This is a genomic window from Sporosarcina sp. G11-34 (assembly GCF_026931025.1).
Window position 1 is genome coordinate 57672 of sequence record NZ_JAHNZW010000013.1, and the last position, 44894, is coordinate 102565.

Annotated in this window: 43 protein-coding genes and 2 pseudogenes (1 of these 45 only partly in view); 37 read left to right on the top strand and 8 right to left on the bottom strand. The window is 40.8% G+C overall.

Annotated elements, in window-relative coordinates:
* The 8 genes from lpdA to KSU66_RS16845 form a co-directional block, all read left to right on the top strand.
* A protein-coding gene (gene lpdA, locus KSU66_RS16810; protein ID WP_269052619.1) for a dihydrolipoyl dehydrogenase crosses the window boundary here: on the top strand, positions 1-118 show its 3' portion. 1310 nt of this gene lie to the left of the window's left edge; only the last 118 of its 1428 coding nucleotides appear in the window; its start codon lies beyond the left edge, outside the window; the stop codon is at positions 116-118.
* Between the two features lie 16 nt (positions 119-134).
* Positions 135-1148: a thiamine pyrophosphate-dependent dehydrogenase E1 component subunit alpha gene (locus KSU66_RS16815; RefSeq protein WP_269052620.1), complete on the top strand. Its 1014-nt coding sequence runs from the start codon at positions 135-137 to the stop codon at positions 1146-1148.
* Positions 1145-2128: an alpha-ketoacid dehydrogenase subunit beta gene (locus tag KSU66_RS16820; protein WP_269052621.1), complete on the top strand. Its 984-nt coding sequence runs from the start codon at positions 1145-1147 to the stop codon at positions 2126-2128. The genes KSU66_RS16815 and KSU66_RS16820 overlap by 4 nt, the downstream gene beginning before the upstream one ends.
* A gap of 37 nt (positions 2129-2165) precedes the next feature.
* Positions 2166-3497 (top strand): dihydrolipoamide acetyltransferase family protein, encoded by a 1332-nt coding sequence (locus tag KSU66_RS16825; protein WP_269052622.1) that lies wholly within the window; start codon positions 2166-2168, stop codon positions 3495-3497.
* Positions 3498-3611: 114 nt separating this feature from the next.
* Positions 3612-5321: a methylmalonyl-CoA mutase family protein gene (locus KSU66_RS16830; RefSeq protein WP_269052623.1), complete on the top strand. Its 1710-nt coding sequence runs from the start codon at positions 3612-3614 to the stop codon at positions 5319-5321.
* The gene (gene scpA / locus KSU66_RS16835) at positions 5318-7477 is read left to right on the top strand and encodes a methylmalonyl-CoA mutase (RefSeq protein ID WP_269052624.1); all 2160 of its coding nucleotides are present in this window, start codon (positions 5318-5320) and stop codon (positions 7475-7477) included. Before KSU66_RS16830 ends, scpA begins: the two co-directional genes overlap by 4 nt.
* Positions 7477-8559, top strand: a complete 1083-nt coding sequence (gene meaB, locus KSU66_RS16840; protein WP_269052625.1) for a methylmalonyl Co-A mutase-associated GTPase MeaB — start codon at positions 7477-7479, stop codon at positions 8557-8559. Before scpA ends, meaB begins: the two co-directional genes overlap by 1 nt.
* Before the next feature lie 64 nt (positions 8560-8623).
* Positions 8624-9064, top strand: coding sequence for a BrxA/BrxB family bacilliredoxin (locus tag KSU66_RS16845; protein ID WP_269052626.1), 441 nt, complete (start codon positions 8624-8626; stop codon positions 9062-9064).
* Between the two features lie 96 nt (positions 9065-9160).
* On the opposite strand, the gene prli42 is transcribed toward KSU66_RS16845, so the two are convergent.
* Entirely contained in the window at positions 9161-9256 is a 96-nt protein-coding gene (gene prli42 / locus KSU66_RS16850; RefSeq protein WP_269052627.1) for a stressosome-associated protein Prli42, read from the bottom strand.
* A 112-nt stretch (positions 9257-9368) separates the two neighbouring features.
* Between prli42 and mce the strand changes: the two genes are divergently transcribed.
* From mce to KSU66_RS16880, 6 genes are all read left to right on the top strand, one after another.
* Positions 9369-9779: a methylmalonyl-CoA epimerase gene (gene mce / locus KSU66_RS16855; protein WP_269052628.1), complete on the top strand. Its 411-nt coding sequence runs from the start codon at positions 9369-9371 to the stop codon at positions 9777-9779.
* Positions 9780-9782: 3 nt separating this feature from the next.
* Positions 9783-11330: an acyl-CoA carboxylase subunit beta gene (locus tag KSU66_RS16860; protein WP_269052629.1), complete on the top strand. Its 1548-nt coding sequence runs from the start codon at positions 9783-9785 to the stop codon at positions 11328-11330.
* Between the two features lie 13 nt (positions 11331-11343).
* On the top strand, positions 11344-12468 hold the full coding sequence (locus tag KSU66_RS16865) for a M20/M25/M40 family metallo-hydrolase (protein ID WP_269052630.1): 1125 nt from the start codon (positions 11344-11346) through the stop codon (positions 12466-12468).
* 116 nt (positions 12469-12584) lie between these two features.
* On the top strand, positions 12585-13769 hold the full coding sequence (locus KSU66_RS16870) for a DNA polymerase IV (RefSeq protein ID WP_269052631.1): 1185 nt from the start codon (positions 12585-12587) through the stop codon (positions 13767-13769).
* A 14-nt stretch (positions 13770-13783) separates the two neighbouring features.
* On the top strand, positions 13784-14731 hold the full coding sequence (rnz, locus tag KSU66_RS16875; protein WP_269052632.1) for a ribonuclease Z: 948 nt from the start codon (positions 13784-13786) through the stop codon (positions 14729-14731).
* A 191-nt stretch (positions 14732-14922) separates the two neighbouring features.
* Positions 14923-15069 carry a hypothetical protein gene (locus tag KSU66_RS16880; RefSeq protein ID WP_269052633.1) on the top strand — a complete coding sequence of 49 codons (147 nt, stop codon included), beginning with the start codon at positions 14923-14925 and terminating at the stop codon, positions 15067-15069.
* Positions 15070-15374: 305 nt separating this feature from the next.
* Here the strand turns inward: KSU66_RS16880 and KSU66_RS16885 are convergent, their stop codons facing one another.
* The gene (locus KSU66_RS16885) at positions 15375-15851 is read right to left on the bottom strand and encodes a YbaK/EbsC family protein (RefSeq protein ID WP_269052634.1); all 477 of its coding nucleotides are present in this window, start codon (positions 15849-15851) and stop codon (positions 15375-15377) included.
* Between the two features lie 173 nt (positions 15852-16024).
* On the opposite strand from KSU66_RS16885, the gene lepB reads away from it, so the two are divergent.
* On the top strand, positions 16025-16570 hold the full coding sequence (gene lepB, locus KSU66_RS16890; protein ID WP_269052635.1) for a signal peptidase I: 546 nt from the start codon (positions 16025-16027) through the stop codon (positions 16568-16570).
* 250 nt (positions 16571-16820) lie between these two features.
* On the opposite strand, the gene namA is transcribed toward lepB, so the two are convergent.
* Positions 16821-17840 (bottom strand): NADPH dehydrogenase NamA, encoded by a 1020-nt coding sequence (gene namA, locus KSU66_RS16895; RefSeq protein ID WP_269052636.1) that lies wholly within the window; start codon positions 17838-17840, stop codon positions 16821-16823.
* Between the two features lie 31 nt (positions 17841-17871).
* Positions 17872-18681 (bottom strand): pyrroline-5-carboxylate reductase, encoded by an 810-nt coding sequence (gene proC / locus KSU66_RS16900; protein ID WP_269052637.1) that lies wholly within the window; start codon positions 18679-18681, stop codon positions 17872-17874.
* Positions 18682-19089: 408 nt separating this feature from the next.
* On the opposite strand from proC, the gene KSU66_RS16905 reads away from it, so the two are divergent.
* Genes KSU66_RS16905 through KSU66_RS16915 form a run of 3 tightly spaced genes read left to right on the top strand, consistent with a single transcriptional unit; the run spans position 19090 to position 21225 of the window.
* On the top strand, positions 19090-20034 hold the full coding sequence (locus KSU66_RS16905) for an MBL fold metallo-hydrolase (RefSeq protein ID WP_269052638.1): 945 nt from the start codon (positions 19090-19092) through the stop codon (positions 20032-20034).
* Entirely contained in the window at positions 20021-20773 is a 753-nt protein-coding gene (locus KSU66_RS16910) for an SDR family NAD(P)-dependent oxidoreductase (protein ID WP_269052639.1), read from the top strand. The genes KSU66_RS16905 and KSU66_RS16910 overlap by 14 nt, the downstream gene beginning before the upstream one ends.
* Positions 20774-20802: 29 nt before the next feature.
* Positions 20803-21225, top strand: a complete 423-nt coding sequence (locus KSU66_RS16915) for a DUF1801 domain-containing protein (protein WP_269052640.1) — start codon at positions 20803-20805, stop codon at positions 21223-21225.
* A gap of 199 nt (positions 21226-21424) precedes the next feature.
* Here KSU66_RS16915 and KSU66_RS16920 read toward each other — a convergent pair whose 3' ends face one another.
* Positions 21425-22429, bottom strand: coding sequence for a nucleoid-associated protein (locus tag KSU66_RS16920; protein WP_269052641.1), 1005 nt, complete (start codon positions 22427-22429; stop codon positions 21425-21427).
* 178 nt (positions 22430-22607) lie between these two features.
* Here KSU66_RS16920 and KSU66_RS16925 point away from each other — a divergent pair, with 178 nt between their 5' ends.
* The 14 genes and pseudogenes from KSU66_RS16925 (at position 22608) to KSU66_RS16990 (ending at position 37490) form a co-directional block, all read left to right on the top strand.
* Positions 22608-22895, top strand: coding sequence for a metal-sensitive transcriptional regulator (locus KSU66_RS16925; protein WP_269052642.1), 288 nt, complete (start codon positions 22608-22610; stop codon positions 22893-22895).
* Positions 22896-22969: 74 nt separating this feature from the next.
* Complete coding sequence (copZ, locus tag KSU66_RS16930; RefSeq protein ID WP_269052643.1) at positions 22970-23170, top strand: copper chaperone CopZ; 201 nt, start codon at positions 22970-22972, stop codon at positions 23168-23170.
* A gap of 122 nt (positions 23171-23292) precedes the next feature.
* Positions 23293-25710, top strand: a complete 2418-nt coding sequence (locus KSU66_RS16935) for a heavy metal translocating P-type ATPase (protein WP_269052644.1) — start codon at positions 23293-23295, stop codon at positions 25708-25710.
* Positions 25711-25901: 191 nt separating this feature from the next.
* Positions 25902-26203: pseudogene (locus KSU66_RS16940) on the top strand (iron(3+)-hydroxamate-binding protein yxeB); the annotation flags it as partial.
* 195 nt (positions 26204-26398) lie between these two features.
* A complete protein-coding gene (locus tag KSU66_RS16945; protein WP_269052663.1) occupies positions 26399-27457 on the top strand; it encodes an NAD(P)/FAD-dependent oxidoreductase in 1059 nt (352 codons plus the stop codon).
* A 165-nt stretch (positions 27458-27622) separates the two neighbouring features.
* On the top strand, positions 27623-28513 hold the full coding sequence (locus tag KSU66_RS16950) for a LysR family transcriptional regulator (RefSeq protein ID WP_269052645.1): 891 nt from the start codon (positions 27623-27625) through the stop codon (positions 28511-28513).
* A 163-nt stretch (positions 28514-28676) separates the two neighbouring features.
* Positions 28677-30005 carry an LLM class flavin-dependent oxidoreductase gene (locus KSU66_RS16955; RefSeq protein ID WP_269052646.1) on the top strand — a complete coding sequence of 443 codons (1329 nt, stop codon included), beginning with the start codon at positions 28677-28679 and terminating at the stop codon, positions 30003-30005.
* A 14-nt stretch (positions 30006-30019) separates the two neighbouring features.
* A complete protein-coding gene (locus KSU66_RS16960; RefSeq protein ID WP_269052647.1) occupies positions 30020-31027 on the top strand; it encodes an LLM class flavin-dependent oxidoreductase in 1008 nt (335 codons plus the stop codon).
* A 17-nt stretch (positions 31028-31044) separates the two neighbouring features.
* Positions 31045-31308 (top strand): glutaredoxin family protein, encoded by a 264-nt coding sequence (locus tag KSU66_RS16965; protein WP_269052648.1) that lies wholly within the window; start codon positions 31045-31047, stop codon positions 31306-31308.
* Between the two features lie 64 nt (positions 31309-31372).
* On the top strand, positions 31373-32311 hold the full coding sequence (locus tag KSU66_RS16970; protein ID WP_269052649.1) for an ABC transporter permease: 939 nt from the start codon (positions 31373-31375) through the stop codon (positions 32309-32311).
* Between the two features lie 4 nt (positions 32312-32315).
* Complete coding sequence (locus KSU66_RS16975) at positions 32316-33206, top strand: ABC transporter permease (RefSeq protein WP_269052650.1); 891 nt, start codon at positions 32316-32318, stop codon at positions 33204-33206.
* Positions 33207-33223: 17 nt separating this feature from the next.
* On the top strand, positions 33224-35257 hold the full coding sequence (locus tag KSU66_RS16980; protein ID WP_329958843.1) for a dipeptide ABC transporter ATP-binding protein: 2034 nt from the start codon (positions 33224-33226) through the stop codon (positions 35255-35257).
* Between the two features lie 13 nt (positions 35258-35270).
* Positions 35271-36914 carry an ABC transporter substrate-binding protein gene (locus tag KSU66_RS16985; protein ID WP_269052652.1) on the top strand — a complete coding sequence of 548 codons (1644 nt, stop codon included), beginning with the start codon at positions 35271-35273 and terminating at the stop codon, positions 36912-36914.
* 69 nt (positions 36915-36983) lie between these two features.
* Positions 36984-37490 (top strand): flavin reductase family protein, encoded by a 507-nt coding sequence (locus KSU66_RS16990; RefSeq protein WP_269052653.1) that lies wholly within the window; start codon positions 36984-36986, stop codon positions 37488-37490.
* Between the two features lie 284 nt (positions 37491-37774).
* On the opposite strand, the gene KSU66_RS16995 is transcribed toward KSU66_RS16990, so the two are convergent.
* Positions 37775-38434: a ribonuclease H family protein gene (locus KSU66_RS16995; protein WP_269052654.1), complete on the bottom strand. Its 660-nt coding sequence runs from the start codon at positions 38432-38434 to the stop codon at positions 37775-37777.
* A gap of 327 nt (positions 38435-38761) precedes the next feature.
* Here KSU66_RS16995 and KSU66_RS17000 point away from each other — a divergent pair, with 327 nt between their 5' ends.
* Complete coding sequence (locus tag KSU66_RS17000) at positions 38762-39379, top strand: CPBP family intramembrane glutamic endopeptidase (protein WP_269052655.1); 618 nt, start codon at positions 38762-38764, stop codon at positions 39377-39379.
* A gap of 48 nt (positions 39380-39427) precedes the next feature.
* On the opposite strand, the gene yeiL is transcribed toward KSU66_RS17000, so the two are convergent.
* The gene (gene yeiL / locus KSU66_RS17005; protein WP_269052656.1) at positions 39428-40090 is read right to left on the bottom strand and encodes a transcriptional regulator YeiL; all 663 of its coding nucleotides are present in this window, start codon (positions 40088-40090) and stop codon (positions 39428-39430) included.
* Positions 40091-40172: 82 nt separating this feature from the next.
* Here yeiL and KSU66_RS17010 point away from each other — a divergent pair, with 82 nt between their 5' ends.
* Positions 40173-41324, top strand: a complete 1152-nt coding sequence (locus KSU66_RS17010) for a 3-phenylpropionate MFS transporter (protein WP_269052657.1) — start codon at positions 40173-40175, stop codon at positions 41322-41324.
* A gap of 127 nt (positions 41325-41451) precedes the next feature.
* Positions 41452-42336 carry a formyltetrahydrofolate deformylase gene (gene purU, locus KSU66_RS17015; protein WP_443029003.1) on the top strand — a complete coding sequence of 295 codons (885 nt, stop codon included), beginning with the start codon at positions 41452-41454 and terminating at the stop codon, positions 42334-42336.
* A gap of 295 nt (positions 42337-42631) precedes the next feature.
* Here purU and KSU66_RS17020 read toward each other — a convergent pair whose 3' ends face one another.
* On the bottom strand, positions 42632-43609 hold the full coding sequence (locus tag KSU66_RS17020; RefSeq protein ID WP_269052659.1) for a tRNA dihydrouridine synthase: 978 nt from the start codon (positions 43607-43609) through the stop codon (positions 42632-42634).
* 467 nt (positions 43610-44076) lie between these two features.
* On the opposite strand from KSU66_RS17020, the gene KSU66_RS17025 reads away from it, so the two are divergent.
* Both KSU66_RS17025 and KSU66_RS17030 read left to right on the top strand, forming a co-directional pair.
* Positions 44077-44688, top strand: a complete 612-nt coding sequence (locus KSU66_RS17025) for a protein kinase family protein (RefSeq protein WP_269052660.1) — start codon at positions 44077-44079, stop codon at positions 44686-44688.
* A gap of 60 nt (positions 44689-44748) precedes the next feature.
* A pseudogene (locus KSU66_RS17030) lies at positions 44749-44894 on the top strand (IS1595 family transposase); the annotation flags it as partial.

The following is a 44894-nucleotide window of genomic DNA, read 5'->3' on the forward strand; positions in this document are numbered from 1 at the left end:
AATGGTTCTTGACGCAACGCCGTGGGAAGTGGCAAGCACGATCCATCCGCATCCATCGCTATCTGAAGTAATGGGTGAAGCAGCATTAGCTGTTGACGGCAAAGCAATTCATATGTAAAAGGGGGAATATCGACATGGCAAAAAATCGTCATGAAGAACTTGGATTGAGCAATGAAGATGTGTTAGCTATTTTTGAAACAATGGTACGTGCGCGTCGAATCGATGAGCGTATGTGGTTGTTAAACCGTGCGGGTAAAATTCCTTTCGTAATCTCTTGTCAAGGACAAGAAGCGGCACAAGCAGGGGCGGCATTTGCTTTGGACAAAGACAAGGATTGGACTGCACCGTATTATCGTGACATGGCTGTTGTTCTTCATTTTGGAATGACAACACAAGAACTTATGTTGTCGGCATTCGCGAAAGCCGAGGATCCAAACTCGGGTGGTCGTCAAATGCCTGGTCACTTCGGGCAAAGAAAAAATCGTATTTTAACGGGCTCATCACCAGTTACGACACAATTGCCACATGCGGTTGGCGTTGCACTCGCAGCGAAGATGAAAAAAGAAGATTTCATTACATTCGTTACACTTGGAGAAGGGTCATCCAACCAAGGAGATTTCCACGAAGGTATGAACTTTGCAAGTGTCCACAAACTTCCAACAATAATTATGGTTGAAAATAATAAGTACGCAATTTCTGTTCCAATCTCTAAACAAATCGCTGCAGAAAATGTTTCTGATCGCGCGATTGGGTATGGTATGCCAGGGGTTACTGTTGACGGAACGGATCCACTTGAAGTGTACCGTGTCGTTAAAGAAGCCGCAGATCGTGCACGCCGCGGTGAAGGACCAAGTCTTGTTGAAACGGTCTGTTACCGATTAACCTCTCACTCTTCGGATGATGACCAACGTCAGTACCGTGATGCCGAAGAATTAGAAGCAGAGAAAAAACTCGATCCGAATATTACGTTTGCAGCTTACTTAAAGGAAGTTGGCGTATTGACGGATGATATTGTAAATGAGATGGAAGAACGAATTATGAAAGAAATAAATGATGCAACTGATTATGCTGAAAATGCTCCGTATGCGAAAGCTGAAACAGCGCTTAATCATGTCTATGCTGAAGTTGAGGGGGCCCTTGAATCATGACTGTAATGTCTTTTATTGATGCAATTACACTTGCCATGAAAGAAGAAATGGAACGAGATGACCGCGTTTTTGTTATAGGAGAAGACGTTGGGCTAAAGGGTGGCGTATTTAAAGCGACACAAGGACTTTACGACCAATTTGGTGAAGACCGCGTTATCGATGCACCACTTGCTGAATCTGCAATTGCAGGAGTAGGTATTGGAGCAGCTATGTACGGTTTACGTCCAATCGCAGAAATGCAGTTTGCGGACTTTATCATGCCAGCAGTTAACCAAATCGTTTCAGAAGCGGCGAAAATTCGTTACCGTTCGAACAATGATTGGTCTTGTCCAATTGTAGTGCGTGCACCATTCGGAGGCGGCGTTCACGGAGCGCTTTATCATTCCCAATCTGTTGAAGCAATGTTTGCAAGCACTCCGGGATTGAAAATTGTCATCCCTTCTACACCATACGACGCGAAGGGTCTTCTAAAAGCGGCGATTCGTGATGAAGATCCCGTATTATTCTTTGAGCACAAACGCGCTTATCGCCTTATTAAAGGTGAAGTTCCGACTGACGATTATGTATTACCAATTGGTAAAGCGGATATTAAACGTGAAGGCGATGACATTACGATTATTACGTACGGACTTTGTGTGCACTTTGCACTTCAAGCTGCTGAAAGACTTGAAGAAGATGGGATTTCTACACATATCGTTGACTTACGTACAGTGTATCCACTCGACAAAGAAGCGATTATCGAAGCAGCTTCTAAAACTGGAAAAGTACTTCTTGTGACTGAAGATAATATGGAAGGTAGCATAATGGGAGAAGTTGCAGCAATCATTGCAGAAAACTGCTTATTCGATCTCGACGCACCGATTAAACGTATCGCAGGCCCAGATGTACCGGCTATGCCATATGCACCTACAATGGAGAAATTCTTTATGATGAATCCAGACAAAGTAGAAAAAGCTGCACGTGAACTAGCTGAATTTTAATTTTTTTAGTAATTGATTCGAGATGGGGGTAAATTCATTGGCTATTGAAAATATCTTAATGCCACAACTTGGTGAAAGTGTTACGGAAGGTACAATCGAGAAATGGCTTGTTAAACCGGGCGACGTCGTTGCAAAATACGACTCTCTTGCAGAAGTAAATACGGACAAAGTGACAGCGGAAGTTCCTTCATCATTCGCGGGGACGATTAAAGAACTAGTTGCACAAGAAGGTGAAACGCTCGATGTTGGGGCTATTGTTTGTGTAATTGAAACAGAAGGTGGAAGTTCTTCTGAAGAACAAGTGGAAGCTGCACCAGCAAAAGCAGAACCCGCAAACGAAATGCCTGCTGAAGGTTCACAGAAACCCGCCTCATCACTTAAACGTGAAAAAGGTGCGGCAGCGGGACGTTTTTCTCCGGCAGTCCTTCGTCTTGCGCAAGATAACGGCATTGACTTGTCACTTGTTGACGGTTCGGGGCGTGAAGGTCGAATTACGCGTAAAGACTTATTAGCGATCATTGAGAGTGGTAACATTCCAACAGCACCACAGGAAGCACCGGTACAACAAACGGTAACTCAATCACCAGCCGCACAAGCAGCTCCGGCACCCGTTTCAACACCAGCACAACCTGCTGCAGCGAAACAAGCAGAAGTTCCTGTTTCGGCTGGGGATATTGAAATTCCTGTTACAGGTATTCGCCGTGCAATTGCGAATAATATGCTGCGTTCGAAACACGAAGCGCCACATGCTTGGACAATGATTGAAGTAGACGTAACGAATCTTGTAAGCTACCGGGATTCATTGAAAATAGATTTCAAACAAAAGGAAGGCTTCAACTTGACGTACTTTGCATTCTTCGTGAAAGCAGTATCGCAAGCATTGAAAGAATTCCCGATGATGAATTCAATGTGGGCAGGCGACAAGATTATACAGAAAAAAGATATCAATATTTCAATCGCGGTTGCGACGGAAGATGCACTTTACGTTCCGGTCATTAAAAACGCCGATGAAAAAACGATTAAAGGAATCGGTCGTGAAGTTCAAGAGCTTGCAGGAAAAGTTCGTTCGGGCAAATTGAAGTCGGATGAAATGCAAGGCGGAACATTCACTGTGAACAACACGGGTTCATTTGGTTCGATTCAGTCAATGGGAATTATTAATTACCCACAAGCGGCTATTCTACAAGTCGAATCAATCGTCAAACGTCCTGTTATTATGGACGGGGGCATGATTGCTGCACGTGATATGGTGAATTTATGCTTATCACTTGACCACCGTGTACTTGATGGATTAGTTGCGGGACGTTTCCTTGCGCGTGTGAAAGAAATACTTGAAAACGTAACACCTGAAAACACGAGTATTTATTAAACTTCAGAAGCCTAGAACCGTTTTAAGCGGTTTTAGGTTTTTTATCTTTCGAAGTTACGATCTCTCATGTAAGATATAATTAGATAGAATATTTGAAAAGAGGGGGATATACATATGACTATCAATGCGATGAAGGCGACGACATTTTCGAATCCCGATTACGAGGAATGGAAAGATACGGCGACGAAGTCTTTACGAGGGAAACCGTTTGACGCACTTATAACGAAAACGATTGAAGGAATTGACCTTCAGCCGTTGTATACGGAAAAAGAACTGATTGAACGTGCGGATGGTGCACTGGCACAGACAATCGCTTCAATTCGGGAGTCCAAACAAGGAACCGGATGGATTATTGCACAGCAGCAATATGCGGAAAACGGGGAAGACTTTGTTCTAGAGTTGAAAAATTCAATTGAACGAGGCAACGAAGCAATTGTTTATGATGGTTCCAAGCCTCTATTATGGACTGTCCACTCGTTAAAAGAAGTTGCACAATATATGATGAAATATCCGATATTCATTACAAACATAGAAGGAAATGATCCGTTTCTTGATGTCTTTGATTTAGTTCCAAATGAAGACCGACCTACAGTACACGGTGCTGTTTTTGCTTCGAAATGGAATAAGCCAGAAGCGTATTTAAACTTGCGAACAATGGGTGTAGATATGTGGGACGTCCATCACTTGGGAGCTGACGCTGTAACAGAACTTGCGTTAGTACTTGCACAAGCATCTGAACTTGCGACGGCGCATGACGAGTTTAGTTCATTTGCGCATGAGTTTTTCGTGCGATTTGCGGTAGATACGCACTTTTTCATGGAGATTTCCAAAATTCGTGCGTTTCGAATTTTATGGAATGCATTCTGTTCAGCATACGGAGAAACGTCAACGTCACATATCCCTATATGGACAGAAAACTCTCTTCGATCGTATTCCAAGCTAGATCCATACGTCAATTTACTTCGGGCAGGCAACGAAGTGTTTTCAGCCGTTCTAGGCGGGGCAGATGTTGTTACGGTTCACCCGCATGATGTATTGACGGGTCCAACGAATGTCTCGGTACGACTTGCGCGAAACGTCCAACTCGTCATTAAAGAAGAAACAAATACAGAGAAAGTGTTAGACCCATCCGGTGGATCGTATTTCATCGAAACGCTTACGCTTGAACTCGCGGAAAAAGCATGGGATTTATTCTTAACGATTGAAGCAGCGGGTGGCTATCATATGTATGTGAAAAACGGGCAATTGACGGAGTTATTGGAACAACGTGTGTCTACTCGGAAAAAAGAAATTGCGAAAGGAAAGAACTCACTAATCGGTACGAACGTTTACGCGGATTTAACGACGGATGCATTAGATGCAAGCGGCGGTATTGAAGTAGAAGGGCGTCTTTCGGAACCGTTTGAACGTTTGAGAACGCATTTTAAAGTCGAACAACCAACGACTTATTTAGTCACATTTGGCGCATTAAAAGACGTGAAACCGCGCGCGGATTTTGTAAGCGGCTTTCTTTCAACAGGGGGCATCCGTTCGGAATGGAGTCCTTCATTCACAGATGCGGCGGCTGCAATCACTTGGCTATCAGTTGAAAAACCTGATTACGTCATCGTTTGTGCCTCTCAAGATGTAACCGAAGAAGTTATGGACGAGTTGTTAAAAGGACTTCCAAGTGGAATTCTAATTGATGTTGCTGGGAAGTATGATGAAGACCATTCAAAAAAATGGCAAGACGCGGGACTTTCAGGGTTCATTTTCAACGGGCAAGATAAAGTCGAGAAACTAACGGAGATTAAAAATAAATGGAAAGGTGCTGAAGTGAAATGAAGAAGCCTGATTTCAATAAAGTAGACCTTCTATCTGTTGCTAAGCCAGGAGCGGGGGAACCATTACTAGCTGGTGCACCTTTTCGGACGAATGAAGGAATTGATCTTCAAACCGTATATGAAGAAAAAGATTTGGAAAATGTAACACATCTAAATGATCTTCCTGGAATTGCACCTAATACGCGGGGGCCTTACCCAACGATGTACGTTTCTAGACCGTGGACGGTTCGCCAGTATGCTGGATTTTCAACGGCTGAGGAAAGTAACGCATTTTACAGGCGAAATCTTGCGATGGGTCAAAAAGGGTTATCGGTCGCTTTTGACTTGGCAACACACCGGGGGTACGATTCCGATCATCCGCGTGTAACGGGCGATGTTGGAAAAGCAGGTGTTGCAATTGACTCGGTTGAAGATATGAAAATACTTTTCGACGGCATTCCACTCGACCAAATGTCTGTGTCGATGACGATGAACGGTGCAGTTCTTCCCATTATGGCTTTTTATATCGTTGCGGCAGAAGAGCAAGGGGTGTCACCGGACAAATTAGCGGGAACGATTCAGAATGATATTTTAAAAGAGTATATGGTGCGTAACACATACATTTTCCCACCGGATATGTCGATGAAAATCATTGCCGATATTTTTGAATATACATCAAAGTCGATGCCGAAATTCAACTCCATTTCAATTTCTGGCTATCATATGCAAGAAGCGGGAGCGACAGCAGATATCGAACTTGCGTATACGCTTGCGGACGGACTTGAATATGTCCGCACAGGTTTAAAAGCGGGTATTGATATCGATTCATTTGCTCCAAGATTGTCGTTTTTCTGGGCAATCGGCATGAATTATTTCATGGAAATTGCTAAAATGCGGGCCGCGCGTAAAATGTGGGCACAGATGATGAAGTCATTTGATCCGCAAAACTCGAAATCATTGGCGCTTCGAACACATTCCCAAACGTCGGGATGGAGTTTAACGGAACAAGATCCATTTAACAACGTAACAAGAACGCTTGTCGAGGCGAATGCAGCCGCAATGGGGCATACACAATCCCTTCATACGAATGCGTTGGATGAAGCGATTGCATTACCGACAGATTTCTCTGCGCGTATCGCTCGAAATACTCAGCTATTCTTACAAGAAGAGACGATGATGACGAAAGTTGCTGATCCATGGGGTGGTTCGTATTACGTCGAAAAACTGACGGATGAGTTAATGGAAAAGGCTTGGGAGTTAATTGAAGAAATTGAAGAACTCGGCGGTATGGCGAAAGCAATTGAAACCGGGTTGCCAAAAATGAAGATTGAAGAAGCAGCGGCAAAACGCCAAGCGCAAATTGACTCACGTACGGAATCGATTATCGGGGTCAATAAATACCGACTGAACGTAGAAGAACCGATTGATATTTTGGATATCGATAATACAGTCGTTCGTCAAAAACAAATTGACCGCATTAACGACATGAAAGACACACGCGATGACTTGGAAGTGGCACGTACATTGAACGCACTGACAGAAACAGCACGTTCAGGTGAAGGTAATTTACTTGAATTGGCGGTTGAAGCGGCGCGTGCACGGGCAACGATTGGTGAAATATCAGATGCCATTGAAAGTGTATCTGGAAGACATAAGGCAGTGATTCGTTCTGTGAGTGGTGTATATAGTTCGAACTTCTCAAACGTGGAAGAAATCGATGAAGTGAAAGCAATGTCGGATGATTTTCTGGAAAATGAAGGTCGTCGTCCACGAATTCTAATTGCGAAAATGGGACAGGATGGTCATGATCGCGGTGCGAAAGTAATCGCTTCTTCATTTGCCGACCTTGGTTTTGATGTCGACATTGGTCCACTTTTCCAAACACCAGAAGAAACGGCTGTACAAGCCGCGGAAAACGACGTCCATGTAATTGGTGTAAGTTCTCTGGCGGCTGGACATAAAACGCTCGTTCCAGAACTTCTTGGTGAACTGAAGAAAATCGGGCGAGAAGATATTCTTATCGTTGTCGGTGGAGTTATTCCTGCACAAGATTATGCGTATCTTCGTGAAAATGGAGCTGCTGCTATTTTTGGACCAGGTACAGTCATTCCAGTTGCCGCACAAAAAGTAATTGAGGAAATTTATCGTAGGCTCGGTTACGAGGAAGTGGCGGAGTAATGCAGAAAAATAATCCTGTACCTGACGATAGCGCGCTCCATGTTATGGATGGTATTGCATCTTCACACGACGGTTTAGCTTCCACACCACGTAAACGTTTCGTAAAAAAAGAGCGTCACATTGCCATAGACGAGTTGACGGAAAAGATACGTGGTCGCTCCCGACTTCACCTGGCTAAAGGGATTACACTTTTGGAAAGTACGACTTTATCTGATAAAGAAGCAGGTCAGAAATTACTATTAAACTTGCTTCCTGACACCGGGAATAGTATACGAGTTGGCATTACGGGTGTTCCGGGAGCCGGGAAAAGTACGTTTATCGAAGAATTTGGACTTATGCTTTGCGAGGCCGGTCATAAAGTGGCCGTCCTTGCAATTGACCCTAGTTCGTCTTTGACAGGCGGTAGCATACTTGGAGACAAAACGCGGATGGAAGAATTAGCAAGGCATCCGAACGCCTTCATCCGTCCATCACCGACCGCTGGTACACTTGGCGGCGTCCATAAGAAATCACGTGAGACAATGCTTCTTTGTGAAGCGGCGGGTTATGATGTCATTTTGATTGAGACGGTAGGAGTCGGTCAAAGTGAAACGGTCGTCCGTGGAATGGTTGATTTCTTTATGTTACTCGTTTTAACGGGGGCGGGAGATGAACTGCAAGGGATGAAAAAAGGAATTATGGAACTGGCTGATGGTATTGTCGTTCATAAAGCGGACGGAGATAATTTACGATTGGCTAAAAAGACGGTGAGAGAATATCGTCAATTGCTCCATTTCCTTCAACCTGCATCGCCGGGGTGGACGACTACTTCCCAGCCTGTTTCATCACTTGCGAAAACAGGCCTCGACGATGTATGGAAAACCGTTTTAACGTTCAAAGAGGCGATGGAGGGTAGTGGGCATTGGGAAGGTCGCAGACAGTCACAGACAAAAGATTGGTTCCGATCGATGATCAATGACCGATTGATCGATACGTTCTTTGCCGAACCGGGTAAGAAAGAAGAAGTAAGAAAGCTTGAAAACGAACTACTAACAGGACATATTACGGTTACAGGTGCTGTGGACCTGCTATTTAAGGAGTAGACCTTTTGCATGTTAAAGGTGCTCCTGCTATGATATAGATGTAAATAGAAAGGAGTTTTTTAATATGGCTATGGATTTCAATATGTTAATGAACGATACAGTGAGACAAGCACGTGAAGATATGGACGCGGGTGGCTATGAGCAACTGACGACGCCTGAACAAGTAGAAGACGCGTTTAAACGCTCTGGAACAACACTTGTTATGGTTAACTCGGTTTGTGGCTGTGCAGGCGGCATCGCGCGCCCAGCAGCAACACATTCGGTGCACTACGACAAACGTCCGGATCATTTAGTAACTGTATTTGCAGGGCAAGACAAAGAAGCAACTGCCCAAGCACGTATGCTTTTTGGCGATGACCACCTTCCATCTTCACCTTCTTTTGCACTATTGAAAGACGGAAAATTAGTTGCTGAAGTTGGCCGTTATGAAATCGAAGGACATGATCCAATGTCAGTCGTTCGTAACTTACAAAGCCAGTTCGAAGAGTTTTGCAACGAGATTTAATCTAGAAAAGCTTCAGCTCCTAGGCGCTGAAGCCTAGATGAAAAAACAAAAAACAGTCCAAACACGCAGCATAGCGAGTTCGGACTGTTTTTCTGTTTACATTATCATGCTAAGACCCATGCCAAGACCGGATAAGAGCATTGCACCGACCATAACGAGAACAATCCATTTTTGAACTTTCTTATTACTCATGAAATAAAAACTCCTTAACCATTATATTATTATTTTAACAGAAGTTTCGGTTTTGACAAGATGTAGCGATTTCGCCGACAAAAATGTACAATAGAAGGTAGGGGTGATTTATATGCAAAAAGTTGATCATATTGGAATCGCTGTAAAAAGTATTGAAGAGTCAATTAGCTACTACATAGACACACTCGGGTTGAAGCTACTAGCTATTGAAGAAGTTGAAAGCCAAAAAGTACGCGTCGCATTTGTAGACGCGGGAAACATTAAGCTAGAACTGTTGGAACCGATAGGTGCGGATGGGCCTATTGCAACGTTTTTAGAAAAGCGCGGAGAAGGTGTACATCATATTGCCTTCGGCGTCGAAAATATACGGACACGAATGACTGAACTAAAAGAAAAAGGTGTACAACTTTTACAAGACGAACCAAAACCGGGGGCTGGGGGAGCCGAGGTTGCATTCCTTCATCCTAAATCATCTTACGGCGTACTGTACGAATTATGCGGAAAAGGTAGCAAGGGGGAGTAAGCATTGGATATTTACGATAAAATAAATGAGTTATATGACAAAAAAAGAGCGATTGAATTGGGTGGCGGTGACGAACGCATTGCTAAACAACATGAAAAAGGAAAGTTAACGGCAAGAGAGCGCATCGATTTACTACTCGACCCAAACACATTCGTCGAACTCAATCCGTTCGTTACACATAGAACGAGAGATTTTGGGATGGATAAGCAAGAACTTCCTGGAGACGGCGTTGTCACAGGATTTGGTAAAGTTGACGGCAAGCCTGTGTATTTGTTTTCACAGGATTTCACCGTATTTGGCGGCGCACTTGGAGAAATGCATGCGATGAAAATCGCTAATGTAATGGATCTGGCGGCGAAAAATGGTGCTCCATTTATCGGACTGAATGATTCCGGTGGTGCTCGTATTCAAGAAGGTGTCGTCTCACTAGACGGTTACGGTCAAGTCTTCCATAGAAACGTTATTTACTCGGGTGTTATTCCACAAATTTCGGTCATTCTTGGACCGTGTGCGGGTGGAGCGGTTTATTCGCCAGCAATTACGGATTTTGTTTTTATGACAGATGAGACGAGCCAAATGTTCATTACCGGACCAAAAGTAATTGAAACGGTTACGGGTGAACAAATTACTGCGGAAGCACTCGGAGGTTCGAAAGTACATAACGCGATTAGTGGAAACGCTCACTTCCGCGGAAAAGATGAAAAAACAGTACTTCAAGATGTGCGGAAATTGCTTTCTTATTTACCACAAAACAATGAAGAAAAACCGCCTGTCGTGGACTATGATGAAAGCGATGATTACCGCGCAGATCTTGCGGATGTTGTTCCGTATGCAGCAACACGTCCATATGACGTGCGAAGAGTAATCGAACAAGTTGTGGACGCAGACTCATTCATGGAAGTACAACCTGAATTTGCACGCAATATCGTTGTCGGACTGTCACGTATTAAAGGTGAAACGGTTGGACTCGTATGTAATCAGCCACGCGTTATGGCGGGTGGTCTAGATATCGATTCTTCCGATAAAGCTGCTCGTTTCATTCGTTTTTGTGATGCGTTTAACATTCCGATTATTACATTCGAAGATGTGACTGGATTTTTCCCAGGCATTAAACAAGAACACGGCGGAATTATTCGTCACGGGGCAAAAATTCTATATGCTTATTCAGAAGCAACGGTTCCGAAAATGACGGTTATTTTAAGAAAAGCATTTGGAGGAGCTTATGTTGCACTGAATTCAAAATCGATTGGTGCGGATGTTGTGTTTGCATGGCCGAATGCAGAGATTGCTGTTATGGGTCCTGAAGGTGCAGCAAACGTTATTTTCTCTCGTGATATCGCAAATTCCGATAATCCAGAAGCGACTCGTGCAGAAAAGATTGAAGAATACCGTGAGAAGTTTGCCAACCCTTATGTCGCGGCGTCACATGGATTTGTTGACGATGTCATTGATCCAAGAGAAACACGCATTAAGCTTATACAAGCGCTTGATATGATGCGCAATAAGAAAGAAACTAGACCTAAAAAGAAACACGGAAATATTCCGTTATGAGGAGATGTACGTTTTGAATAAACAAAGACTGCTAGATGAATTTTTTGAACTCGTTCAAATTGATTCAGAAACGAAAGACGAACGCGTAATTGCAGATGTACTAACGAAGAAAATGGAAGACCTCGGATTCGAAGTCATTGAGGACAATTCAGATGACGTAACTGGACATGGTGCTGGGAATCTGATTGCATCGATGAAGGGAACTGTAGTCGAGGCAGATCCGATTTATTTCACTTGTCATATGGATACGGTGACACCTGGTCTAGGCATTAAACCTGAACTGCGTGACGACGGTTACGTCTATTCAGATGGGACAACAATTCTCGGTGCGGATGACAAAGCGGGAATCGCGGCATTGTTTGAAATGATGCGCACAGTAAAAGAAAAAGGACTGCCCCACGGCGATCTTCAATTCATCATTACAGCAGGCGAAGAAAGTGGTCTAGTCGGTGCGAAAGAGATGGATGCAACACTTATCACTTCGAAATATGGCTACGCAGTAGATAGTGACGGAAAAGTGGGCGGTATCGTAACAAAGGCTCCTCATCAAGCAAAACTATGGACGACGATTCACGGGAAAACAGCACATGCTGGAGTGGCACCTGAAAAAGGTGTTTCAGCCATTAATATAGCAGCCAAATCAATAGCGGCTATGACTTTAGGTCGTATCGATACTGAAACGACGGCGAATATTGGTAGTTTCGTAGGTGGAGGAGCAACAAACATCGTTTGCGATGAAGTGACAATTGTAGCGGAAGCACGCTCAATTAATCCTGATAAATTAACGAAACAAACAGAGCATATGGTAGACACTTTCCAACAGACAGCTGAAAAAATGGGTGGACGCGCAGAAACGGAAGTCAAAATTATGTATCCAGGTTTCAGTTTTGGTGAACAAGATGAAGTTGTGCAAACGGCAATGACTGCTATTCAAAACATTGGCAGAACACCGGAACTTCTAACGAGTGGCGGGGGAAGTGATGGCAACGTCTTTAACGGAGCAGGTATCCCAACAGTTACGCTATCTGTCGGTTACGAAGAAATTCATACGAAAAATGAACGTATGCCAGTCGAAGAGCTTAACAAACTGACGGAATTACTTCTTGAAATTGTCGACGTCATTGCTACGAAAAAGTAAATTGAATTTCAAATAATAGTGAACGACTAAAAGTAGTTCAATACTGGAAACCGGACAGTGTGATATGTCCGGTTTTTGTGTTAAAATCTTTATCAAAACAGATGGGAGGATCTCGTATGGCAACTGTCGGTGAAACGCGGGCAAAAGTCATCCTTCATCTCGATATGAATAGTTTTTTTGCATCCGTTGAACAGTCATATGATCCATCGCTTAAAGGAATCCCTATGGCTGTAGCGGGTAATCCGAAAGAGCGTCGAGGTATTCTTGTCACCTGTTCATATGAAGCCCGCGCACTCGGTATTTACACGACGATGACCGTCGGCGAAGCAAGGCGACTATGTCCGGAAATCGTCATTGTTCCACCCGATTTTGAAAAATATCGAATCGCCTCTGCTTCTGTATTCGATTTGTTACGTACGTACACGGATCTAGTAGAGCCGGTGTCAATCGACGAAGCGTATATCGACATTACGGCAATTGGTGGATTAACGAACGCTGTAAACATTGCTAGTGACATGCAACAGCGGATTTTACAAGAACTCGATTTGCCTTGTTCGATTGGGATTGCACCAAATAAGTTTCTAGCAAAAACCGCCTCGGACATGAAAAAGCCGATGGGCATTACGATTTTAAGAAAACGCGAGATTGAAAAAGTGCTTTGGCCGCTGCCCGTTATTGAAATGCACGGGATTGGCAAGAGTACAGAAAAGAAAATGCATGATCTTCATGTTTTTACGATTGGCGACCTTGCAAATGCGGATGAACTCATCGTTCGAACATCGCTTGGGAAAAATGGCTCTCGTCTTCGGAAGCGTGCCAATGGAATCGATGATCGACCTGTTGATCCGGAAGCCGCAGCAGAAAGAAAAAGTGTAGGCAGTTCGACAACGTTAGCGATCGATGAAACCGACCTTGATGTTTGTCTTGCGATTTTAAAGCGGCTCTCTGAAAGTGTGGCGCTTCGACTGGATCGGCAAGAACTGGCGGGATCTGTTGTAATGATTCAAATTCGCACAGCCGATTGGCAAAATCATTCAAGAAGCCGGACGGTGCTCAATCCTTTATATACAGAAGACGCTATATACAAAGAAGCTGCGGATTTATTTGAAAGACATTGGGATATGGAACCGGTCCGCCTTCTAGGTATAACGATTTCAAATGTGATTCCAATGAATGAACTTCATGAACAACTTTCTATATACAATTATGAAAAACATGCAGAAGATGAAAAAATAGATAATCTTGTTACGACTATCAAAAATAAATTTGGCCCCGGTTCAATTAAGCGGGGAAGTAAGTGAAAGGATGATTCCTAATGGAACTACAATTTCTAGGTACAGGCGCAGGGATGCCGTCAAAAATGCGTAATACGTCATCCGCTGTTCTAAATCTTTCCGCGGAAGGAGAAGGTTTATGGTTGTTCGATTGCGGGGAAGCGACGCAGCACCAAATTTTACATACAACATTAAAACCGCGTAAGATTGCGAAGGTTTTCATTACCCATTTACACGGTGATCATATTTTTGGATTACCCGGCCTTATTGGTTCACGTTCATTCCTTGGGGGCAATGAAACGCTCGATATTTACGGACCAACAGGAATTGAAGAATGGCTTACAACGACACTACGAATTACAAAAACGCATTTAAATTACAATCTGCATATTCACGAAATAGGTGAAGGGACAATATTTGAAGATGATCATTTTCGGGTAATCGCAAAATCCCTTCGTCATGTGATTCCATGTCTTGGGTTTCGGATTGAACAAAAGCCGCTACCGGGTAAATTGTTAATCGACAAAGTTAAAGCGGCGAAGGTCCCAAATGGTCCGCTTTTGAAAACGTTGAAAGACGGGGAAGATGTGGAGTTACCTGATGGACGTATTGTGCGGAGTAAAGAAGTAACTGGGGCACCGCAAGAAGGATTCACGGTTACAATTCTAGGTGACACAAGTTATTGCGCAGAAGCCGTTGAGCTCGCACTCGGTGCGGATATTCTCGTACACGAAGCGACATTCGATATCGAGACAGGAAATCTTGCAAAAGAATACGGTCACTCGACAATTGGCGATGCTGCACGTGTAGCGAAAGAAGCAGGAGTGAAAGCGCTCATCGCCAACCATATAAGTGCCCGTTTCATGCCGAGTGACGTAGTAAAATTAAAAGAACAAGGTGAAGCTATTTTCCCAGCGCTTCATATCGCAGAAGACTTCGCACGATTTGAATGGAAAGACGGGGGAGTTATTCGAAAAGAGGAATTATAATGATGAAAAATAGGGAGTCGGATTCCTTTGTGAACCCTATAGTAATAAGAACAGAGGCTTCTTCTTCTTTGAACTTTTTGTTGAAACACCGGCTCCGTTCATACTGCAAGTAAATGGAGTTTACTTCTTATTCTGAAACCTTTTGCTCATTCGAACGTATTAGTATTAGGAATAAGAAGGAAGGGAATCCAATGGATTTATTATTTATAATTTTACTTTTTGCCGTTCTTTTTGCGATTTATGACTTAATTAGGAAAGCTAATAAAAGTATTCAAGAACAGACAGAAGAAATCAAAAAATTACGCGAGGATTTAACGAAAAGCAGTCATAGAAAGTAGTTTTCAACTCTATATATTGAATTAAAGATTCTAACTTAAAAAAGTCCAATGATGATCGCTTTACCGAGCCGTTGATTTCCGTTTCGAGCGGACGCTTTCCGCGGGCGGTCCGTGAGCCTCCTCGTCGCAAGCTCCTGCGGGGTCTCACCTGGACGCGCTTGTCCCGCTGGAGTCGCCGCTCTCCACTACAATCAACTAGGTGTCATATTCTTTAGTTCAACCTATATAAACATTATTTTATAACCATGAAACAACCCGTATCATTCCTTTAGTTAGGAAATAATACGGGTTGTTTTGTAAGCATATCATTTCACTGAAATAACTTGTCCATTTGTCATTTTCTCTAGCTCGTTGGGGGTTAATTGGAATACGACTTTCGGATGTCCAGCGGCTGCCCAAATTGTTTCGTACTGGAAAAGGTCTTCATCAATTAACGTACGGACAGGGTTTTTATGTCCTAATGGGGGAACGCCGCCGATGACAAATCCGGTCGACTCTCGGACAAAATCGGCATCTGCTTTCCCCAATTTATCATTGAGTTGCTGGGCCATCGATTTTTCGTTAATTCGGTTGATGCCACTCGCGACTACCAAAAGAGGTTCACCTGTACTTTTTAATCGGAAAACAATCGATTTCGCAATTTGCGCAATCTCACAGCCCAATGCATCCGCCGCCTCTTGAGCCGTTCGGGCACTGTCGGTCAATTTCTTAATTTCATTAGCGTGCCCCAATTCCTGAAACTTTTTTTGGATAATTTGAGTGTTTACTGTCAAGTTTTGCATACATCCCAACCCTTTGTTGTTTATTTAAAGTTAATAATCTTTTATCTAATATAGCCCATTTTCAAGACTTCCATATTTTTGTGATTTTAAAAATGAAGTAATGAAATTGTGAAAAAAGTCCTTGTTCTTGTACAATAAAAAGTAAAAGTGTGAGTCGGAAAGGGGAAGTACGAATGGAGAAAACTGTGAAGAAAGAGTTGTTCTCATGGATACAATCGATTTTCTTTGCGATGGCGATTGCCTTTATCGTTCATCAATTTTTATTTGTACCGACAAAGGTGCTAGGCGAATCAATGTTGCCAACATTCGAAGATGAGGACCGCGTCATTGTAAGCAAAGTAAGTTCGATTGATCGGTTTGATATGATTGTTTTTAATGCACCTGATGCGGATGATAAATATATCAAAAGGGTCATTGGGATGCCGGGGGACCGGGTTGAAATGATCGATGATGTATTGTATATCAACGGTAAAGTGTATGATGAGCCATATGTCTCATATATTGCGGGTGACCCAATTACGAATCGAATTACTGAAAACTTTACGTTGGAAGAAATGACTGGGAGTGAGAAAGTACCTAAAGGCGCTTTCTTTGTATTGGGAGACCATCGATTGACAAGTAATGATAGTCGAAGTTTTGGTTTCATTGATCAAGATGAAGTGATTGGTGAAGTGAAGTTTCGATTTTCCCCGTTTACGGACATCGGTATTCCGAAATAGGGGAGTTAATTTCATAATTCTAAGCCCAGTCATATCAAGTTTTTCTGTAAAGTGAAAAAATAGGTACCTCCCCAAGTTTATACGATTAAGCAGTGTTAATTAGGTTGATTGGAGTGGAAAGCGTCCGCCTGAAACGGAAAGCAACCGATATTTTATGCTTCCGTTCGTATAATGTTGAATTATGAAATTGATTAAAGTAAAAAAATCCCACGAGTGAGTAATCATCTCGTGGGATTTTGCTTAATGAAAGTTAAAAGTTCCAGCCGCGTTCATATTGTTTAGGTGCTTTAATTTCCACTTTCAGTTCTTTCGCTGCTGTATATGCCCAATAAGGGTCACGTAATAATTCACGCGCAAGCAAAATCATATCCGCGCGGTTGTTTTTCAATATCTCTTCCGCTTGGATACCTGTAGTGATTAAACCAACGGCACTTGTTGCAATATCCGCACCTTTTTTGATTGTTTCCGAAAACGTTACTTGATAACCAGGAAATGCGTCGATTGCCGCAGGTACGACCGCCCCGGAACTAACATCGATAAGGTCAACGCCTTGTTCTTTCATCCATTTCGCCATTTCGACGTATAGTTCGGCTGTCATACCGCCCTCAGTATAGTCGTGGGCAGATATGCGGACGAAGAGGGGACCTTCCCAAACTGTCCGCACTTCGTCGATGATTTCACGCAGGATGCGATATCGGTTTTCTGCGGAACCACCGTATGTATCCGTTCGTTTATTTGATAGAGGAGATAGGAACTCATTGATGAGATACCCGTGTGCCCCATGAAGTTCGATAACGTCAAATCCAGCTTTCTTCGCGCGGATTGCCCCGTCTTTGAATGCCTGAATGGTCTCCAATAGATCGTCTTTTGTCATTTCAACAGGTGTTTTATATGTTTCACTGAACGCAATTGCAGACGGTGCGAAAATATCGCCGTCAACGGTCGCTTTACGTCCTGCATGTGCAAGTTGAATGCCAATTTTCGCCCCATGTTGTTTCACAAGTCGAACTGTTTCCGCCAGCCCTTCGATATGGTCGTCGCTCCAAATGCCAAGATCTTGTGCGGAAATCCGTCCTTCTGGTTGAACGGCCGTTGCTTCGACAAGTATAAGTCCAACTTGCCCAACAGCACGCGCCCCGTAATGGATCTTATGCCAATCTTCAATCATCCCGTCTTCGTTGTGGCTTGAGTACATACACATCGGCGCCATGACGATACGGTTTTTGAATTCAACATCACGTATTTTATATGTTTCAAATAATTTTGCCATGTTTATAACCCCCTAATATACAGTTAGTATATCAATCGAGTCTTCCGAGTTCACGTGAACGTGCTTCTGCTTTGTTGATGCAATCCATAATAATTTCTTTGAAAGATTGGTTTTCTAGCGCAGTGATTCCAGCTTCGGTCGTTCCACCCGGACTCGTGACGTGTTTTCGTAGTTCCGTTGGTTCTGCCCCTATTTTTTTCATCATAGCCGCAGCACCTTCAAATGTTTGGATAATGAGCGCACGTGACGTTTCTTTCGACAGCCCTTGGCGGGTCGCGGCTTCTTCAAGTGCTTCTGCCAAATAATACACATACGCTGGACCACTGCCGGATAATGCAGTAACTGCGTGAAGTTCGTCTTCTTCTACTTCTTTCACCATGCCAATCGCATTCAGTAAGCCGAGAACAAGTTCTTTTGTATGACTTTCAACGGATTCATTCCAAGCGACTGCAGTTGCTGATTTACCGATTGTAGCGGATGTGTTTGGCATCGCACGCGCAATCGGCCGGTTTCCAAGACCTTCTTCAATCGTTTGAATTGAAACGCCTGCAATGACGGACAATGCAGCCGTATGATCGGCAAGGAAAGGAAGCATATCTGCCATCGCTTGGTGGATGTCTTTTGGCTTTGTCGCAAAAATGACTAGATCCATTTTTTTAAGCGCTTCTTTGTTTGCGCGTACTGTTGAAATACCATATTTATCTTTCAATGATTGCAATCTTGCATCATCTGATTTATTTATGACGAAAACATTTTTGGGTTCCATTGCACCTTGTTTGACAATACCCCCAATCATAGCTTCTGCCATTGAACCTGCACCTACGAATACAATTGTTTCCATTCAAATCGCCTCTTTCTTGTCAATCAAAAACATGCATTTCCATCCCTAAAAAAATAAGGACGAAAACGCATGTTTCCGCGGTACCACCTGTATTTGCCGAATTTACGACACAACTTGTTCCAACTTAACGCGATGGATACGGTTGTGTTTCCACAACAGCTCGGAAGGAGGTTCGAAGTGGGAGAGGGGAATGTGGTTTTCAGCCGGTGACCACAAATCTCTTTTTCCATCGCCACAACTACTTGTCTTCGTCTATGCTAACATGTTCTTGAATTAGAACGATTATTACATTTTGACTAAGGAAAGTCAACCTTTTAAATTGCCTTTTTGAATAATAAAAAGATGACGTAATCATCCAAAAAAGGTACACTGTAATGAACATCCATTCATTGGTAAAGGAGATTTTGTATGATACATAAAATAATTATTCCTACACCGTATGCGGTAGGTGACGTGAACTCTTTTCTTATAAAAGGAGATGCGCTTTCACTTGTCGATGCGGGACCGAAAACACCGGAAGCATATGAAGCACTGAAATACGGTTTGAAAGAAGCAGGCTATACATTTAATGATATTGAACAAGTTATTTTGACACATCATCATCCCGATCATATGGGATGGATTGACGCCTTCGATAATGCGGAAGTGCTCGGTCATGCATATAATAACTTTTGGTTAAAGCGTGACGAGGCCTTTTTTAACTATCATGATCAATTTTATCTTGACCGATTGATTGAAGAAGGCGTTCCTGAAAAGTATCTCGGTTGGGTGAAAAAAATGAAACGATCTGTCGATTTGATGGGAGAGCGCCCACTTGACCGAATTATTACAGAAGGTGATGCGCTACCTGGACATCATGGCTGGACAGTGCTGGAAACGTTAGGTCATGCCCAAAGTCACGTCGTATTTTGGAATGAACAAACGAGAGCAATGATTGGTGGGGATTTGGTGCTTGAAAAAGTGTCGTCGAATCCGCTTATCGAACCGCCTATTAATCCGTCAGATGACAGGCCACGTTCGTTACTACAATACAACGAGTCGTTAAAACGAATTTTAGAGATGCCCGTAGATGTTATTTATGGTGGTCACGGAGAAGAAGTTCGAAATGCCCATCCGTTAATTGAAAAACGACTTGTGAAACAACAAGAGCGCGCGATGAAAGTATTGGCAATGATGGACAATGGACCCCGTACGATTTTCGAGTTAACAAAAGAATTATTCCCAGCAGTGTATGAAAAAGAGCTTGGTTTAACGCTCTCTGAAACGATTGGGCAAACCGATTATCTTGTGGCGAACGGATTCATTCATGAGACGATGGGCGAAGGTGGCGTCTATCACTATGAAAAAGCGTAAATCGATTCTCATTACGGGAGCGACGAGCGGTGTAGGGTATGCGTTAACGAAACGTTTGTTAAAGAATGGATATGAGGTGTGGGCGACGGGTAGAGCATCTAATGTGTTACAGGAGTTGCAAAACGAAGGAGCGCACACAGTACAAGCGGATCTAGCGGAAGAAGAAAGTATCGAGTTTTTAATGGCGCATGTCGGGCAACCCGATGTCGTCATTTTTTCTGCTGGCGTTGGAACATTTGCTTTTGCGCATGATGCAACCGACGAAGCAATACGTAGCATGATGGATGTGAACGTCATCGCACCAATGCAACTTACAAAGCGATTACTGCCAAACATGATGGAACGGCGTAGCGGACATCTCATCTACCTAGGGTCGCAGGCCGGAAAAGTCGCAACGCCGAAAGCTTCGATTTATGCCGCGTCTAAACATGCGATTATAGGCTACACAAACGCGCTGCGGATGGAAGTGGCTCCATTTGGGATACATGTCACGACCGTCAATCCGGGGCCGATAGACACCCCATTTTTAGATCTCGCGGATGAAACAGGAAACTATCGTACATCGCTAAGTAAACACTTATTGACGGTGGACACGGTTGTCGATGCAATCATTCAAGTCATCGACAAACCCGTAAGAGACGTAAATTTACCTTGGTATATGGGCGTGACAAGTAAACTTCACGCGGTAGCACCAACGTTAGTCGAACGATTGGGCCGCAAGTTCTTTTTGAAAAAGTAAATCATAGTAAATTAAGGAGGGGTTTTACGATGTATGAGCTGAAAACAAAGTTCAATGATAATAGTGTGATTGAGTTTATTGAAAATGTTGAAAGTGCTAAAAAACGTGAAGATGCGTATCGGTTACTCGATATATTTACCGAAGCGACAGGGTATCCAGCGCAAATGTGGGGGCCGAGTATTATTGGATTCGGTGCTTATCATTATAAATACGAATCCGGCCATGAAGGCGATGCACCACTTGTTGGATTCTCACCACGCAAAGCAAAAATCAGTTTGTATTTTGCGACAGGTGACACAAAACGTGACGATTTACTAAAAGACTTTGGCAAACATACAGCGGGAAAAGCGTGTGTGTATATTAATAAAGTCGCAGATATTGACGTCGATATATTAACAGCGTTGATCAAACAATCGATATTGTTTTTGAATGAGATGTATCCAGAGCAGTGAGGAAGTCCCTTTTTAGGGCTTTTTTGATGAAATATTATAGTTTGAAATTATGATAGGTACAATCATCCAAAGATTTGACAGATATGTCGCTAATAGAAAAAATGCCTGAATCTAAAACGGTAGGTTTTAGATTCAGGCATTTTTTATGGCAGCAAGAAGAAAGAGAAGGATGCGAACGCACCCCTTCCGAGTATTACAATTATATTTCTTCTTCAAAATAAATTTTATAAAACTTTCGATTGGTCGCTTCATCATAGCCGACTTCAATTAGTTCATCGATTTCATCGATATCCCGTACGTTTACCTGGATTTCTATATTGGAATCGAGTTTTATTTTACGTTTATAACTTTTTTCTGCCTTTTCGATTGCGCTTTCGGAAATGACCGTTTCGTAAGGAGTTACCGAATTGACGATCAAATCTTTTGCGGCAGAATCGGTTCCTTCAAAAACCGTTTCAATATAGTCATCTACTTGAAATTCTCTTTCACTTCTAAAATACTCGAGCGTTTTATTTAATAGCCCTAATTTTTCAGTATTCGAAAACGCCTCTTCTTTATTAATAATTTTTTTACATTCCGTTAACGCTAAATTGGTTTTATGATACTGTTCATCGGCTACTTTAATCTTTAAAAAACGCTCTTGCCAGTAAACGACATCTTCTTTCTTCTTTGTTTTTATAAAGACAGCGGGTGCTACGTCTGGTCCCATATCCATAATGACAGCCATATTATTGATTTTCTTCACATTAATGCCGTCAATGCCACTCACAATCATTTTGTCTTGCTGGTTTTTCACATCTAAAAACATTTCTTTTTCATCAATTTTTACAATGGCAATAACCTTTTTTTTATCTGAACCCCATAAACAATTATCGAATAAGCCAATAAATAATTCACCACTTTTAATATTCGAGCGTTGGGATACACTTTGTAAATGAGTGGCGATATGCTGTGACTGTTCAAGGAAATTGCTCTCCGTATCAAAAATTGCATTCACATATGTAAAGACTTCATTTAATCCAATATCCGTTTCGTGAAAAAACTCGTATTGTTGTTCAAAATCCACTTTGTTAAACGCTAATTGTGTAAAGGCCGCTTCAAGCATGACCTCCGGCTGAGAAAATGCCTCATCCCCTAAAACAAGGGTATCGCTGACATAATGCATGACATATTGTGTTAATGTACTATCCGTTACTTCTAGCATGTTCTTCACCTTCTAATTAGTAGTTGTAGATGATTTACCATAGCATACTTCGCGCAATATTTTCATGCATATACAGATTCAGCATAAGGAATCTAATCATGCCGAAAAATTGCTCATCCTAAATAAAGGTGGTAATATAGGGGTATAGGGTATTAATGAATTTTAAGGAGTGAAGGATATGTCTGAAACTACAAAGACAACCGTTCAGCCAAATAAACAACAGCTTCTTAACCGGTTAAAACGTGTTGAAGGGCAAGTGAGAGGCGTTCATCAAATGGTTGAGAATGACCGTTATTGTGTAGATATTTTGCATCAGATTAGCGCCATTCAATCAGCGATGAATAAAGTTTCGTTAGCTTTGCTAGAAGATCATACACACCATTGTGTAGTGAACGCGATTAAAGGGCAAGATGGTGAAGCAGCGATTAAAGAATTGATGAGTGTTATGAAAACAATGACGAAGTAAAAATTCAATCGGTTGATATACCTTTCGGGGGTATGGTAAGTTCAACTCGACAACTAAACAGGGGGTATTCAAAAATGAAAGAATTATTAAAAGTAGAAGGCATGTCATGTAATCACTGTGTAAATTCAATCGAAACAAGCGTTGGTGAACTTACTGGTGTTTCAGCAGTCGAAGTAAATCTTGGCAATAATGAAGTTTCCGTGGAATTCGACAATACCGCTACATTAGCTCAAATTAAAGAAACAATTGAAGACCAAGGCTTTGATCTTGTTTAACAAATAAAAAGTTTCTGCTTACACCACGTGGGGGTATAAAGCCGTAGAAATGATTGTACCTTTTGGTATGATCTTTCTTTTTAAAATAAATATACCCCCTCCAAGTATCGGAGGAGAAGCAAATGGCAACAACAGAAAAAACGTTGCAAATTAATGGCATGACTTGTTCAGCTTGTGCCAATCGGATTGAAAAAGGATTATCGAAAATAGAAGGCGTAGAGAAAGCAAACGTTAACTTTGCGTTGGAGAGCTCAACAATCTTCTATGATGCAGGGAAAACAAATGTGAATGCGTTTAAAGAAAGAGTTGAAAAACTTGGCTATAGTGTTATTCAAGAAAAAGTGGATTTTGATATTTCGGGAATGACATGTGCGGCGTGTGCGACAAGAATTGAAAAGCGTATTAATAAAATGGATGGCGTTTCGGGCGCGAGTGTGAACTTTGCACTCGAAACGATTGCTGTTGAATATGACAGTAAAGAAGTTGAAACGACAGAGATGATTGCAGCTGTTAAGAAAATGGGCTTTGAATTAATACCTAAGCAAGATAGCAAAGATAAGATGGATCATAAAGAACAGGAGATTATCAAGCAACAAAAAAAGTTCGTTTTTTCAATGATCTTGACGATTCCATTATTATGGACGATGGTTGCGCATTTTGAATTTCTATCGTTCATCTATATGCCTGCGATTCTAATGAATCCGTGGGTGCAGCTTGCACTTGCCACACCAGTTCAATTCATTGTCGGCGGACAGTTTTATAAAGGGGCTTTTAACTCACTACGAAATAAAAGTGCGAACATGGATGTATTGGTTGCACTCGGTACGAGTGCGGCGTATTTTTACAGTCTCTATTTATCATTTGAATGGATGAATGCGGGAAGCGTTGGAAGTCCAGAACTGTATTTTGAAGCGGCAGCGGTCATTATTACGCTAATCGTACTAGGTAAGTTATTTGAAGTTCGGGCAAAAGGAAAAACGAGCCAAGCGATTCAAAAATTACTCGGTTTGCAAGCTAAAACAGCAAGGGTGTTGCGAGACGGTATTGAATTGGAACTACCGATTGAGCAAGTCATTACGGGAGATATGATTCTTGTAAGGCCGGGTGAAAAGATTCCGGTGGATGGTAAAATTATCGAAGGACGTTCTGCCATCGACGAATCGATGATTACAGGTGAAAGCATTCCGATTGATAAAGTTGCCGGCGACGCAGTAATTGGGGCAACGATGAATAAGAATGGTTCGTTGCAAATTAAAGCGACAAAAGTAGGGAAGGACACCGCATTAGCACAAATTGTAAAAGTAGTGGAAGAAGCACAAGGATCGAAAGCAGAAATTCAGCGTTTAGCAGACAGAATTTCAGGTATCTTCGTACCGGTTGTTGTCGTTATTGCGGTTGTGACATTCCTTATTTGGTTTTTCGTAGTAACACCGGGTGATTTCCGTTCGGCATTGATTCCAACGATTTCGATTTTGGTGATAGCATGTCCGTGTGCGCTCGGTTTGGCGACACCGACGTCGATTATGGCCGGTTCGGGCAGAGCTGCCGAAATGGGCTTACTCTTTAAAGGTGGGGAACATTTGGAAAACACGCGCTCGATCGACACGGTCGTTTTGGATAAAACAGGAACAGTAACAAAAGGAGAACCCGCTTTAACAGATATTACGGTAACAGAAGGCTTTACAGAGGACGAAGTTTTACAATTGATTGCAACAGCTGAAAATCAATCGGAGCATCCTTTAGCACAAGCGATTGTCCTTGGGGTTAAAGAAAAAGGATTGTCCCTTCTTGAAGCGACTGCTTTTGAAGCGCTACCCGGCTATGGTATTCGGGCGAATGTCAGTGGTAGAGAAGTGTTAGTTGGAACGAGAAAACTGATGAACGAGCATAAGATTTCGATTTTAGATTCAGAAGCTTCCATGGAAAAACTTGAACGTGACGGGAAAACAGCGATGCTCATCGCTGTGGACCAAAAACTTGCTGGTGTTGTCGCAGTAGCGGATACGGTGAAAGAAACATCCAAAGAAGCGATTGCGAGAATGCAAGATTTGGGTCTCGAAGTGATTATGCTGACAGGTGATAACCAACGTACTGCGGAGGCTATTGCTCGTCAAGTCGGTTTGTCCCACGTCATTGCGGAAGTGTTACCAGAACAAAAAAGTGACGAAATTAAAAAGTTGCAAGACCAAGGTAAAAAAGTCGCAATGGTCGGGGACGGGATCAATGATGCGCCCGCACTTGCGATGGCGAATATTGGGATGGCTGTCGGAACGGGTACGGATATTGCCATCGAGGCAGCAGATATTACATTGATGCGGGGAGACTTAAACAGTGTTGCGGATGCCATTCTCATGAGCCGTAAAACTATGCGCAATATTAAGCAGAATCTATTTTTCGCTTTCTTTTACAACATAATCGGAATACCAATCGCAGCACTTGGTCTATTAGCTCCTTGGGTTGCCGGTGCGGCGATGGCGTTCAGTTCGGTATCGGTCGTATTGAATGCATTGCGCCTTCAAAAAGTAAATTTAAAAAGTTAATGAGAAAAGCCTGTGGCAACTCCTTTAGGGGCCGTCACAGGCTTTTTTAGACGAATTCTTGTCATTTAAAATGTTTGGGAATAAGTTAAAGTATACTGACTGAATAAGTTTGTAATTCATCCTAATTTTAACAATAATAATACTATAGAATTGTTTATAGGTAAGTGACACATAAGGATATGGATGAGAATCATGCATTGCAGCTTAACATGCCGCATGGAAATAATAACGAAGAACAGACACTCCAAATGTCCATGGAAGTATTGCAGACTATATCTTTTTGACGACCTATGATCCCGAGAAAAAAGGAAAGGTGTTGAAGAATCTGAAAGACTCGTCCATTTGGCAAGGGTTGGATGCGATGAAGAATAACCAAGTGTTTTACAATGATTTTGAAACGTATTACCGGTATGATCCGATTGCAATTTATGAACAGGTTGACTTATTTGTAGACATGCCCATCGAAAGAAACAAAGAAAATCAAACGAAGTGATTTTGAATAGGGAGCTAATCAAGCAAGGAATGCGTGCTCGATTAGCTTTTTATGATGAGTGTAGCCGAAGGGATTTTGGTATTATATTTGGGATTGTCAGATAAAGATTGAAAACGATACCATTATGTTTTATACTACTAATAAATGAGAACGATTATCATTATCGATAGTAATCGTGAAAAAGGAGCGTACATGATGAATTCAGAAGAGCTGTATGATGTGACAATTATTGGTGGTGGCCCAGCAGGACTTTTTTCTGCTTTCTATAGTGGTTTAAGGGAAATGAAAACAAAAATTATCGAGTTTCAACCTTTTTTAGGCGGAAAAGTGCATGTCTATCCAGAAAAAATGATTTGGGATATTGGAGGGCTTACACCTGTTACAGGGCAAAAACTTATTGGACAAGTCATTCAGCAAGGATTAACTTTTGAGCCCGAGCTTGTATTAGGTGAAAAAGTGACATCGATTAACAAAGATGAGGATGGAAACTTTGTCGTTCAGACATCTACGAATCAAAAACACTTGTCCAAAACCGTCATTTTAGCTGTTGGAGGCGGTATTTTAAAGCCAACGAAATTAGAGATTGAAGGGGCTGAACGTTTCGAGCTTTCAAATCTGCATTATACGGTAAAATCCCTCGCGCGCTTCAAAGGAAAGACTGTATTGATTTCCGGTGGTGGCAACGCAGCTGTTGACTGGGCAAATGAATTGGAACCGATTGCGAAAAAGGTGTATCTGACGTACCGAAAAGATATGTTGAAAGGACATGAGGCGGAAGTGTCGCGGCTATTCAATAGTTCTGTTGAATGCTTATTGAATACATCTATCGAAAAACTCATAGCGGCGAGTGACCACGAAACGATTGAGAAAGTGGAGTTGCTTAGCAGTGAAGATGGAAGTAAGATTCAACTGTCTATCGATGAAGTGATTATAAATCATGGCTACGAACGTGATAAAGAGTTGACATCGAATAGTGGACTGGATATCGAGATGGAGGATGAATACAGCATTGCAGGTAGTCCTATGAGTGAAACATCCGTACCGGGCCTTTATGCGGCAGGGGATATTTTGAATCATGAAGGAAAGCTTCATTTAATTGCGGGAGCATTTCAGGACGCGGCAAACGCTGTAAATAAAGCAAAGCAATACATCGCACCAGAAGCTTATGGACATGGAATGGTTTCTTCCCATAATGACATCTTTAAAGAAAAAAACCGTGAATTAGTGAAACATTTGTATGCAGTGAAAAGCTAACTTATTGTGGCAAGTCAGCTTGAGAAATAATGAGTTTTTAATGTAGCTAAGTTCGTATTTTAGAACTTAGCTATTTTTATATGAATTAATCCTACTTTACCTATTGGCATTAAGTGATATGATGAGCAATAAAGAAATGTGAGGGATAAAATGAATATCAATTATTTGGAAACATTTATTTCTGTAGTTCAATTAAAAAGTATTCATAAAGCAGCTGATGTATTGTTTTTGTCCCAACCAACCGTCTCCGCGAGGATTAAATCACTGGAAAGAGAATTGAATACGGAGTTGTTCGTACGTCAAGGAAGGGGGCTTTTGCTTACAGAGCATGGAAAAGAATTTATACCTTACGCAAAGCAAATTATTCAAACGTTTGAAGAAGGAAAAAAACGGATGAATGGAAGAGATGTACAAGTCGAGATTGTGATAGGGGCAAACCCCATTACTTCCCAATATGTTATACCTTTTGTTTTGCCATTATGGAAGCAGTCCAATCCGTTAGTACGTTTCAAGTTTGTTTCGGCATCAAACGAAACACTATTTGAAAATCTTTTGCAAAAAAAAGTAGATGTAGCTTTTATAAAGGAGATGAAAGGAAATAAAATTCAAAAACATCAGTTGCTAGATAATACGTTAAAACTTGTCGCGTATCCTAATCATTCGTTGCAATATGAAGAAAATATATCAATCAATCAATTGGCAGAAGAAGCGATGGTCTTTTATGAGTGTGAATCTTTTGATTTGAATCGGGTTCGCAAGTTATTTGAGGTGAGTCAAGTTGAGGCAAAGATTGAATTTGAAGTCAATCATTTGGAAGTAGCAAAGTCGATTATAAAAAAACATTATGCCATTGGCTTTTTACCTTATTTGTCTGTGAAAAATGAATTGGAAAGCGGTGAGTTAATTGAAATAGATGTGGCTCATTTAATTCACAGCGAACAGCCTGTTTTTCTTACTTCTTTGCATGCAGGGACAACGGAGCAGAATTTATTGGAAAATATCAAGCAGTCTATAAAGTCATTTAACCTTATTCAGCATGAGTTAACTAGAAGTTAACAGGCTTTACCTATCAGTCAAATCAGTTTTTTCTATCAATTCAGGTATTGCAATTCATCTAGTTAAAGTGTTAGGATTAAACACATTACAGATAACTAATTAAACATACAGTTTTACTAGGTATTAACATTTGAATAATCGAATTGAAACGGGAGGAATAGATATGACAAATAAAAGAAAAGTTAAGTTTGGTGCAATCATTCATGGAGTAGGTGGCAATATTTCCGGTTGGAGACACCGAGAAATAAAAACAGATGCAAGTGTTAGTGTAGATTTTTATAAACAACAAGCACAAAAAGCGGAAGAAGGAAAATTCGACTTAGTTTTTATCGCAGATGGATTATTTATCAATGAGAAATCGATTCCACACTTTTTGAATCGTGTAGAACCGTTGACGATTTTATCGGCGCTTGCAGCTGTTACTTCCCGTATTGGTCTAGTAGGCACAGTGTCAACTTCTTATAGTGATCCATTTACAGTCGCTCGTCAATTTAGTTCGCTAGATCATATTAGTGGAGGCCGTGCGGGATGGAATTTGGTAACGACGCCGTTAGAAAGTACAGCTCTCAATTATAATAAAACAATTGACCAGCACCCAGATCATCCAACACGATATAAAATTGCTGAAGAGTATTTGGAAGTAACGAGGGGTCTTTGGGATTCTTGGGATGATGACGCTTTTGTTGGCGATAAAGAAAATGATATATTTTTCGACCCTTCGAAATTACATCATCTAAATCATAAAGGTGAGTATTTCTCAGTTCAAGGGCCTTTAAATATTGGACGTTCAAAACAAGGGCAACCAGTCGTATTCCAAGCTGGTTCTTCGGAAGCAGGTAAACGTCTAGCTGCAAAAGGGGCAGATGCCATTTTTACTGTGCATCCAACACTTGAGTCTGCGCAAAACTTTTATCGTGATGTGAAAGAACAAACTGCTGAATATGGTAGAAATCCGGATCAGTTAAATATTTTCCCCGGCATTTCACCTATTATTGGTGACACGGAGGAAGAAGCAGAAAGAAAATATGAAGAGATTGCTAATCTTGTATCTATTGAAAGAGCACTAGCCTACTTGGGTAGATACTTTGACCACCATGACTTCACTCAATATCCAGTAGACGAAGCTTTTCCGGAATTGGGGGAGATTGGTAAGAATAGTTTTCGAAGCCATACGGACCGTATTAAACGTCAGGCGAAAGAGCAAAACCTGACACTTCGTCAAGTAGCAATCAGAGAAGCAACCCCTCGTTCTGAGTTCATAGGAACGCCTGAAAAAATTGCCGATTTGGTACAAAAGTGGTTCGAGGAACGCGGTGCGGATGGTTTCATCATTTCAACACAAGTCCCTCATACATTAGATGATTTCGTTGAAAAAGTAGTACCAATCTTACAAAAGCGTGGTTTGTACCGTGAAGAATATGAAGCGGATACGTTAAGAGGGAACTTAGGGCTTCCGTTTTTAGAAAGTCGCTATGTGAAACAATTGGTTTAAGGGGAGGGAAGTTTATGAATTATAAGTTGGGGATTTTAGATCAAAGTCCAGTCGTTGAAGGTACGTCAAACTATGATACTTTGAAAAAAACAGTTGACTTAGCGCAAAAAGCGGAAGAATGGGGATACGAACGGTTTTGGGTATCCGAACATCATAATTCAGACTCGGTTGCGGGTTCATCTCCTGAAGTATTGGTTTCCTATCTGTTGGCAAAAACGAAGACAATCCGTGTTGGTTCCGGCGGCATTATGCTTCAGCATTATAGCCCATATAAAGTAGTGGAAAACTTTCATGTGTTGTCAACGCTTGAACCAGGCAGAGTAGATCTTGGCATTGGAAAAGCGCCCGGTGGACTGCCTCTTTCAACAAAAGCATTGCAATATGGAACGGTGAATACGGGGACGGACTTTGAAGAAAGGTTGGCCTTCTTACAGCAACTTATATTTGATAATATTCCCGGGACACACGAATTTTCCGGCATTCAGGCAACGCCAATACCACCTGTTAAACCGAAAACGTATTTGTTGGGGGCAAGTGTAAATAGTGCGAAGCTTGCAGCAAAGTTAGGAATTTCATTTGCATTTGCACGGTTTATAAATAGTGATAATAAAGTTTTCAAAGAAGCTGCAAATACGTATCGTGAAAATTATCCGAACGGAACATTCATCGCTTCCGTTGCTGTTATTACAGCCCCTACGGAGGCCGAAGCGAAGGAACTTGCGGGCCATCAAAAAATTATTAAAGTGCATTTAGCAAGCGGTCGAACGTTAACATTACAAACTGTAAAGCAAGCAGAAAAGTTTGGGGAAGAATCTGGAGAAGCGTATGAAGTGAAGACATATGATGCAAATATTATTTATGGGACACCGATTCAAGTGAAGAAAACTTTAGATGAGTTGCATGAAGTCTACGAGATCGATGAGTTTATATTGCATACACCAGTACCGAATCCAGAACAACGACTTCGGTCGTTTGAATTATTAAGTCCGAAAAACTTAAAAAAACAAGTTGTTTATTCATAAAATTGAAGGAGAAAAATATGTCAAAAGAATTATCAGTAGTTGTATGGTCGAAAGAAGGGTGCAGCTATTGCGAAGAGGTCAAGGAATATTTAACGGAGCAAAATATTGCGTATCAAACAGTAGATGTAACGAATCATGATGAATTTCGCGACATATTAGATGTAAAATATGGTATTCGTCATGTACCAGTAGTTGAAATTGGTAAGGGCGAGGTATACAAAGGTGTGACTGAGGTTGGTTTGGAGCATGTAAAGGCTGTGTTAGAAAAGGAATATGCATAAAAAATTTAAATGTAAACCCTACTAAACATATAAGTTTTAATTGATTGAGAGAGGTGGTGTGAGAATGGCAAAGTTACTATTAAACCGAGGAATTACAGCAATTATTGTTCTGTTGGGGTCCTTACTTGTTGTATTTTCAATAAATTATTTTTTGCCAACGGATGTAGTGGATACTTTACTTGCTGAAAACGCGGGGAATACTGAGATGGCAGATAACTTACGTAAAGAATTAGGATTGCATTTGCCTTTTTATACTCAGTTTTTTAATTACATTATGAATTTGTTACAGGGGGATTTTGGCCAATCCGTTATTGATGGAGAGCCAGTACTCGATAAAATCATTGCACAGTTCCCAGCTACACTAATGCTAACGCTTGCCAGCATCACGATCTCAATTGTTGTTGGTGTTACTTTAGGGGTTTTAGCAGCGATTCATCAAAATAGCTTTATCGATTATGTTGCACGTCTTATCGGTTTACTAGGAATTTCGATGCCGACATTTTGGTCAGGTATTCTATTGATTTTAATTTTTTCTGTTTCGCTCGGATGGTTTCCGGCGATGGGATCTGTTGGAATCGCATCGCTTGTTCTACCCGCAATTACATTGGGGCTTGTCGGAGCAGGGTTTGTCGTGAGGGTTGTTCGAAATAGCATGTTAGAAGTGATTAATGAAACGTATATTGCAACACTTAGAGCGAAAGGGATATCTGAAAGAATTGTGATGTACCGACATGCTTTAAGAAATGCATTGATACCAGCGATTACAATGATTGGTGTCATTATAGGTGATTTTCTTGGAGGCACAGTTGTAATCGAAACTGTATTTGCGAGGCAAGGTATCGGAAGAATGGTTGCGGACGCAATTATGGCAAAGGATTTACCGATTATCCAAGGTGTTGTTTTTTTCATCGCAATTGTCTATGTCGTCATTAACTTATGTATCGATATTTCTTATTCAGTTATAGATCCTAGAATTCGAAGAGGCCAGTTAGGAGGAAATTGAAGGTATGAGAGAAGCATCCGTACAAAGTAAACCGTTTGTCTCACCAGTTGGGAAATTTAAAAACCGTACGTTACGTTTGTTCAGGGTTGAGAAATTATTCATTTATATCTCCTTGTTAGTAATTGGTTTTTTAGTTGTATGCGCCATCGTACCACAATGGATTGCTCCTTATCCGCCTACTAAAATGTTTTCGGATCAAATTTTACAGGCACCTTCTATACGACATCTTTTTGGTACAGATTATTTTGGACGCGATGTATTTAGTCTAGTTATTCATGGGAGCAGAACTTCCTTATTAATAGGAGCGGCTGTAGTTTTAGTAGGTGGAATTACCGGAAGTTTAATCGGTATGATTTCGGGCTATGTAGGTGGAGTTGTTGATACGATTTGTATGCGTGTCATTGAAGTGTTACAAACAATACCTGGCGTATTACTAGCACTCGCTTTAGCGGCTGCATTAGGTGCTAGCTTTACGAACTTAGTTATTGCAATATCGGTTTCAGCAATACCCACATATGCACGTGTGATGAGAGGACAAATTATAAGTGTGAAAAACCGACCTTATATTCTTGCTTCTAAATCCATTGGAACAAATAATATGACGATTTTTATTAAGCATGTGCTGCCAAACTCTTATTCCCCGTTATTAGTAATGGCATCGAATGGATTAGGAACAGCTATTTTAACGGGGGCAGGCTTAAGCTTTTTAGGATTAGGTGTTGTATCTGATATTCCAGATTGGGGTTTCTTATTATCTCAAGGTAGAAACTATATTGCCGCGGGATGGTGGATTGCTACATTTCCAGGTCTTGCAATCGCTTTGTTTGTCCTTTCTGTCAACATAATAGGTGATAGTTTACGCGATTATTTTGACCCGAAGAAACGAATTGTTTAACTTAACTTGGCGGGGAGGTGACTATATTGACTACATTATTAGAAGTGAAAGATTTAACGGTTGATTTTAAAACGAAAGAAGGTCTTGTTACCGCTATTTCAGATGTTTTTTTAACTATAAAACCTAGTGAAGTAGTGTGTTTAGTTGGTGAATCTGGAAGTGGAAAGTCTGTCACGTCGAAAGCAATTATGCGATTAATCGACCACGACAATGGTGTGATTTCCAACGGACAAATTCAATTTGGGACAGATGATCTTGCACATTTATCGACTAAAGAATTAAATGAAATTCGTGGTAAAAAAATTGCAATGATTTTCCAAGAACCTTCTGCTGCTTTTGACCCTGTGTTTACAATTGGGTTCCAATTAACCGAAACAATCCGCAAACATACGCGATTATCTAAAAGAAAAGCAAGTGAAAAAGGACTATCCCTTCTGGAAAAGGTCGGATTATCAGAACCTGAACTTCGTATGAAGCAATATCCGAATGAATTATCCGGTGGGATGTTGCAGCGGGCTATGATTGCTATGGCCTTATCATGCGAGCCGGATTTATTAATTGCTGATGAGCCGACGACCGCTTTAGATGTAACGATACAAGCTCAAATTATTCAATTATTAAAAGACATAAAAGAAGAACATAATATGGCCATTTTATTAATAACGCATGATTTAGGCGTTGCGGCCCAATTAGCAGATCGAATCGTCGTCATGTATGCCGGAAAAATTGTAGAGGAAGCGACTGTACAACAATTGTTTGAAAAACCTTATCACCCATATTCAAGAGGCTTACTTCAGTCCATTCCTAAAGCGAATCCGGTCGGCCAAAAGAAGTTGCCGTCAATTGAAGGTTCGATTCCAAGTCTTTCCAATATGCCAACAGGTTGTCGATTTAGTCCACGCTGTCCATTTGCTACAGAAAAATGTCGGAAGGAAAGCCCTTCTTTACAATCGATTAACGGACGACAAAGTGCGTGCTGGTATACGGAGGAACTTATTGAACGAACAGATTGGTTTAATGGTGATGAAGCTGATGATATTACAGAACGAATAATTGAAAAAGAGCCAGAAATAGAAAGGAAAACATTATTTGAAGTTCGAGAGCTTAGTAAATATTATCCTTTAAAACAAACGAGAAAGAAGTTAAAAGCTGTAAATAATGTTTCATTTTCAATAAAAGAAGGAGAGACATTCGGGTTAGTTGGGGAGTCTGGAAGTGGTAAATCGACTTTAGGAAGAACCATTTTGCAACTTGAAAAAGTGACTTCTGGAGATATCTTATTTAAAGGACAATCTTTATTAAACTTAAAAGGCGCTGAAATGCGCAAAATGAGAAGAGATATGCAAATGATTTTCCAAGATCCATATGGCTCAATTGACCCAAGATGGACGATTGGCGAAGTAATTGCTGAGCCGTTAAAAACTCAATTTAAAAGACAGTCATCTAAAGAAGTGGAGTCGAAAGTAAAAGAGCTTTTACAACTAGTTGGACTTAATCCCGAATGGGTAAGCCGTTATCCACATGAATTTTCGGGTGGACAGCGTCAGCGCATTGGAATCGCAAGGGCAATTGCGATTAATCCTTCTTTTATACTTGCGGATGAAGCTGTTTCTGCATTGGATGTGTCCGTTCAAGCTCAGATTATTAACTTACTAAAAGATTTACAGCAATCGATTGGGCTTACTTATCTATTTATTGGCCATGATTTAAATGTCGTACGGCATATTTCGGACCGAATCGGTGTGATGTATTTAGGCAGAATTGTAGAAATTGCCCCGAGCGAGCAATTATTTCGAAAACCACTTCATCCGTATACACAAGCATTAATCCAATCGATTCCAAATACAGATTTAACAGAAGGAAATAAAGCATTATCGATAGAAGGAGAGATTCCATCACCTTCAAATCCGCCATCTGGTTGTGCATTCCATACACGCTGTCCATTTGCAACGGAGCTTTGTAAGCAAGAAACACCAAACTTTGTGGAACAAGAAAATGGACACTTTGTTGCATGTCATTATGCAGATCAATTAGAAACTATCGAAATGTAAAAGGATGATGTAAATGTCTAGAAGAAGAAAAATAAATCAATTGGTTAGCTTATTATTAATTTTTTCATTGGTGTTGGCGGGCTGTTCTTCAGGAGGAAAAACAAGCGCAAAAACTGATGGGGGTAATGAGGAGAAAGAAGCGGTGTCCGGTGGGGAGTTAACGTATGCATTAGCGACAGATCCCGATACATTGGATCCACATGTAAGTGCATTTGCAGTTTCCACCCGTGTGATTAAAGGGCTTTTCGAAACGTTGGTTTACCAAGGATTAGACAATGAAATCGAGCCATGGCTAGCAACGGAGTGGGAAGTTTCCGAAGATCAAAAAGTGTATACGTTTAAATTAAAAGAGGGTGTTACTTTCCATGACGGCACTGAATTTAATGCTGATGTCGTAAAGTACAACTTTGGCCGAATTTTTGATCCGACAACAAAAGCTCTATTTGCCGCAAGTTATATGGAAATGCTTGAATCTGTTGAAGTTGTAAATAATTATACAGTCAAATTTACACTGTCTAATCCATCGGCAACATTTATAACGCTTCTTGCACACTCCAATTTTTCGATTGTATCGCAAGAAGCAGCTGAAAAAGCAGGCGAGCAATTCGGACTTCATCCGGTTGGCACGGGTCCTTTTCAGTTTGTAGAAGCTGTTGAAAATGACCGTGTTGTACTAGAGAAAAATGAGAATTACCACGGGGGATATCCATTTGCAGATCACGAGGGTCCAGCTTATTTAGATAAATTAACATTTAAAATTGTGCCGGAAGAAGCGACGCGAATTGGTAGTGTTCAAAGTGGACAAATAAAAGCGGCAGAAACTGTTCCACCACAAGACATTCTTACGATTGAAAAGAATGCACAGTTAAAACTTTGGGAGGCAGAATCGGGTGGGTTGCCATACACGCTATTTATTAATAGCAGCAATGCCCCTTGGGATGATGTGAAAGCACGTCTTGCATTAAGGGCTAGTATAGATGTCGGAAGTATCGTGAAGACATTATACTTAGGTACTTATGAGCGTGCTTGGTCGCCGTTAACGCCATCGGTATTTGGTTATGATGCGAGCTTGGAAGGCCAGGAAAGTTTTGACGTTGAAAAAGCGAATGCATTATTTGATGGGCTCGGATGGGTGAAAGATTCCGATGGACTACGTAAAAAAGATGGAAAAATAGCAACGCTTCGCATATTAAATAACGCTGTAAATCGAGAAAAACGCCAAGATATTACATTGATGGTGAAAGAGCAGCTAAAAGTGGTCGGTGTAGATGTTCAAATTGAAACGACTAGTGAGCATATGGCGGTCCTGAGAAATCCTACCGCGTATGATGCTTATGGAAATAGCCGTGTTGGAAACGATCCAGATGACCTTCGAATGTTTTATCATTCTGAAAAAATGCTTGATAAAGGAGGTAGTAACATCGCTTGGTATAATGGACCGGAATTAGATGGGTTATTAAAGCAAGGGGAAATTGAAATGGATGATGCCAAACGTGCGGATTTGTATAAAGAGGCCCAACAAATACTTGTGAATGACGTCGTTAGTATTCCTATCTATCTTTTCCCTTATACAATCGCAACTTCTTCAGATGTCCAAGGGATAAAGTTTGATTCAATCGGCTATCCGCTATTTTTTGATGCGAATATTACAAAGTAACGTATCGTTCGCAGTGCGATTTTCTGTAGTGCAAAAAAATATTATATAGAATGGAAGTGGATTTTAATGGTGAGCGTCAGTGAAAATGTAAGCACCACACAAGCAGAATTCAAAAAAGCATTAGGGAATTATCCAACAGGTGTAACAGTAGTTACTACTTTCGATAAACAAAATAATCCGATTGGGTTAACGGTTAATTCGTTTGCATCGGTTTCGTTGGATCCTTTACTCATATTATGGTCTATCGATAAAAAGTCGGGTTCTTATCCCGTTTTTTTAGAAGTGGAGAAATTCGCGGTAAATATTTTAGCGGAAGATCAAGCTAGGATTTGTAATTTATTTGCTTCGAAAGTAGAAAATCGTTTTAGCCAATGTAAATGGGAAGAGTCGGAAAGACAGCTCCCTTTAATAGCCAATTCACTTTCCCAGCTTGAATGTAAAGTGGTTGAAAAAATTGAGGCGGGAGACCATATTATTTTCATTGGGGAAGTGTTACACATCCATAATGAAGATAAAGACCCGTTACTTTATCATAGAAGAAGTGTTGGAGCGATACCCGCGAGCTTTTATGAATGATTTTTGAGCGATATAAGTTGAAATAAGGATTGTCCCTAAAAAAATCGTTGAACCGGCTCCCTTTCCGCGGGCATTGCCTCAGCCTCCTCGCTACGCTGCGGGGTCTTCGGCTAATGCTATTCCCGCTGAAGTGTCGCCTTATTCAACGATTTTTAGGTGTACTGAAATAAGGTGCTCCTATTCATTAGTTTAATCGATATATAGTGTTAGATGAAAGACGCAATCCCTCTTTGTTTATACAAACAGAGAGGGATTTACTATGTCTTTGGTCTATTAAGAAGGGATTAGGTTATTATTTCACTAGTTGCAGTAATCGAGATTCCATTCAGGGCTTGGGTCGCTAGCCGATCTGCTTCTGAATTTAATTTACGTTTCACGAGTTCATATGTGGGCTGGATACCGAGGTCTTTCAGTTTGTCGTCAATACGATCTGCCCAGTTTGACAAAGTTCTTTCGGGTGCCGCCCATTCCCCGTTTAGCTGATTGATGACTACTTGGGAATCCCCGATGAATCGGACGGGTAGGTGATGGACGTGTAACAATTCGAGTTCTTGTAGACCTAAGTAAAGCGCCGCATATTCTGCCTCGTTATTCGATAGAATTTCGACGGAAGGTGCGTTTCTTCGTAGCCTAAATGATTTTCCACTTTGTTCATAATAAATAACACAGCCCAAACCCGATTTGTTCGTTTCCAGGTTAAAGCCACCGTCGAAGTAGACCGTGATATTATGCGGTTCGGTTTCAATACCTTTTAAGTAACCCTTCATCTCTTTAACTGTCCACGTACTATCCAACTGGTCAATGAATGTTACGCTTTTAACGCGCCCTGTTCGCTTCAAGTCTTCCGCAACAAGTACGGCTTGTGCTGCGGGCATTTCTTCGGAGTGGAAAACGGTTTCCAACCCTCTAGGTGTTTTGTAAATCCATTGGATTCGAATATTCATAGCCAATCCTCCTCGTACGAGTAAGTATATGTAGTAATTTTATTTCTTTCCCAACAACTTATATACAATATAAGTTTACCCGATGCAGGCTCTAGTTATGAATAGCAAACATCAGTTGGCTAGAACAATCAGTTGAATCGGATAAAAAAGGGGGTTGCTAAAAGTTTTCTTTTTTATTGACGTGAAGAATAAATGGCTTGGGCATATAATGGGGAAGTAAGAATGGTTATGAAGGGATCTTAATTAATAGTATTGCTAAAATATATATTTTTCCTATTTGATGCTAATAAACCGGTTATTAAATTTATTTTGATATGGAGGATGAAAATGAGAAACGTTGGAAAGGGACTGTCACCACTTATTATTTTTGCCTTATTAGCGTTATTACCTTTAAGCGGTTTGGTTATTATTTTTTCGATTGCCTATCTATTATATGAAAGAAAGAAAGTGAAAAATGAAGTTTCGGTCTTTACATTTCGTTGGGATAAAACGAAGGCGGATATTCGCCAGTATTGGTGGCTGATTCTACTTCCCTTTGTAGCAGTTATCGGACAAATTATATTCGCTCATTACGCAATGCCAACATTTAATGAGCATGTGATGGGTCGGGTTGAGCCAATGTTACACATGAGTTCTTTACTTATACTTATTCCTCAACTATTATTCCTCGCTTTTGGGGAAGAACTTGCATTTCGTGGTTTCGCACAAGAAAAATTATCGGAAATAACAGGTTCAAGGATCGCTATTATTGCAATTTCATTTTTATTCGCGATTGCCCATCTTTCAGCTGGTCCAATCGGTGTAGTTATGTACGATATTGGCTTTATTTTCATAGATAGCATTCTTTACGGAATATTATTTTTGAAAACAAAGAATGTATATTTAACAACCATTGCCCATTTCCTCGCAAATGTCGCAGGAATTTATATTTTTTCGTTTATGTAGATTTTGAAATAAGATTGATAATTAATGAAAAAGCCGCCCATTAAACGTTCAAACTTCCTTAGCCAATTTTTGTAGTCGTTCTTCGTCCCGGATAATATAGCCTCGCGATTGTTTTTCAATGATGTGTGCCTTGCATAGCTGTGCGAGGACGTAAAGTAAATGACGATAAGAGACACCTAAGTATTCACATACTTCGGTGTGTTTTTCTTTGTAAAAGTTCTGATCAGCCGACATAAGGATGAAGGCGGCGAGGCGGTTTTCAAGTGGATACGCTTGATTTTTTGTATACTTAGTTGAAATCATAGTCATCTTTTTACTTAAAAAGATACATAAATACCTCAGGAAAGTAGCGTCTGTTAAAAGTTTATCTTTACAGGCATGAATTGGGATGGCAAGACAAGTTACTTTTGTAGCGGTTTGGATACCTTTGGAGGAGCTTTCTGCATGTAACAGTTCGACTTCGCCCATGAAGGTTGGAGCTTGTAAGAAATTGACGAGTGATACTTTCCCATTTTTGTGGGTAACATATAGTTTGGCCTTACCTTCGACGAGATAGTATATATACTCTGGATGAGAGCCTTCTTTAAAAATAAATTCGCCACGTTCAAACTGAAAAACTTGTAGAAACGGGGTAATAGGAAAGGAGAAAAGTGACTGAATCGGGTATTTTTCAATATAGTAGCTACGCATAGGTTCGGCTAAAAATTGCATCGTTTTCCTCCTTAATATGAGATATCTCACATTATTGTATGTGTATACGTGCTACGATGCAATAGATATGGAGGGATGAACAATGAACAATCAACGCTGGCTTTCACAGAACTTTTTTGTGTTTTTTATAACATGGGGTGTATTTTTGCCTTATTGGACAGGGTGGCTTGTGCAGGGCAAAGGATTAAGCGTGGCAGAAGCGAGCCTAATTATGGGGTTCGGCTTATTGGCACGCGGTGCATCGACGATGTTTGTCTTCCCATTCGTCTCTAAACATTGGAGCAGTCAAACGGTTATTCTTTTTTTCACAGTTTGCTCACTTGCGGCGACTTTACTTTATGTTCCTACTTCAACATTTAGCACACTTTTTGTTGTCACCATTCTATTTAGTGCCGCTTATCCAGCATTACTTCCCGCTGTTGATAGTACGGCAGGCGCGTTGGTCCAACAAGGTGATGTGCATTACGGAAAAAGTCGTTCATATGGTTCACTAGGCTTTGTTATTTCCGTGCTCATTGTTAGTATGCTAACGGGGTATTTTGGAGAGCAGGCCATTTTATGGAGTATGATGGCTGGGCTTTGTTTAATGCTTTTCATGCGTTTCCTATCGACACCGGCTGTACTGTTAGTGAAACCGACGGCGACAGATCGTGAGGAATCACCAACGATGCGCAGCTTATGGCAAGTTAAAAGTTTCCCAATCGTGTTACTTGTCGTTGTTTTACTACAAGGCGCACATGCAGCCTATTATAATTATGGTTATATCTATTTACAGGACTTACATGTAAAGAACTTTTATATCGGAATGATTATTAATATTGCAATTATTTTTGAAATTATTTACTTTGCAAAGGCCGATCACTTGTTTAAAAAATGGAAGCCTTCGTCGTTATTATTCTTAGCTGCGTCAGGATCGACTCTGCGTTGGGTACTTGTGTTTTTATTCCCAAATGTGTGGATATTTATGATTTCGCAAAGTTTGCATGCACTATCGTTCGGAATCGCCCATTATGCATTTATTCTTTATATAACTAAAAATTTACCGAAGCAGCAAATTCCAAATGCGCAAGGCGTTTATTCGGCACTGGCATTGAGCTTGAGCACTGCTATTTTAACATTCCTTGGAGGGTTTTTATACGAAATTTCTCCAGGTCTCGCGTTTTTAGGGATGATCATTTGTACGGTGCCGGCGATGTTGTTAATTTTGATGACAAGGAAGCGTTATAACTATTAGTTTTGTGAGCTGTATTTTCCACGTGAACAAAAAACATTGCATAAAGGCTCGATATGTTGGATAATGGAAAGTTAATATCTTTACGAATAGGAGCTATTAGCAAATGTCTATTGCAGCAAAAGTTGACATGAAATTGAATCAACAAAATGAAAAACTTGAAAACCAGGGACGCTTGTTAGTAAAATGTCCAGATAAACCGGGGATTGTATCGGTATTATCGACATTTTTACATAATCATGATTCCAATATTATTGAATCGAGCCAGTATTCCAGTGATCCGGAGAATGGTATCTTTTTCATCCGTATTGAGTTTCACTGTGAAAATCTATTGGGAAAATCGGCGCAGATTGAAAAGGATTTTGAGGGAATTGCGGCAACTCATTCGATGGATTACCATTTTGCATACGGGAATGAGCGGAAACGTTCAGCTATATTTGTATCAAAGGAACCACACTGTTTAATGGAACTTTTGTGGGAATGGCAAAATGGTGATTTGGATACTGATATTGTAGTTGTCATTAGTAATCACGAAGAGGCACGACACTTGGTCGAGTCTTTAGGAATTCCTTTTCATTATATTCCGGCCAATAAAGATATTCGGAAACAAGTCGAAGCGGAGCAAATACGCCTAATGAAAGAGTATAATGTAGATTTGCTAATTCTTGCGCGATATATGCAAATCCTAACACCTGATTTTGTCAGCCATTTTGAGAATCGGATTATTAATATCCATCATTCATTCCTGCCGGCATTTATCGGGGCGGGGCCATACGAACGTGCATATAAGCGTGGTGTGAAACTAATAGGGGCAACGTCTCACTACGTAACAAATGATCTTGATGAAGGGCCGATTATCGAGCAGGATGTCGAGCGAGTGGATCATCGTGACGATGTGAGAGATTTGAAAAAGATAGGCAGTCAAATCGAGCGGCGCGTTCTTGCGAAAGCTGTAAAATGGCATCTTGAAAACCGAATTATCGTTGAAGGCAATAAAACAATCGTGTTTCATTAAACAGTATAAAGCATCAGTGTCCATACAATTCATAATTGTAGTAGACGCTGATGCTTTTTTTGTTGTCATATGTATTCAAATTATGACAATGAATATAGGGACGTTGCATTATTCTTATAGATTGGTGCTTATATATTTAAGTCCAGAATCATTTATTGTTAATACGATATTTGCTCCTTTTTCTTCGCCTTTCAATAGTTGTAACGCGGCGGCGACATTCGCTCCTGACGAAAAACCCTTCCCCCGTTAAGGAGAAAGGGCACTGCCTTTTCTTATGACAATCTATTTTTCAATATCATTCATCCAAATTCGCTTCTAAATACGGTTGAATCATTTCTCTTACTTCGGCAGTCGATTTTGTGCTCATTAATTGATGCCTTAATTCACTTGCTCCTTTAAATCCACGAATATAAATTTTAAAGAAGCGAAGGAGCGGCTTAAATGGGCGTGGTTCTATTTCTCGTTCGTATTTGTCATGTAAATCAAGTTGTAATAATAGCAACTGTAAAAATTCGTTCACGCTATGTTCTTTCGGTTCTTTTTCAAATGCGAACGGATTCGTAAAGACACCACGACCAATCATCACACCGTCGATACCGTATTTTTCGACTAACTCCATGCCTTTTGCACGATCTGGAATATCTCCGTTTATCGTAAGTAGTGTATTAGGTGCGATTTCATCCCGTAATTGTTTAATTTCCGGAATCAGATCCCAATGCGCTGGTACTTTACTCATTTCTTTTCTCGTACGAAGGTGGATTGATAAGTTTGCAATATCTTGTTTGAGTATATGCGTTAACCAATCGCGCCATTCTTCTATTTTCGTATAACCCATACGCGTTTTCACACTAACAGGTAATCCACCGGCTTTTGCTGCTTGGATAATTTCCGCTGCATTTTCTGGATGGTTAATCAAACCAGCGCCTCTACCTTGTGCTGCGACATTTTGTACGGGACAACCCATATTAATGTCGATTCCACGAAAACCCATTTCTTTCATCCCGATACTCATCTGTCTAAAATATTCTGGGCGATCTCCCCAAATATGTGCGACAATCGGTTGTTCGTCTTCAGTAAACGTTAAGCGACCCCGAAGACTATCTACGCCTTCAGGATGACAATAACTTGCCGTATTCGCAAATTCAGTGAAAAATACGTCTGGTCGTCCCGCTTCTACGATAACGTGACGGAATACAACATCTGTCACATCTTCCATCGGTGCTAATATGAAAAACGGCTTCGGTAAATCGAGCCAAAAGTTATCATTACTCATTTCTTCTTTCCTTCCTTAATAAACTACTTCATCACTTATAGTATAACGTAAATGCATCCTTTACAGTTATACCATATTTCTTACGAACGATTCAAATATGCTCGCGTTTACTCATCATAAGGAATTTAAATTTGTGTCCAAGTTGGGCGACTTGATCATAAAGGGATTGGACAAGCAATTGTCCCTTGGACGACGAAGAAATGAAAAGCGGGACAAGAAAAATTGACTCTTATACAGTCGGCACTTATACTAGGCATACAATATAATATTCGACTTCCTTTAAGGGGAGTAGCTATACAGCAAAGTCGTCAGCACAGGGTCCAAACCCTCGGCTTTGTTGGCAACTACGGTTGTTTGCGAGACCTTACCGATTATTTGGTGAGGCCTTTTTTATTCCTAGAGGCGTTATGACCAAATGTTGGTTATAGCGTCTCTTTTTTATTTCATAGTCAACTGGAGGACAAACTTTGAATACTTACCAAGCACTTGCAAATACAGTCGTCATTAACAAGAAAAATCGTTTGATTAGCTATGGGGACTCTTTAGAACTTGTTGGGACAGGAAGAAGTGCCTTTGTTTTTAGAATACAGTCATCCAATCAAGCAATTAAAATATTTTTCCCCGAATTTACTTATATTGCAAAAGAAGAGGCTGCAATTTATAAAATACTTCAAAATATATCCTATTATCCACCCGTTCATGACTCAGGATTGAATTATATTGTCATGGATTACATTGAGGGGCTTACTCTTTTTGAATGTATGTCGCAAGGGAAGCTCATAACGTCAACTCATATAAAAGAAATCGATCATGCACTAGCATTGGCTTTAGCCCAGGGATTAAATCCTTCTGATATTCACTTGCGAAACATTTTCATCACATCTAGTGGTGAGATAAAGATTATTGATGTCGCACGTTTTAGACAGAGGAAACATTGTAGGCAATGGCATGATCTAAAAAAAGCTTATGATCAGCTTTACTGCAAACGTTTTTTCCCAAAGAGAATTGCCGCGTCACAATTAAATATCGTTGCATTCCTTTATAAAAAGGCTATGTTAAATAACTCTGTTGATATTTGATTAAAGGGAGCACGAGCGTTCTATAATTAGGAGGAGAATAGTTGTTTGGAGGGGTCCGAAATGAAGTTAAGTGAAATAATAGCAGAAATCCAAAAATTGAAACTTGCTGAACAGCATCGTTTAAAAGAATTCTTTATTACTTCCCTTACGTCATTTTCAGCGAGCGAACCAGTTTTCTATGAAATAAATGAACGTAAAAATAAAGA

What these genes read in the sequence shown, in the direction of transcription:
- KSU66_RS16815 (WP_269052620.1), top strand. Translation starts at nt 135, where the DNA reads ATGGCAAAAAATCGTCATGAAGAACTTGGATTGAGCAATGAAGATGTG.
- KSU66_RS16820 (WP_269052621.1), top strand. Translation starts at nt 1,145, where the DNA reads ATGACTGTAATGTCTTTTATTGATGCAATTACACTTGCCATGAAAGAA.
- KSU66_RS16830 (WP_269052623.1), top strand. Translation starts at nt 3,612, where the DNA reads ATGACTATCAATGCGATGAAGGCGACGACATTTTCGAATCCCGATTAC.
- scpA (WP_269052624.1), top strand. Translation starts at nt 5,318, where the DNA reads ATGAAGAAGCCTGATTTCAATAAAGTAGACCTTCTATCTGTTGCTAAG.
- meaB (WP_269052625.1), top strand. Translation starts at nt 7,477, where the DNA reads ATGCAGAAAAATAATCCTGTACCTGACGATAGCGCGCTCCATGTTATG.
- KSU66_RS16845 (WP_269052626.1), top strand. Translation starts at nt 8,624, where the DNA reads ATGGCTATGGATTTCAATATGTTAATGAACGATACAGTGAGACAAGCA.
- prli42 (WP_269052627.1), bottom strand. Translation starts at nt 9,256, where the DNA reads ATGAGTAATAAGAAAGTTCAAAAATGGATTGTTCTCGTTATGGTCGGT.
- mce (WP_269052628.1), top strand. Translation starts at nt 9,369, where the DNA reads ATGCAAAAAGTTGATCATATTGGAATCGCTGTAAAAAGTATTGAAGAG.
- KSU66_RS16870 (WP_269052631.1), top strand. Translation starts at nt 12,585, where the DNA reads ATGGCAACTGTCGGTGAAACGCGGGCAAAAGTCATCCTTCATCTCGAT.
- rnz (WP_269052632.1), top strand. Translation starts at nt 13,784, where the DNA reads ATGGAACTACAATTTCTAGGTACAGGCGCAGGGATGCCGTCAAAAATG.
- KSU66_RS16880 (WP_269052633.1), top strand. Translation starts at nt 14,923, where the DNA reads ATGGATTTATTATTTATAATTTTACTTTTTGCCGTTCTTTTTGCGATT.
- KSU66_RS16885 (WP_269052634.1), bottom strand. Translation starts at nt 15,851, where the DNA reads ATGCAAAACTTGACAGTAAACACTCAAATTATCCAAAAAAAGTTTCAG.
- lepB (WP_269052635.1), top strand. Translation starts at nt 16,025, where the DNA reads ATGGAGAAAACTGTGAAGAAAGAGTTGTTCTCATGGATACAATCGATT.
- namA (WP_269052636.1), bottom strand. Translation starts at nt 17,840, where the DNA reads ATGGCAAAATTATTTGAAACATATAAAATACGTGATGTTGAATTCAAA.
- proC (WP_269052637.1), bottom strand. Translation starts at nt 18,681, where the DNA reads ATGGAAACAATTGTATTCGTAGGTGCAGGTTCAATGGCAGAAGCTATG.
- KSU66_RS16905 (WP_269052638.1), top strand. Translation starts at nt 19,090, where the DNA reads ATGATACATAAAATAATTATTCCTACACCGTATGCGGTAGGTGACGTG.
- KSU66_RS16910 (WP_269052639.1), top strand. Translation starts at nt 20,021, where the DNA reads ATGAAAAAGCGTAAATCGATTCTCATTACGGGAGCGACGAGCGGTGTA.
- KSU66_RS16915 (WP_269052640.1), top strand. Translation starts at nt 20,803, where the DNA reads ATGTATGAGCTGAAAACAAAGTTCAATGATAATAGTGTGATTGAGTTT.
- KSU66_RS16920 (WP_269052641.1), bottom strand. Translation starts at nt 22,429, where the DNA reads ATGCTAGAAGTAACGGATAGTACATTAACACAATATGTCATGCATTAT.
- KSU66_RS16925 (WP_269052642.1), top strand. Translation starts at nt 22,608, where the DNA reads ATGTCTGAAACTACAAAGACAACCGTTCAGCCAAATAAACAACAGCTT.
- copZ (WP_269052643.1), top strand. Translation starts at nt 22,970, where the DNA reads ATGAAAGAATTATTAAAAGTAGAAGGCATGTCATGTAATCACTGTGTA.
- KSU66_RS16935 (WP_269052644.1), top strand. Translation starts at nt 23,293, where the DNA reads ATGGCAACAACAGAAAAAACGTTGCAAATTAATGGCATGACTTGTTCA.
- KSU66_RS16945 (WP_269052663.1), top strand. Translation starts at nt 26,399, where the DNA reads ATGAATTCAGAAGAGCTGTATGATGTGACAATTATTGGTGGTGGCCCA.
- KSU66_RS16955 (WP_269052646.1), top strand. Translation starts at nt 28,677, where the DNA reads ATGACAAATAAAAGAAAAGTTAAGTTTGGTGCAATCATTCATGGAGTA.
- KSU66_RS16960 (WP_269052647.1), top strand. Translation starts at nt 30,020, where the DNA reads ATGAATTATAAGTTGGGGATTTTAGATCAAAGTCCAGTCGTTGAAGGT.
- KSU66_RS16965 (WP_269052648.1), top strand. Translation starts at nt 31,045, where the DNA reads ATGTCAAAAGAATTATCAGTAGTTGTATGGTCGAAAGAAGGGTGCAGC.
- KSU66_RS16970 (WP_269052649.1), top strand. Translation starts at nt 31,373, where the DNA reads ATGGCAAAGTTACTATTAAACCGAGGAATTACAGCAATTATTGTTCTG.
- KSU66_RS16975 (WP_269052650.1), top strand. Translation starts at nt 32,316, where the DNA reads ATGAGAGAAGCATCCGTACAAAGTAAACCGTTTGTCTCACCAGTTGGG.
- KSU66_RS16985 (WP_269052652.1), top strand. Translation starts at nt 35,271, where the DNA reads ATGTCTAGAAGAAGAAAAATAAATCAATTGGTTAGCTTATTATTAATT.
- KSU66_RS16995 (WP_269052654.1), bottom strand. Translation starts at nt 38,434, where the DNA reads ATGAATATTCGAATCCAATGGATTTACAAAACACCTAGAGGGTTGGAA.
- KSU66_RS17000 (WP_269052655.1), top strand. Translation starts at nt 38,762, where the DNA reads ATGAGAAACGTTGGAAAGGGACTGTCACCACTTATTATTTTTGCCTTA.
- yeiL (WP_269052656.1), bottom strand. Translation starts at nt 40,090, where the DNA reads ATGCAATTTTTAGCCGAACCTATGCGTAGCTACTATATTGAAAAATAC.
- KSU66_RS17010 (WP_269052657.1), top strand. Translation starts at nt 40,173, where the DNA reads ATGAACAATCAACGCTGGCTTTCACAGAACTTTTTTGTGTTTTTTATA.
- purU (WP_443029003.1), top strand. Translation starts at nt 41,452, where the DNA reads ATGAAATTGAATCAACAAAATGAAAAACTTGAAAACCAGGGACGCTTG.
- KSU66_RS17020 (WP_269052659.1), bottom strand. Translation starts at nt 43,609, where the DNA reads ATGAGTAATGATAACTTTTGGCTCGATTTACCGAAGCCGTTTTTCATA.